Below are 41,784 nucleotides of genomic sequence, written 5' to 3' on the forward strand. Positions count from 1 at the left end.
CCCCCTGCCCGCACCCCTCACCCCGACGACGCGGCTCGACTATCCGCGCTTCTCCGTGCTGCTCGACGAAGAACGCCGATTCGCCGCCGTCACGGGTGTCGTGATCGACGGCTCGACTCTCCGCGAGCAGCCGCGCACGGGCGACTGGCGCCTCGACCCCCGCGTGGCCGCCGACGCCCAGGCGGGGCCCGAGGTCTACAGCCGCAACGATCTCGACCGTGGGCACCTCGTACGGCGCCGCGATCCCGGCTGGGGCTCGGCCGGGGAGGCTCAGGATGCCACCGAGGCCACGTTCTTCTATACCAATGCCGCTCCGCAGGCGGCGGGGTTCAACCAGTCGAAAGAGCTGTGGTTGGGACTCGAAGACCACGTGCTCTCCTACGCCGAGGCCACGGATCAACGTCTCGCGGTGTTCACCGCGCCGGTGCTCGGCGAGGAGGATCCGCCGTACCGCGGCATCCGCGTTCCGCTGCGGTTCTGGAAGATCGCCGCGTGGCGCGACGGGGACGCGCTGGCCGCGGCCGGTTTCGTCCTCGATCAGAGCGACCTCGTCGACACCCGGCAGGCTCTGATGGTGCGACCGCTCGGGGCGTTCCGCACGTTCCAGGTCCCGATCGCCGCCCTCGCGGCCGAGGCGGGGGTCGACGTGGGCCCGCTCGCGGCCGCCGACACGTTCGTGCGGCGCGGGATCCGCCCTGTCGCCGCCCGCGAGCTCGGGAGGGTCGATGACATCGTGCTGTGACCCGCGGGGGTCAGCGCACGCGCACGGCGTGCAACAGCGTGTCGATCGCCGGCGCGTGATGGCCGCCTCGCAGCTCGGCATCCTCGCTCGTCCGGATGACCTGCTCGCAGCGCTCGATCCGGAAACGGTCGTCGAGGGCGCCGCGCAACAGCTCGGGCGTGTAGAGGATGGCGGGATTCGAGGGGCCGTGGCCTCCCGCGGCGATGTTGTCGACGTCGTGGCCGAGAACGAGGAGTGTGCCCCCGGGCGTCACCCACTCGGCGATCCGTCGGACGGCGTCAGCGCTGTCGGGCAGATGCAGGTAACACGACACCACCAGGTCGACCGGTGCACCCGGATCCCACGCGTGCACGTCGGCACACGCCCAGGTCACGGCATCGCCGCCGGGGCGCGCTGCGGCGAGCGCGAGCCCCGCGCTCGAGAAGTCGACGCCGGTGCACCTCCATCCACGCTCGGCGAGCCACAGCGCGGTGCGCCCGTCACCGGTCGCGACGTCGATCGCGCTCCCCGGGGAGAGCGGCGCGGCGATCTCGCGCACGATCGCGGGAGGCTGCGTCGCCCACACGCCCCCGGCCGAGGCTCGGTATCGCTCGTCCCACTGCGCGGCATCCATTCGGCTCCCTCTCGTCGCCCCCACCCTAGAGCCGCCGGCCCGGGTCAGCGTTCAGCGCCGCAGCCTCGGAGATGAGCGACGGATCCGGTGCGCACCTCCGAACCCGGCGCAGGCCCGCACCGCCCCCGCACGCACCGCACGACGCCCCGCCGCCCACACGGGCGACGGGGCGTCGGAACAGGGTCACTCCCCCGACAGGCCACCCAGCAAGTGGCCGAACGATTTGCCCGCACCGAGGTACGACGACGGGTCGAACGGGTCGGCGTCACGGACGGGCTCTCGCGCGGCGATCGCATCGGCGAACTCCCGCGCGGCGCGGTCGACGCGCGAGCCGAGCGGGGCGACCTCGTCGGCGTTCGCCCCCCAGTCACTGGATGCCGCGAACACCCCGGTCGGCACGGGGTTCGCGTGCAGGTAGGTGAACAGGGGCCGGATGGCGTAGTCGATCGCGAGCGAGTGGCGCGCGGTGCCGGCGTTCGCGCCGATCAGCACCGGGGTGCCCGTGAGCGCCTGCGGATCGAGCACGTCGATGAACGATTTGAACAGACCCGAGTAGCTCGTGGAGAAGATCGGCGTGACGGCGATGACACCGTCGGCCGACACGATCGTGTTGATCATCTGCTCGAGCGCCGGGGGCGCGAACCCCGTGAGCAGGTTGTCGGTCAGGTCGTGTGCGTAGTCACGCAGCTCGAACACGTCGCTGGTGGCGTCGATTCCGCGCTCGCGCAGCTCCGCCAGAGCGGCGTGCGCGAGACGGTCGCCGAGCATGCGCGTGGACGACGGGGTGGACAGGCCCGCGGTGACGACCGCGACTCGGCGAGCAGACATGTCAGGCACCCACCTTCGTCGCGGCCGCGCCGAAGGCGCTGCCCGAGCGGGGAGCGGCATCCTGGTAGGGGCTGCCCGCGACCATGTTGTCGCCGCGGTTCGCGCCAGGGACGGCCTGACGCGGAGCCGCACCGGCGTAGATCTTCTCGACGAGGTTGGCGTGAGTGGGCGCGTCGGGAACCTCGGCGGGACGGTTCACCTGCAACTCCTTGCGCAGCACCGGCACGACCTCGGAGCCGAGGATGTCGAGCTGCTCGAGCACGGTCTTGGTCGGGAGCCCGGCGTGATCGATGAGGAAGAGCTGACGCTGGTAGTCGCCGAAGGTCTCGCGCATCGCGGCGTAACGGTCGATGACCTGCTGCGGCGAACCGACGGTCAGCGGGGTCATCTCGCTGAAGTCCTCGAGGCTCGGGCCGTGACCGTAGACGGGGGCGTTGTCGAAGTACGGACGGAACTCCCGTACGGCGTCCTGCGAGTTGGCGCGCATGAACACCTGTCCGCCGAGGCCGACGATCGCCTGCTGGGGCGTGCCGTGTCCGTAGTGGGCGAAGCGCTCGCGGTACAGCGTGATGAGGCGCTGGTAGTGCTCCTTGGGCCAGAAGATGTTGTTCGCGAAGAAACCGTTGCCGTAGTAGGCGGCCTGCTCGGCGATCTCGGGCGTGCGGATCGATCCGTGCCACACGAACGGGGGCACGCCGTCCAGCGGCCGCGGGGTCGAGGTGAAGCCCTGCAGCGGCGTGCGGAACTTCCCCTCCCAGTCGACGACGTCCTCGCGCCACAGCTTGTGCAGAAGGTCGTAGTTCTCGATGGTGAGCGGCAGGCCCTGACGGATGTCCTTGCCGAACCAGGGGTAGACCGGGCCGGTGTTGCCGCGGCCGAGCATGAGGTCGGCGCGACCGCCCGACACGTGCTGCAGCATCGCGAAGTCCTCGGCGATCTTCACCGGGTCGTTCGTGGTGATCAGCGTCGTCGACGTCGTGAGGATGAGGCGCTCGGTCTGCGCCGCGATGTACGCGAGCGTCGTCGTGGGCGACGACGACCAGAACGGCGGGTTGTGGTGCTCGCCGAGGGCGAAGACGTCGAGGCCGACCTCTTCGGTGTGCTTGGCGATTGTCAGCGTGTCCTTGATGCGCTGGGCCTCGCTCGGGGTCTTCCCCGTCGTCGGGTCCTGGGTGATGTCGCTCACCGTCATGACACCGAACTGCATGCCCGGCCAGTTGCTCGTCTCACCCATGATGCGCCTCCTGTTTTGTATGCATCTGAATATACATGGTGGAACGCACCACGCCGAGGTTTATTCCGCCGTACCTCATCGGCATCCGAAATCCACCCCGTGGATCCTCGATCGTGCCCCGTCTAGCCTCCCTGACGATGACGGATGCCACCACCCCACCGCCCCCCACGCACCCCGTTCTGGGACAACGCCCGCTTCGCGGCGATCATCGACTCGACGTTCTCGCTCTCGCGCTTGCTCGGTCTGCTCCCCTTCTTCACCCTCGGCTGGTGGCTGTGCGAGCACGACGTCGTCGCGCGCGCAGGGCTGCTGGCCGCGCGGCCCGTCTGGCTGCGCGCGGCCGCCGCGACCGTGCTGATCGCGGCGGGAACGCTCGCGTTCGTCTTCGTCGACACCTGGCGCGACGTGCGCCTGGGGACGTGGTTCTTCTTCGTCGACGCGTACGCCGATCTCGACGCCCCGCAGTGGTGGGTGGACGGCGTGCGGCTGGCGATCATCGCGCTCGCGCTCGCGCTGATGGCCGCGTTCCTGGCGCTGATCCCCCGCCGCGAAACCCGCTGGACGCACCTCGGTCGATACACGATGTACGTCTACCTGCTGCACACGTTCGTGCTCTCCCCGTTCCGCCAGTCGGGTGTGCTGCGGGGGCTGGAGCCGATGGGACTGTGGATCCCGGTGGTCGCGATCGCGAGCGTGGCGATCGCCGTCCTGCTGCCGAGTCGCCCGGTGCGCCACGTGACGCGCCCCCAGGTGGAGCCCCGGATGCCGTGGCTGTTCCGCGACCGCGCGCTCGGCGCCGGCCGCGGCTCGCGGTAGGACCGTCGACGCCGGGGCCGGTGGCTTCGACGGGCTCAGCCACCTCCCGCCCACGTCCCTGAGCCCGTCGAACGGACCGCACACCCGCGACAGGCCTGCGCCTCAGGAGCCGAGCAGACCCGCCCCGATCGACGCCCCCGACGCCGGAGCCGGAGGCACCGCCCACAGTCCCGAGCCGACGTGGCGGATGTATTCGCCCATGGCATCCGTCGACAGCGCCTTCTGCAGCGTGATGAAGCGATCGGGGCTCTTCTGGAACGACAGGAAGAACAGCCCCGCGTTCAGCCGGCCGAGGTCGGTCGTGCCGTCGACGAAGTTGTAGCCGCGGCGCAGGATGCGGATCCCGCCGTTGTTGTCGGGGTGGGCGAGGCTCACGTGACTGCGCCGATCGATGCGGGGCTTGCCCGTGGCATCCGTGGCCGCGAAGTCGGGGGCGGTGAACTCGTCTCCGCCCGACAGCGGTGCGCCGGCTCCCTTGTCACGGCCGACGACGCGGTCCTGCTCGGCGAGGCGGGTGCGATCCCACGTCTCGATGAGCATCGCGATGCGCCGCGCCACGAGGTAGGACCCGCCCGCGAGCCACGCCGGACCCTCGGATGCCGAGACCCAGACGTTCTCGTCCAGCGCAGCCGTGTCGTCGGCGAGGATGTTGGCGGTCCCGTCCTTGAACCCGAAGAGGTTCCGCGGGGTCGTCTGGGCGGCGGTGGTCTTGGACGTCCGACCGAAACCGAGCTGCGACCAACGGATCGTCGCGCGACCGAAGGCGATCCGGCTGAGGTTGCGGATCGCATGCACGGCGACCTGCGGGTCGTCGGCGCACGCCTGGATGCACAGGTCCCCGTCGGAGCGCAACGGGTCGAGGTCGTCGTTCAGGAACGCCGGCAACCGCTCGAGCCCCGGCGGACGCTGTCCCTCGAGCCCGAAACGGGCGTCGAAGAGCGACGGTCCGAAGCCGAACGTGATCGTGAGGTTGCTCGCGGGAAGGCCCACGGCCTCACCCGTGTCGTCCGGCGGAGCCTCGGGCGAACCGCCGAGAGCGCCCGTCGCACTGACGTCGAGACCCTGCATCATGCGGGTGGCCGCGTACGTCCAGTCCGACAACAACTCCGCGAGGTCGTCACGGGTCGTCCGCGCCATCATGTCGTACGCCGCGAAGTGGAGGTGCTCCTGCACCGGCGTGGTGATGCCCGGCTGGTGGATGCCGGATGCCGGGGCCACGGCATCCATCGCCCGGCGCGCCTGGTCCTGGCCGTACGCCGCACCCCCGACGAGGCCCGCTCCCGCGCCGACGACGAGGCTGGTCGCGCTCGCCCCGAGGGCGAGGCCGATCAGCCCACGACGCGACACACCCGCGGAGGTCTCTCCACCGGACACCTCGCGGGCGGACGTGTCGGCGTCGGGACGCGCGGCTGCCGCCGGACCCGAGGATCCGGCGGCAGCGGGGGTCTGTTCTTCGTCGCTCACACTCACTCCAGAACCGTGACGGTCAGCTGCGACAGCGGCTCGGCGAGCGCATTGATCAGGTCGGTGAACTGACGCTTGTCGGCCTCGGTCAGCTGCGAGTAGGGGACGAAGCCCGCGTCCGCGGAGCCGTGAGCGGCGAGAGCGGCCTCGAGGTCGGCGTACCCCTTGTCGATCCGCGTGACGAGCTCGGCCCCCTTGTCGCCCTTCGACTCGGCGAAGTCGCGCACGAGCGAGAACGCCATCTTGGAGCCCTCCACGTTGGCGGCGAAATCGTAGAGGTCGGTGCCCGACCACCAGTCCTCCTCGCCGCTGATCTTGCCGCTCGCGACCTCGTCGAGCAGCGCGATCGCGCCGTTCGAGATCCCCGCGACGCCCTGGGTGCTCAGCGCCTGGGTGAACTCGTCGCCGTGGACGTAGTCGTACAGTTCCTGCACGTCGGACACGAGCTTGTCGCCGTGCGTCTTGCGCTCGTCCGGGGTCGAGGGAGCCCAGTCCTTCCACGCCGGCGTCTCGCCATCGGCGTTCAGCGCGTCCTGCGCCGGGACCCAGAGATCCTTCTCGATGCGGTGGAACCCGGTCCAGTCCAGCCCCTCGGCCACGGCGTCGACCTCGCGGTAGTCGATGCGCGGGTCGAGGTCGCCGAGCGCCTCGGCGATCGGCTCGATGCGCTCGTAGTACGCGCGCACGCGGGGGAACTGCTCCTTCGCCGCAGCATCGTCGCCCGACTCGTAGGCGGCGGTGAACGTCTTCACGGCCGGAAGCAGCTGACCGACCTGGTCCTTGACGAACGCGGCGTAGAGGTCGACCGCCTGCTGCTTCTGGTCGGCATCCGGGCCGTCGACGGCGACGGCGTCTCCGGTGACCGAGAAGGCCGCCTTGCCCACGCCGTCGCCGACCATGCCGGGCTTGCAGAGCGTGAAGTAGTCACCGGGCTGCGCGACGACGGTGAGGTTGCGCGAGGCGCCGGGGGCGATGTTCTCGACCTCGCCGACGATCCGCAGGCCGTCGGATGCCAGCAGGTAGAACTCCGTGACCTGATCGCTCTTGTTGCTCACATCGAACGCGACGGTTCCGCTGGGCACCGAGGCGGACGAGACCGCGCAGCCGTCGTCGGTCGAGGTGACCGTGAGGGCTCCGGAGGCGGCCGCGTCGGTCTTGGCGACGCAGCCGGAGAGGACGAGGGCGGCCGCGCCGGCCACGGCCGTGACCGCGAGGAGGCGTGTCGAGTTCATGGTGCTGTGCTCCGTTCGAGGAAGGGATGCCGCGCCGTCGGGTGTGCGCGGGAGGAGAAAGGTCTCAGGGGGCGGTGGAGGTGCCGAGCGTCGCCGTGGCGCCCGAGCGATGAGGCTCGATCGGCGGCGCGGATGGGGAGGTCGCCGCGGGGCGCGGGCGTCGGCCGGCGCGCACACCGCGGACGAACAGCGGCACCACCACGGCGACGTAGACGACCCACGCGATGACCTGCAGCCACGTCATCTGCGGCATGAAGCCCACGGTCGCCTGCAGCAGCGCGGCGAGGGCGCTGTCGGGAGCGATGGCGGTCGAGACGTCGAACGCCCACCCGAACGGGAATCCCGCCCAGCCGGTGGCGACGAGGCCGGTGAGGGGGTCGATCGGCGCGCCCGCACCGAACGGGCCGGGCAGGGCACCGGCTTCCTGCAGGTCGTGGAACGCGTAGGCGAGGACGCCGGCGGCCACGACGACGAGGAAACCGCCGGTCCACGTGAAGAAGCGACCGAGGTTCAGGCGCAGCATGCCGCGGGCGATGAACCAGCCGAGGACGACCGCGGTGGCGAGCCCCAGGAGCGCGCCGAGCAGCGCCACGGGTGACTCACCGAACGACTGCACCATCGACCACAGCAGCAGGGTCGTCTCCACGCCCTCGCGGGCCACCGAGACGAACCCGATCGCGACGAGCGCCCACACCCCGCCGCGCAGGGCCTTGTCGATGCCGCCTTCGAGACCCGCCTTGAGCGTGCGGCCGGCTTTCTGCATCCAGAAGATCATCCAGGTCACCATCGCGACCGCGAGCAGCGAGAGTCCCCCACCGAGCAGTTCCTGCGCCTCGAACGTGAGCATGTAGGCCCCGAACGTGAAGATCGCCCCGACGCCGAGCGCGAGGGCCACCGCGAGTCCTACCCCGGTCCACAGCTTCGGCAGGGCGTCGCGTCGGTCGAGACGCGAGAGGTAAGCGACGAGGATGCCGACGACGAGCGCGGCCTCGAGGCCTTCGCGGAGGCCGATGAGGAAGGTGGCGAAGAAGCTGGCAAGCACGGGCGGGAGTTCCGACTTTCACGAGGAGGAAGGACCGCGACGCTGCGGATCAGGTAAGGACAGCCTCACCTGACTGTGACAGATTACGCACTTTCGTCGATTCGCGCATCCCCGATTCAGAACGGAACACGGATGCCGTGGGCGACCGAGGTAATGCTCGGCAACATTCGGGCGACGGCGAGCGCCCCGACCTAGCCTCGATCCATGTCCGAGTTGAACCTCCCGATCCTCGACCTCTCGCTCCTCGATCAGGGGCCCGAGGCCGCATCTCGTTTCCGCGACGACCTGCGCGCCGCCACCCACGACGTCGGCTTCTTCTACCTGACCGGCACCGGCGTCAGCGCGGAGCTGGAGGAGCGCCTGCTGCAGGCCGCCCACGACTTCTTCGCACTGCCCGAGGCCGAGAAGCTCGCGATCGAGAACGTCACGAGCCCCCACTTCCGCGGTTACACGCGCGTCGGCGGCGAGCGCACGCAGGGCCGCGTCGACTGGCGCGAGCAGATCGACATCGGACCCGAGCGCGATCCGATCCACGACCCCGAGGGCCCCGGTTACAACCGGCTCGTCGGCCCCAACCTGTGGCCGGCGGCCCAGCCCGAGCTCAAGGACGTCGTCACCGAGTGGCACGACCACCTCACCGGCGTCGCCCGCAAACTGCTGCGCGCATGGGCGTTGGCCCTGGGCGCGGAGGAGCAGTACTTCGACCGCCACTTCGGCGACCCGCAGACCCTCATCAAGATCGTCCGCTACCCCGGCAAGGACGACCCGACTCCCCAGCAGGGCGTCGGCGCCCACAAGGACTCGGGCGTGTTGACCCTCCTCTGGGTCGAGCCCGGCAAGGGCGGCCTGCAGGTCGAGCGCGACGGCGAGTGGGTCGACGCTCCCCCGGTGCCGGGCGCCTTCGTGGTCAACATCGGCGAACTGCTCGAGTACGCCACGCAGGGCTACCTCACGGCGACCAACCACCGCGTGATCTCGCCGAAGTACCCCGACGAGCGCATCTCGGTGCCGTTCTTCTTCAATCCCGCCCTCGACGCGCGCCTACCGATCATCGAGCTGCCCGAGGAGCTGGCATCCGAGGTCCGCGGCGTCACCGACGACCCGACGAACCCCATCCACGCGACCTATGGCGAGAACGCCCTCAAGTCGCGCCTGCGCGCCCACCCCGACGTGGCCGAGCGCTGGCACGCGGATCTGCTGGCCGCGCGCGCGGCATCCTGACCTTCCCCGCTCGCGCCTCCCGCGTGCGCGCCCGCACGCGCCCCGCGATGCCCACCGTCCTCGCGATAAACGCCGATCCTTCCGAGACACGCTGAGACGCCGCGTGTCTCGGGAGCATCGGCGTTTATCGCGTCAGGCGAGGCCGCGCCTCGCGCGGCGCGGCGCGCGTGCTGGCGAGCCGGCATCCGGGAACGCCGAAGGCCGCCCCACACCGTGGGGCGGCCTTCCAAGAATGTTTTGCGCGATAGAACGCTGGTGCGATTAGCGACGCAGACCGAGACGCTCGATGAGCGAGCGGTAACGGTTGATGTCGACGTCCTGCAGGTAACCCAGCAGGCGGCGGCGCTGACCGACGAGCAGGAAGAGTCCACGGCGCGAGTGGTGGTCGTGCTTGTGGAGCTTGAGGTGCTCGGTGAGGTCCTTGATGCGCTGCGTCATCATCGCGACCTGCACCTCGGGGGATCCGGTGTCACCGGGGTGCGTCGCGTACTCTTCGATGATCGCCTTCTTGACGTCTGCTTCGAGTGCCATAGATGGGATCCCCTTCCTTCTCATTGCGCGGCGCCCGTCACACGATGTGCGAGCTCTCTTTATCCGCGGCCGATCGAACGGCAACCGCATGAGTCTACCAGCATCCGGATGCCGCCATCGAACGGCCCCGCGACGTCACCCTCGCGGTCCGAGGCGCTCGGAGAGCGGACCGATGTCCGCGCCCTGGCGTAGCCTCGATCCGTGCAACTCACGGTCCGCGTCAAGCCCGGAAGTCGGCGCGGCCCCCTCGTCGAAGACACTCCCGAGGGTCTCGTCGTCCACGTGCGCGAGCGCGCCGTCGACGGCGGGGCGAACGCCGGCGTGGTCCGTGCTCTGGCCGCCCACTTCGGCGTGCCCGCCCGCGACGTCGAGATCCTGCGCGGCCACACCGCGCGCGTGAAGCGCGTCGAGGTCGACGCGTGAGCGCCCGGCGAAGCGCGTTCATCGACCTGCGTCCGCTCACCACCTCCCCCGCTTTCGCGCGTCTGTGGATCGGCTCGACCCTCGCGGGTCTCGGCGGGCAGCTGACGGTCGTCGCCGTCATGCTGCACGTGTTCGAGCTGACGCAGAGCACGTTCGCGGTCTCGATGATCGCCGTGGCGGGTCTCCTGCCGATGGTGCTCGCCGGCCTCTACGGCGGCATGCTCGCGGACGCCTTCGATCGACGCACGGTCGCGCTGCTCGCGGCCGTGGTCACCTTCGTCTCCACGGCGCTGTTGGCCGTCCTCGCCTGGACGGGCCTCGAGACGGTCGGGTGGCTCTTCGTCTTGAGCGTGGTGAACTCGGCGGCGAACTCCATCGTCATGGCCACCAAGTCGGCCATCACCCCGCGGTTGATCCCGCGGGATCTGCTGCCGGCGGCCGCCGCCCTGCAGGGCGTCACGGTCGGCATCATGGTAATGGCCGGACCCGCACTGGCCGGAGTGCTCGTCGCGGTGGCGGGGTATGCGTGGACGTACTCGCTCGACGTCCTCCTCATGACGTCGCTGTTCCTCGGCCTCTGGTCGCTGCCGCGGCTGCGCCCTGAGGGTGAGGTGGTGCGGCCGGGCCTCGAGTCCCTCCGCGACGGCGCCCGGTTCCTGCGCCGCGCCCCGAACATCCGCCTGCAGTACCTCCTCGACATCACGGCGATGACCTTCGGCCAACCCGTCACGCTGTTCCCCGCGATCGGGGCGGTACTCCTGGGAGGCGGGGCGATCACCACCGGCATCCTCACCGCGGCGGTCGCGGCCGGTGCCTTCTTGTCGAGCCTCTTCTCGGGCCCGATCGGGCGGGTGCGCCGCCAGGGGCTCGGGATCGAGCGCGCGATCCAGGTCTACGGACTGTCCATCGGGCTCTTCGGCCTCGTTCTCGTCGCCGCGAGCCTGGGCTGGCTCCGCCCCGACCTCGTCGACGAGACCCACGCCGCCGTCGCACTGATCGTTCTCGCCGCGGTCGCTCTCGCCATCTCGGGAGCCGCCGACAACGTCAGTGCGATCTACCGCTCGACGATGATGCAGGCGGCGGTTCCGGATGCCATGCGCGGACGCCTCCAGGGCATCTTCATCGTCGTGGTGGCCGGTGGCCCTCGCGTCGGGGCGCTGTACGCCGGAACCCTCGCGACCCTGACCGCCCTGTGGGTGCCGCCCCTGTTCGGCGGCATCCTGATCCTCGCCCTCGTCGGTACGCTCGTGCGGTTCTCCCCGCGCTTCCGGGCCTACGACGCGCTCGATCCGCAGCCCTGAACCCGGTGGACGCCTCCGAATGTGACGTCGCGTTGCGCGGCGACATCCGCCTCGACGGCGACGGGGAAAGCATGGAGGGATGACGCGGACGCAGGAGAGCAGCGCCCACTGGGGCACCTTCCAGGTCGAGGTGTCGGACGACGGTCGCACCGTGCTGCGCACACGGCCCTACGCCGACGACGAGGATGCCTCCCCGGCGATCGAGGGGGTCGCAGAGGCGCAGCACCACCCTCTCCGTGTCGCGCGCCCGTCGGTCCGTCGCCGGTGGCTCGAGAACGGCCCCGGACCGGATGACCGTCGCGGCGCCCCCGACGACGAGTACGTGGAAGTCGAATGGGACGAGGCCCTCGACCTGCTCGCCGCCGAGCTGGACCGCGTCCGCACCGCGCACGGCAACCGCGCGATCTTCGGCGGCTCCTACGGGTGGGGAAGCGCCGGGCGTCTGCACCACGCCCAGGGGCAGCTGCATCGTTTCCTGAACGTCATCGGCGGGTACACGTCGTCGGTCAACGATTACAGCCGCGGGGCCAGCCTGGTGCTGCTCCCGCACCTCATCGGCCGCAACGGTATGGAGGAGCTCCGCAAGCGACCCCCGTCGTGGCCGCACATCGCCGCGCACACCGACCTCCTGCTCTGCTTCGGGGGCGTGCGCCTGTCGAACACCTCGGTGGTCCCCGGCGGCCACCATCGCCAGCTCGTCGGCGGGCTGTCGCGCGACGCCGCGCGCAGCACCCGTTTCGTCTCCGTCTCCGCGCAGCGCGACGACATCGGCGCCGACCTGGATGCCGAGTGGATCGGCATCCGGCCCGGTACCGACACCGCGCTCCTCCTCGCCCTCACCCACACCCTCGTCGACGAGGGACTCGCCGACGAGGCGTTCCTGTCGTCTTCCACCGTCGGCGTCGATGAGGTGCGCGCGTACCTGCGGGGCGAGGTCGACGGGGTGGCGAAGACGGCGGAATGGGCCGCGCCCCTCACGGGGATCCCCGCGACCGCGATCCGCGATCTCGCGCGACGCGCCGCCGCGGGACGCACACTGGTGAACGTCACGTACTCGCTGCAGCGCGCCGAGCACGGTGAGCAGGCGGTGTTCGCCGCGCTGACCTTCGCGGCCTTCCTGGGCCAGATCGGCCTTCCGGGCGGCGGCTTCTCGCACGGCTACGGCTCGATGGGCGACCACGGTATCGGCGTGGAGCAGGTGCGCCTGCCCACGTTCCCCCAGGGCCGCAATGCGGTGGACGACTTCATCCCGTGCGCGCGCATCAGCGATCTGCTCCTGCGCCCGGACGAGACCATCCCCTACGACGGCGGCACGCTGCGGCTGCCCGACATCCGCCTCGTGTACTGGGCGGGAGGTAACCCGTTCCACCACCACCAGGATCTCCGGCGGCTGCGCCGAGGTCTCGCGCGGATCGACACGCTCGTCGTCCACGAGTTCCACTGGACGCCGACAGCCCGCCACGCCGACATCGTCCTGCCCGCGGCGACCCCTCTCGAGCGCGACGATCTGGCCGCCGGGGCCGGTGACTCCCGACTCCGCGCCATGCCCCGGGCCGTGGCGCCCGCCGGAAAGGCACGCGAGGAGTTCTGGATCTACGACCGGCTCGCCCAGCGCCTCGGCGCGGACTATTCCGAGGGCCTCGACTCGCGGGCCTGGCTCGAGCGCATCTACGAGCAGTGGCGGACGCAGAACCCCGACGCCCCGCTTTTCGCCGAGTTCTGGCGCGACGGCGGGACGCCGCTACCGCAACGCCCCTACCGCGACGGCGCCTTCGCGGCGTTCCGCTCGGACCCGGGTTCACATCCGCTCGACACCCCGAGCGGTCTGATCGAGCTGTTCTCGTCGACCCTCCACGGCTTCGGGCTGACCGACACCGCCGGGCACGCCCTCTGGATCGAGCCGGCGGGCGATCCGGACTCCCCCTACGATCTGCAGCTTCTGTGCAACCAGCCCTCCCATCGCCTGCACAGTCAGCTCGACATGGCGTCGCCCAGCCGTTCCACCAAGGTCGCGGGGCGAGAGCCGATCCGACTGAACCGAACGGATGCCGCGGCTCGGAACCTCCACGACGGCGACGTCGCGATCGTCCGCAGTGCCCAGGGGAGCCTCCTTGCCGGTGTGGTCGTCACCGACGAACTGCTCCCCGGTGTCGCGCAGATGCACACGGGATCGTGGTTCGACCCCAGCGCCCCGCACATCGCGGACTGCGTGAACGGCAACGTCAACGTGCTGACGAAGGACGTGGGGACCTCGACGCTCACCCAGGCCTCCAGCGGCGCGCGCGTCGCGGTCTCGGTCGCGCGCTACGACGGCGACCTCCCCCCGGTCCGCGCGTACGAGCCCCCACCGCTCGCGCGGCACCCCGATCGGATCCGCGACGCCCGGAGCTGACGGTCACGGACCGGCGGTTTTCCGCCGTCGCACTGCCATCGGCCGCGCGAGAGCGCATCCCGGCCCTATCGTCGGGAAGGTGGCATCCGCGTCCTCTCCCTCCCCCGTCTCGATCGCCGTGCAGTTCGTCCTCACCGGCGTCGTGTGGGGCTCGAGCTTCCTCTTCATCGCGATCGCGCTCACCGGGATGACCCCGGCCCAGGTCGCGGGCGGTCGCCTGCTGTTCGGCGCCCTCGCCCTCGCGGCGATCGTGGCGATCCGCCGCGAACGACTCCCCCGCGGCATCCGGGTCTGGGGGCACCTCTGCGTGCTCTCCGCGACCTTCTGCGTGGTGCCGTTCCTGCTCTTCGCCTGGGCCGAACAGCACGTGTCCTCGGGGCTCGCGAGCATCTTCAACGCGACGACGCCGATCATGACGGCGATCATGGCGTGGGCGGTGTTCCGCGTCGAGAGCCTGAAGCTCGGCCAGCTCGTCGGTATCGCGGTCGGCATCGTCGGCGTCGTGGTGATCATCGCCCCCGGCGCGATCGCCGACGTCGGCGGCAGCACGATCGCGCAGCTCGCCCTGCTCGGCGCGACCGCCTGCTACGGCTTCAGCCTCGCCTACATGCGCCGCTTCCTCGGCGACACGGGACTGTCGGGCATCGCCTTCGCGTTCGGCTACATCGGTCCGGCCGCGGCCTTCATGGTGCTGCTGTCGCCGCTGATCCTCGCCGAGCCGATGGATCTCTCGCTGCCGGTCGTCGGCAGCATCGTCGCCCTGGGCGTCCTGGGCACCGGCATCGCCTACGTCTGGAACCAGAACACGCTGCGGGCGTGGGGCCCCACGCGCGCCTCGACGGTGACGTACATCACGCCGGTGGTCGGGGTGGCTCTCGGCATCCTGATCCTGGGTGAGCGCATCTCGTGGAACGAACCGGTGGGCGCCGCCGTGGTCTTCCTCGGGATTCTGCTCGTGCAGCAGCGTCTCCGCCTGTCGCGCCGCGCGCGGGTCTGACCGCACGGGGCCGCCCCCGGAAACGACGAAGGCCCCGGATGCCGAGCACCCGAGGCCTTCGCGAGGATCACGCCTGCAGAGCGAACTGAAGGTCGAGCTCGATGGTGACGTCCTTGCCGACGAGGACGCCGCCGGTCTCGAGGGCGGCGTTCCAGGTGAGGCCGAAGTCCTCACGGTTGATGACCGTCTTGGCCGTCGCGCCGGCCTTGTAGTTGCCCCACGGGTCGGTGCCGAAGCCGCCGAAGTCGATCGAGAAGGTGGCGGGCTTGCTGACGCCGCGGATGGTGAGCTCACCGTCGACGAGGAAGTCGCCGTCCTCGACGCGGACGCCGGTCGAGCGGAAGTCCATCGTCGGGTAGGTCTCGATGTCGAAGAACTCGGCCGAACGGAGGTGCTGGTCGCGCCCCTCGTCCTTGGTGTCGACCGAGGTGACGTCGACCGACGCCTCGACGGTGGCCTCGAGGGGGTTCTCGGGGGCGACGAGCGTGGCGCTCTTCATGCCGAAGGTGCCGCGGACCTTCGAGATCATCATGTGACGGACCGTGAAGGTCACCTCGCTGTGCGAGGGGTCGAGCACCCAGGTGCCTGCCTTGTAGCCGGGGATCTCGAGCGTGGTGGTGTCGGTCATGTCACTCCTAAAGGTCTGGGGAGCCGTATCGGCGTCCTGGGGGGAGGAAACTCCCATTCACACGAATGTATTCCACGATCGTGAAAAAAGACGAACCCGAGGGTGCCGCGGCGCCCTCGGGTTCGTGAACATCGTGTGTCGTCAGCCGACCTTGAGCAGGTCGATGATGAAGATCAGCGTCTTGCCGCCGAGGAAGTGCCCACCGGCGGGGCCATAGGCCAGGTGCGGCGGGATGACGAGCTCGCGGCGACCGCCGACCTTCATGCCCGGGATGCCGTCCTGCCAGCCCTGGATGAGGCCGCGGAGCGGGAACTGGATGCTCTCGCCCCGGCCCCACGACGAGTCGAACTCTTCGCCGGACTCGTACTCGACACCGGCGTAGTGCACGGTGACGGTGTCGCCGGGCTTGGCCTCGTCGCCGTCGCCGACGATGATGTCGCGGATGACGAGGTCGGAGGGGGCGGGGCCGCTGGGAGCGTCGAACTCCGGCTTGGTGCGATCAGTCATACGTCCATCCAAGCATGCGCAGCGCGCCGTCGAACCCCCTGGACAAAGACTCAGCGCCCGGTGCCGCGGCGATGCCTGCGTGTCTCCCGGGCGCTGAGTTGGCCTACATCGATGGTGCTCCCGCTCCGGGGCGCTGTCAAGACCCCGCGTGCGCCGCCGCCCGGCCGCGAGCGCTCAGGGCGCCAGCAGCGCCGCCGCGAGCGCTCAGGGCGCCAGCAGCGCCGCACGCGCCGCCGTCGTGCGCTCCAGCAGCTGACGCTCGGTCGCCACCGCGTGCGGATCCCGCCCCGAGAGCGCGCGCTGTCGCGCGGCGGCGAGGGCCGTGGCATCCCTGATGAAGCCCTTCATGATCGCGGAGCGATCCCCTCGCAGGGTCCGCGCCCAGGCGAGGGCCGAGCGTCGGCCGGGCGCGGTGGCGAGCATGTCGACCTCGTGGGGGGTGAACCAGCCGGCCGCCGCGTATTCGCCGAGACGGGCCCGCGTGAGCCGCGACTCCTCGCGGCGGAGGAGCAGGATGCCGACGATGAAGGCCACGAACAACGGCACCTGCAGAGTCGCGTACACCTCGAAGAAGTTGAAGAACGTCGCGGAGCCGTTCCACACCGCGTGCAGCACGATCGCCGCGATCAGCCCCGGCACGGCGTAGCCCAGTGCGGCCCCGGTGCGCAGCGAGCGTCGCGCCGCGAGGCCGAACGCGAAGCCGGTGAGGCTCGTGAACATCACGTGCGCGAACGGCGAGAGCACCGCGCGCAGGAAGAAGGTCGTCGCGACCTCGCCCGGCCCTCCCTCGAGGTACCCGATCGCGAAGTACTGCACGTTCTCGGTGAGCGCGAAGCCCGCCCCGATGAGGGCACCGTAGACGATCCCGTCGACGGGACCGTCGAAGAACCGCCGGGCGAAGGCGTACAGCAGGAAGACACCGAGCCCCTTCGCGACCTCCTCGACGATCGGCGCCTGCACGACCGCGCTCACGGCATCCGGCAGGCCGCCCGTGACGAAGGTGACCAGCAGGTCCACGGCGAGCGCGATCGCCACCGCCGCGACCGCTCCCCACGCGGCGGCGAAGATCAGCAGGCGAGGCGGTTCCGGTTCCCACCGGTCGATGTAGCGCACCACGAACCACACCACCACGAACGGGATGACCGCCAGGACGAGCCCGATGAAAGATGCCGCCGGCCCGAGGAACCGCGTGAAGTACAGCACCAGCAGTGCCAGCACCGGCACCAGCAGCGCGGCGACGATCCACAGGGCGACACCCCCGCCCCGCACCCGCGGCGGAGCAGCGGAGACGGCGACCGGCGGGGTCGTCGAGATGCGGGCCGGTTGCCCCGGGGACGGCTGCGAGAGCGGCGACGGGTAGCTCATGCGCACAGCCTAGGGGCCACCGGGTCGGAGGATTCGAGGGTTGTGGAGGCGGGCGGCGCGAGGCGCCCGGTAGCGTGGAGGCATGCGTTTCGCCCACGTCCGTTCCCCGGAAGGGGCGGAGTCCCCCCGCCTGATCAGCGTCCATGCCGAGGAGTTCTCCTTCGTCGACGAGTTCTTCGACGGTGCCCCGCGCACTCTCGAGCAGCTCATCGCGGGCGGCGACGCGCTGCTCGATCGTGTGCGGGATGCCGCGGCCGGGGCGAAACGGCATCCTCTGGCCGGCGTCACCTTCGCTTCGGCGGTCCTCGCTCCCCCGTCGATCCTCGCGGTCGGGCTCAACTACGCCGCCCACTCGGGCGAGCTGGGGTTGAAGACCGACGCGGGGCCGACCGTGTTCGTCCTGTGGCCGAACTCCCTCACCGCGCACGAGGCGACGACGTCGTGGCCGCGCGCGCTCAGCGAGGCGGTCGACTACGAGGCCGAGCTCGGTGTGATCATCGGGCGTCCCGGGCGCGATGTGCCCGAGGCCGACGCCCTCGACCACGTGTGGGGCTACACCGTGGTCAACGACATCACGGCGCGGAACATCCAGTTCTCCGAGGCGCAGTGGTCGCGCTGCAAGTCGTTCGACGGCTTCACCCCGACCGGCCCGTTCGTCGTGACCGCCGACGAGATCCCCGACCCGCAGGACCTGCACATCTGGACCGTGGTCGACGGTCACACGGTGCAGGATGCCAGCACCGGCCAGATGGTGCGGTCGGTGGCGACGCTCATCCACAAGCTGTCGGAGTCGGCCACCCTCCTGCCCGGAACGCTGATCTCGACGGGAAGCCCCGGCGGAGCCGGCTACTCGCGCGACCCGCAGATCTTCCTCCGCGACCGCTCGACCGTCACGGTCGGCATCGACGGGATCGGCGAGCTGACCACGCACTGCCGCATCCGGGACTGACGGCACGGAAGGCGAGAGGGGCGGGACCTCGCGGTCCCGCCCCTCTCGCGTTCGCTCACTCCTCGACGACGCTGTCCGCGGCGCGCTGCACGGGGATGGCCTGCGTGATCGGGTGCAGACCCGACAGCCGCGCGGGCGAGAGCTGCTTGGTGACCTCTTCGCGCGACATCAGACCCGCCTCGACGACGAGGTCGGCGACGTTGCGGTGCGTCAGGAGAGCTGTCTTGGCCAGGGCCGCCGCGGCCGCGTAGCCGATGAACGGTGTGAGCGCCGTGACGACGCCGACCGAGGAACCCACCATCGCCCCGAGACGCTCGCGATTGGCCGTGATGCCGTCGACGCAGTTGACGCGCAGCGTCCACATGGCCTGCCGCATCCAGGTGATCGACTGGTAGATCGAATGCGCGATGACCGGCTCGAACGCGTTGAGCTGCAGCTGGCCGCCCTCGACCGCCATGGTCACCGTCATGTCGGCACCGACGACGGAGAACGCGACCTGGTTCACGACCTCGGGGATGACGGGGTTCACCTTGCCCGGCATGATGCTCGAACCGGCCTGCCGCGGGGGGAGGTTGATCTCGCCGAGACCCGCCTGGGGGCCGCTGGAGAGCAAGCGCAGGTCGTTGCAGATCTTCGAGAGCTTGATCGCGTTGCGCTTCAGCGACGACGAGAACGACATGAAGGCGCCGGTGTCGCTCGTGGACTCGACGAGGTCGGTCGCCGTCTCGAGGTCGAGGGCCGTGATCTCGCGCAGGTGCCGCAGGACCGCCTTGCCGTAGCCGGCGTGGGCGGTGATGCCCGTGCCGATGGCCGTCGCGCCCATGTTGATCTCGTACAACAGGTAGGCGTTCTCCGTGAGACGGCTGTAGTCCTCGCCGAGCGTGGTGGCGAAGCCGTGGAACTCCTGCCCCAACGTCATCGGCACGGCATCCTGGAGTTGCGTACGGCCGACCTTCAACACGTCGTGGAACTCGTCGGCCTTGGCCAGGAACGACTGGCGCAGCAGCGCGAGCTCCTCGAGCAGGCTCTTCAACGTCAGCGCGAGCCCGATCTTGATCGCCGTCGGGTAGACGTCGTTCGTCGACTGGCTGCGGTTGGTGTCGTCGATGGGCGACAGGAAGGCGTAGTCGCCCTTCTCACGACCCGCCATCTCGAGGGCGATGTTGGTGATGACCTCGTTGGCGTTCATGTTGGTCGAGGTCCCCGCGCCGCCCTGGATGACACCGACGGTGAACTCGTCGTGGAACTCGCCGTCGATGACGCGCTGCGCGGCGCGGTCGATGAGATCGGCCTTCGCCGGGTCGAGAACGCCGATCTCGCGATTGGCGCGGGCCGAGGCCTGCTTGACCATCGCGAGGGCACGCACGAGATCCGGGTAGACCGAGATGGGCCGCTTGGCGATCGGGAAGTTCTCCAACGCGCGGGCGGTGTGGATGCCCCAATACGCGTCGGCGGGGATCTCGAGGGTTCCCAGGGAGTCGGTCTCGGTGCGGGTACGCGTCGTTGCGTCCAGAGTCATGTGTCGTCCTCGTGGGGTCACGTGAAGGGGATGCCACGAGCCTAACCACCACGTTCCGCCCGGCCGCTGGACGTCGCGGCATGTTGCCCAGATGACACGCTCCGGCGTGTACACCGTTCGGCTCGCCCCCTCGGCGAGCGACGGATGCCGACGTCGGGGCCGTCACGCCCCCGACGCGCGGCCGCGATCACACCTCGGGCAGCGGCTGCGCCTGACCGGGGTTGAGGCTGTCGAGGACCAGGCTCAGGTAGCGGCGGCGATGCGCGCCCGGCGGGATGCTGCCGAAGCCCGCGGCGACCATCGTCAGGAGGTTCGGGATGTCGTCCGCGGTGATGTCACGTCGGAGGGTGCCGGCCGCCTGCGCCCTGCGCACGACGCGCTCGAGACTCTCGACGTTGCGCGACATCAGTGAACGCGTCGCGTCCGCCAGGTTCGGCAGCGACAGCACCAGCCCGCGCTCGCGATCGAGCACCGCCAGGAGGTTCTCGCTCAGGGTCAGAAGAACTCGGCGCGGGGCGTCGCTTCGTTCGAACTCGTCGAAGAGTGGCTGGAGTTCGTTCGTGAAGATCTCGTCGTAGACGGCGAGCGCCAGCGACTCGCGATTCGGGAAGTGCCGGTAGAGCGTCGCGATACCGACGCCGGCCTCGGTGGCGATGCGGTTCAGCGTGCCCGTGCCGTCGCCGAGGGCGAACACGCGGCGTGCGGCGCCGAGGATCCGCGCCACGCTCGCCGTGGCATCCGCTCGCCGATCACCCATGCCCCGCCGCTCCCCCATTCCCCCTCGGACCCGTTCAAGTGATATGAAACTATCACACCGATAGTTGACTATCACTTGTGGCGTGACGGCGGATCCGGGCGTCTCCCGGCCGCGCGTGCCCGAAAGGAAATGAGGAACGAATGTCGTCGTTGTTGTACCGATGGGGCGGGGTCGCCTACCGCGGGAAATGGTGGCTGGTGGGAGTGTGGGCGCTCGCGATCGCGGCGATCGTGAGCGTGATCGTGGTGAACCCGCCGCAGCTCAGTAATGAGATCCGCATCGACGGCACGCCCGCCCAGCAGGTGATCGACGATCTCGCGACACAGCTCCCCGAGGCATCCGGCGGGCAGGGGATCCTCGCCTTCCACACCACCGACGGCGAGCGTATCGACGAGGGGCAGAACCTCACCGCCCTTCTCGATGCGGTCGGGCGGGTGTATGACGCCGATCACGTGATCGACGCCCGCACGGTCATGGCCGATGCCCTGGCGAAGGGACCCGCAAGCCCCCTGTCGGCCGCGTCGGCCGCCGTGGCCCAGGCCCAGGCCGCGCAGGGACAGCCGGGCACCGCCGGGCCCACCCCCCTGACCGTGAACGGGCTCCCCGTTCCCGGCGTTCTCGTCTCGTCCGACGGCCAGACCGCCCTCTTCCAGTTCGCCTTCGACGCGCAGACCTTCGAGTTACCGCAGGGAACGGTGGATGCCACCATCTCGGCGGCGAGGACGGCGTTCGCGGACGAACAGGTCGAGGTCCTGCCCTCCGCGACGATGTTGCAGATCCCCGAGCTCATCGGGGTGGGCGAGGTCGTGGGGGTCCTCATCGCCGGACTCGTGCTCGTCGTCACCCTCGGTTCGCTCGTCGCCGCCGGACTGCCCCTGATCTCCGCCCTCTCCGGCGTGGCCGTCGGCGTGGGCGGAGCGTTCGCGTTCTCGAGCATCGTCCCGATGCACTCCCTGACCGCGGTGCTCGGCCTGATGCTGGGTCTCGCTGTCGGCATCGACTACACGCTCTTCATCGTGAACCGTCAACGGCGGTTGATCCTCGACGATCGGATGACCGCGCCCGAAGCCGCCGCGCGCGCGGTCGGCACGGCCGGTAGCGCCGTGTTCTTCGCCGGAAGCACGGTGATCATCGCCCTGCTGGCGTTGATGGTCGTTCAGATCCACCTGTTGACCACGATGGCGATCACGGCCGCCGCCACCGTCTTCATCGCCGTGGCAGCTGCGCTCACCCTGCTTCCCGCCCTGCTCGGGTTCGTCGGGGAACGGGTGTGCTCGGCGTCAGCGCGACGGAGGGCGAGCACCGCGAGCGTGCGCGGCTCCTCGCACCGCGTGGCGAAGCTGTGGTCGCGAACGCTCGTGCGGCACCGCTTCGTCGCCGCCGTCGGCGCGCTCGTGATCGCCGGCGTCCTGGCCGCTCCGGCCCTGGACATGGACCTCGGACTGCCCTCGGGAGCGAGCTACCACCCCGACACGCCGCAACGCCAGAGCTTCGACGTCACCGCCGCCGCCTTCGGCGAGGGATACAACGGCCCCCTGGTCGTGGTCGCCACCTCCGACGACGGCCAGGCCATCGACCCGCACCAGATCGCCGCGCTCTCCACCGACCTCGCGGGGCTCGACGGTGTCACCGCGGTCTCGCTCGCGGGGCTGAACGACGCGGGGACAACCGCGGTGCTGTCGGTGGTGCCCGATTCGGCACCGACCGCGGCTGCCACGGCCGACCTCGTGACGCGTCTGCGCGATCTCGCTCCGACGTACGCCGATGCCCACCATGTCGAAGTCGGCGTGACCGGCTTCGCCGCCCTCGCGATCGACGTCTCGCAGCGGCTGGGCGCGGTACTACCCGTCTACCTCGCCGTCGTCATCGGACTGTCACTGGTCGTGCTGCTGCTGGTCTTCCGCTCGATCATCGTGCCCATCAAGGCGACCGTGGGATTCGCCCTGTCGGTCGCCGCGACGTTCGGCGCGACCACCGCGGTGTTTCAGTGGGGATGGCTGCAACCGCTGCTGGGGATGGACGCGACCGCGCCCGTGCTCAGCCTCCTCCCGATCATCATCACCGGCGTGCTGTACGGACTCGCGATGGACTACGAGGTCTTCCTCGTCTCCTCGATGAAGGAGGCCCACGCGCACGGTCGGCGTGGCACCGAGTCGGTGGTCCAGGGGTTCAGCGTCGCCAGTCGCGTGGTGGTCGCCGCCGCCGTCATCATGGTCAGCGTGTTCGCCGGCTTCATCTTCAACGCCGAGCCGATGATCTCGCAGGTCGGATTCGCTCTGGCCTTCGGCATCCTCGTCGACGCGTTCCTCGTGCGGATGACGCTCGTGCCGGCGGTCATGGCGATCTTCGGCGACGCGGCGTGGTGGCTCCCGCGCTGGCTCGACCGCCTTCTGCCCGACCTGGACATCGAGGGCGACAAGCTGACGGCGCGACTCGCGACCCCGTGACGCTGATGGGGCGGGACCGGGCGATCGCTGCGTCCCGCCCCATCGGTCGGCACGATCGCCACGCGCTCAGCGTTTGCGGGAGAACGCCTCGAGCCGCTCCTCGGGGGTGAGCGCCGCCATCTCGGCGACCCACGCGGGCGTGAAGTACCCCGAGGTGTCGGCGTCGACCACCGGCACGACGGCGTGCGTGATCGTGTCGTCCCAGACGTGCACGAGGTGGAACGACTGACCGGCATCCATTCCGTTGACCTCGTCGGCGGGCCGGGCGAGGTCCATCGTGTAGCAGGAGGCGGCGGCGACACTCACGGGCACTCCCGCGAACGTCCCGGAAGTCGAGTAGTGCAGGTGGCCGGCGAGGATCGCGCGCACATCGCTGCCCGCGATCGCGGCAGCGAGTCCCGGCTGGTCGCGGAGCTCGAGGATGTCGAAGAACGGGATGTGCGTGGGAAGGGGCGGGTGGTGCAGCGCGAGGATCGTGCCCAGCGGAGCGGGGGTCGCCAGCTCCTCGCGCAGCCACCGCAGCTGCGCGGCGTCGAGATCGCCGTGGTGCCAGCCGGGCACGGTCGAGTCCAGGGCGATCACCCGCAGGCCGTCGAGGTCCCACACGCCGGTCACCGGCTCGAGCGACGGACTCTCGTCGAGCAGCCCGGCACGAAGGGCGGGCCGCTCGTCGTGGTTGCCCGCGACCCAGATGACGGGCGCACCCAGGCGGGCGGCCCAGGGCTCCACCGTCTCGCGCAGCGCGCGGTACGCCTCGGGTTCGCCGAGGTCGGTGAGATCTCCCGTGAACACGATCGCGTCGGGCCGCACGCCCGTGGACTCCGCGGCATCCAGGGTCCGGCGCAGGTTCGCCGCCGTGTCGTACCGCTCGCCGAGCAGGCGATCGCCGCCCAGCAGGTGGGTGTCGCTGAGGTGGAGGATCACGCGCCGCGCGGGCGCGTGCTGACCGAACTGCACGGATGCCATGGCCTCAGCCTAGGAGAGGCCTCCGACATACGGCCGGCGCGCGGAGCGTCAGTGGTTGAACAGGATCAGCAGCAGGGCGCCGAGGACGGCCGCCGCGCACACCCCGAAGCAGACGTAGGCGCCGACGAGCGCGAGGCGCTTCTGCCCCTCGCTGAGCGGATTGCGCGCCGCCGCCTTGGTCGCCGCCTTCTCCGCGCGGCGCCGCTGCTTGTCGGTGAGCACGGTGATGGCATCCGTGAACTCCACGGGCGCCACGAGGGGCGGGCGACCTCCGCGCACGAGCAGACGGAGTCCGAGGGCGTAGAAGGTCACCACGACCGAGGCGCCGATGATCGCGGCGATGAAGACGTGGAGGAAGGCTTCCCAGTCGATGGTCACGCGTCGTCCTTCCCGGAGCGCTCGAGACGGCGTTGGCGACGCGTCGGACCGGGCTTGCGCGGAACCTTCACGGCGGCGCCGGAGTCGGCGACCTCGCTCATGGCGTTGGCCGAGGTGACCGAGTCGCGGCGCGAGCGGAGGAAGAGTCCGAGGATGATCGCGACCGCGATCACCGCGTCCACGGCGACGCCCCAGCCGCCCAGCCAGACGACGATGAGAGCGGCCGCCGCGCCGACCGCACCGGCGGCGGGGAGAGTCAGCACCCAACCGATCATGATGCGACCGACCGTGTTCCAGCGGACCGTGGATCCGCGACGGCCGAGGCCCGACCCGATGACGGAGCCGGAGGCGACCTGCGTGGTCGAGAGGGCGAAACCGAGGGCGCTGGATGCCAGGATCGTGGCCGCCGTCGACGTCTCGGCCGAGAAGCCCTGCGCCGGCTTGACGTCGGTCAGGCCCTTGCCGAGGGTGCGGATGATGCGCCAGCCGCCCATGTAGGTGCCGAGGGCGATCGTGATCGCGCACGCGAAGACCACCCAGATGTGCGGGTCGGGGTCGGATGCCGACTGCCAGCCCACCGTGATGAGGGCGAGGGTGATGACGCCCATCGTCTTCTGCGCGTCGTTCGTGCCGTGCGCAAGCGCGACGAGCGACGAGGTGAAGATCTGGCCCCAGCGGAACCCGTCGCGACCGTCGGCCTTCGTGTCGTACCGGCGGGTGACGCCGTAGGCGATCTTGGTGACCGTGAACGCGATGATGCCGGCCGTGAGCGGGGCGATCAGGGCGGGCAGGATGACCTTGCTGAGCACCACGCCGGTGTCGATGGCCGAGACGCCCACGCCCACGAGGGTCGCGCCGATCAGGCCGCCGAACAGGGCGTGCGACGAGCTGGAGGGGAGCCCCAGCAGCCACGTCAGCATGTTCCAGGTGATCGCGCCGATCAGGCCCGCGAAGATGATCGGCGGGAAGATCTCGGGCGACAGCTGGTCCTCGCGGATCATGCCGCCGGAGATCGTCTTGGCCACCTCGGTCGACAGGAACGCACCGACGAGATTCAGGCAGGCCGCGAGGAGAACCGCGACTTTCGGCTTCAGCGCACCGGTGGCGATGGGCGTGGCCATCGCGTTCGCGGTGTCGTGGAATCCGTTGGTGAAATCGAAGAACAGTGCCAGGCCGATGACCAGCACGATGACGAGGGCTGCGCTCTCCACCGTTCGCTTTCCGTGAGGAGGAAGAAGGGATGCCGACGGGATCGGCGCGACGAACGAAGAGTTCACCTGGAGTTCGACACCCGTTCACCGAGGTCGCGTGGAAATCATGTCATCGGCGGCCACAGCGGTCAAACCCGCCGGCCCGAGCCAGCGGCATCCGCAGGCCCTTCCCGGCGGGGGAATACCCCGGGCGCACTGTCGGCGAGGCCGACTAGCGTGGAGGGGTGACCGATATCGACGTTTCGTCCGCTCCGCCCGTCGCCGCCCGCCGTCCCGTCGCCCGCTCGCACCATGGTGACACGTTCGACGATCCCTACGAGTGGCTGCGCGCGAAGGACGACGCCGAGGTCGTCGCCCACCTCGAGGCCGAGAACGCCTACACCGAAGCCCGTACGGCCCACCTCGCCGGGGTCCGCGACCGCATCTTCGACGAGATCAAGGGGCGCACGCGCGAGACCGACCTCTCGGTGCCGACGCGCCGCGGCGACTGGTGGTACTACGGCCGCACCGTCGCGGGCGCGCAGTACGGCATCCAGTGCCGGGCACCGCTGGACTCCCCCGACGACTGGACGCCGCCGGTCCTCTCCCCCGACGAGCCGGTACCGGGTGAGCAGGTGCTGTTCGACGGCAACGTCGAGGCCGAGGGCACCGAGTTCTTCTCCCTGGGGAGCTTCGAGGTCTCGAACGACGCGACCCGCATGCTGTACGGCATCGACACCGCCGGTGACGAGCGGTACACGGTCCGCGTCCGCGACCTCGTGACCGGGCAGACCCTCCCTGACGAGATCCCCGGCACGTTCTCGGGGGCGACGTTCTCCCCCGACGGCCGATTCATCGTCTACACGACCGTCGACGACGCCTGGCGTCCCGACACGGTCTGGCTCCACGAGATCGGCACGCCGGTGGAGGCGGACGTGAAGCTGTTCCACGAGCCCGACGACCGCTACTGGGTCGGTGCCGACTTCACGCGCAGCGATCGCTACCTCACCATCGGCGTCGGCTCGTCGATCACGTCCGAGGAGCTCCTCGTCGACGCCGACGATCTGCGCTCCGAGCCGCGCGTGGTGTGGCCGCGCCGCGAGGGGGTCGAGTACTCCGTGTCCCACGCGGTCATCGACGGCGAAGACGTGCTCTACATCCTGCACAACGACGGCGCCCTCGATTTCGAGCTCGTGCGGGTCTCGGCATCCGATCCCCAGGGGCCCCGCGAGGTCGTCGTCGCCCACCGTGCGGGTCAGCGACTGCTCGGCGTCGACACGTTCCGCGACTGGGGCATCATCGCGTACCGGCGCGACGGACTCGCTCGTCTGGGCATGCTGTCGTACGCCGACGGCGCGGTCGACGAGATCACCTTCGACGAGCCGCTGTACAGCGTCGGCACGGGCGGCAACCCCGAGTGGGCGCCGCCGGTGCTGCGGGTGGGCTACGGCTCGTTCGTCACGCCGGGCACCGTCTTCGACTACGTCATCGAGACCGGAGAGCTGCTGCTGCGCAAGCGCCAGCCCGTGCTCGGCGACTTCGACCCCGCCGACTACGGTCAAGCCCGCGTCTGGGCGCCCGCCGAGGACGGCACGCAGGTACCGGTGTCGCTCGTCTGGAAGCGCTCGTTCGGCGAGCCCGGCTCATCGCCGCGGCCCGTGCACCTCTACGGATACGGCTCGTACGAGCACTCGATCGAGCCCGGCTTCTCGGTGCCGCGTCTGTCGCTGCTCGACCGGGGCGTCATCTTCGCGGTGGCGCACGTGCGCGGGGGCGGCGAGATGGGGCGCCAGTGGTACGAGGACGGAAAGCTCCTCGCCAAGCGCAACACCTTCACCGACTTCGTCGCGGCCGCCCGACACCTCGTCGCCGAGGGCTACACGACCCCCGACCGCGTGGTCGCCGAGGGCGGCAGTGCCGGCGGACTGCTCATGGGCGCCGTGGCCAACCTCGCCCCCGAGCTCTTCGCCGGGATCCTCGCTGATGTGCCGTTCGTGGACGCCCTGACCACGATCCTCGACCCCTCGCTGCCGCTCACGGTCATCGAGTGGGACGAGTGGGGCGACCCGCTGCACAACGCCGACGTCTACGCGTACATGAAGTCGTACTCGCCGTACGAGAACGTCCGCGACGGCGTGGAGTACCCGCGGATCCTCGCGGTCACGTCGCTCAACGACACGCGCGTGCTGTACGTCGAGCCGGCCAAGTGGGTGCAGCGCCTGCGCGAGGTCGGCGCCGACGCGCTGCTGAAGTGCGAGATGGTCGCCGGCCACGGCGGCGTGAGCGGTCGCTACAACGCCTGGCGTGAGCGCGCGTTCGAGCTGGCGTGGCTGCTGGACGTGCTGGGGCTGGCGGATTAGGTCGGTGATGTGACGCGCTTCGCCGTGCGATGGCGGGCGGGCGCGTCACGAGAACAGGGGATGCGACGAGAACAGGGCGAAAGCGCGTCAATCGGCCTGTTCTCGTGGCATCCCCTGTTCTGAAGACATCAGACCGGATGCCGAGGCCGGCGGTCATCGCTCCTGCACGGGGGGCGGCATCCGTCGTTCCTCCCCCGACGAGGTCCTTTCGATCGATGGGGCCGGAGGAACCCGGTCACGCTGGGGCGATGAAGCGCGAATTCGTCGAGTGGCTCGCTGCGCGCGACGGCGTCGCCCACACATCCGTCGCGGCGATCGCCGGCTTCGGCCCGCGCGTGATCGCGGCGGCGGTGGCGGCCGGAGACGTCGAACGCGTGCGCCGATCGTGGATCGTGACGCCGGGCTGCTTCGCGCCCCGAAAGCTGGCGGCCTCGCTCGGCGGTCGAGCGACGTGTGTGACGGCAGCGGAGGGTCTGGGGCTTTGGGTGCCCAAGAACGAACACACTCACGTCTGGGTGCCGTCCACTGCTTCTCGTGTCGGGGGCACGGCGATCCGCCTGCACCGGGCCGTCCCACCCGTGCCCGTGCCGCGCACCGATCCCCTCGAACCCCCGATCAACGTGCTCTTTCATGTCGCACGCTGCCTGCCGCACGCGGACGCCCTCGCCGTCTGGGAGTCCGCGCTGCGGACGCGGAAAGTGGATGCCGACATCCTGAGGGCCGTGCGATGGCGTTCCACGCGGGCGAGCCGCTTCGCGCGAGTGGCCACCCATCTTTCAGACTCCGGCCTCGAGACCCACTTCCGTGAGTTGATGCTCACGATCGGCGTGAGTGTGAGGCAGCAGGTATGGATCGACGGCCACCCTGTCGACAGCCTGATCGGGGAGTATCTGGCCGTCCAGATCGACGGCTTCGCCTTTCATCAGTCTCCGGCCGATCGGCGACGCGACCTCCGACAGGACGCCCGGCTCATCCTCCGCGGCTATACCGTGCTGCGGTTCGACTACCTGCAGACGTTGTTCGAGCCGCAGGACGTCATCGACACGATTCGCGCCGCCATGGCTCAGGGCCTTCATCTCGCCCCCTTCCCCCGCCGGTGACAGGGGTACGGCGCGGCGCGCGGCGGCGCAGCGCCAAACCCGGCTCCCGCCTCCCGCCTCCCGGCTCCCGGCTCCCGGCTCCCGGCCAACGTCACCGGAACAGGCAACGCAACGAAAACAGGGCGTTCTCGGCGCGGAAGCCCTGTTCTCGTGGCATCCCCTGTTCTCGTGACACCCCCAGAGCCCCACAGCCCCCATCGCCGCCACAGCACCCAGCGCCGCGACCGCCACCACAGCGCCCAGCGCCGCCACCGCCGCCCTCCGACCCGACGACTCCCCGACGACTCCCCGCCAACGTCACCAAGACAGGCAACGCCACGAGAACAGGGCGTTATCGGCGCGGAAGCCCTGTTCTCGTGGCATCCCCTGTTCTCGTGACAGAGCGGCGGGCGCAGACGCCGACGCCCCGCCCCGCGCGAAGCGGGACGGGGCGTCGCAGCAGCAGGCTCAGCCGAAGAGCGCGGCGGCCTCTTCGTAGCGGTACAGCGGGACGCTGTTGAGCTCGCCGAGGGCGTCGGCGAAGGGAACCCGCACGATGTCGGTGCCGCGCATCGCGACCATCTGGCCCCAGGCGCCCTCCTGCAGGGCGTCGGCGGCGTGCAGGCCGAGGCGCGTCGCGAGCACGCGGTCGAACGCGGAGGGCGAGCCGCCGCGCTGGATGTGACCGAGCACGGTGGCGCGGGTCTCGATACCGGTGAGGCGCTCGATCTCGGGGGCGAGAAGCTCGCCGATGCCGCCGAGGCGCGGGCGGTTGAAGGCGTCGAGGCCCTTGTCGCTGAACGCTTCGTCCATGCCCTTGAGCTTGAAGCCCTCGGAGACGACGACCAGCGGCGCGCGACCGCGGTCGTGCGCGCGGGTGACCTGCTCGACGATCTCGTCGATCGACATCGGCACCTCGGGGATGCAGATGACGTGGGCGCCCGCCGCGATACCCGCGTGCAGCGCGATCCAGCCGACGTGGCGACCCATGACCTCGGCCACCATGCAGCGCTGGTGCGAGTCACCGGTGGTGCGGAGGCGGTCCATGGCATCCGTCGCGATGTTGACGGCGGTGTCGAAACCGAAGGAGTAGTCGGTCGCGCGGAGGTCGTTGTCGATCGTCTTCGGCACGCCGATGACGTTGATGCCGTCCTTCGAGAGGCGGTCGGCCGCGGCCAGGGTCCCCTCGCCGCCGATGGCCAGGATGCCGTCGAGCCGGTGCCCGTACATCGTCTTGGAGATGTTCTCGGCACCGCCACGCACGCCCTCGTAGGGGTTCGTGCGGCTGGTCCCGAGGATCGTGCCCCCGACCTTGGACAGCCCCTTCACCTCGTGGCGGGTGAGCGGGAAGAAGTCGCCGTCGACCACGCCGCGCCATCCGTCACGGATACCGACGAACTCGATGTCGTAGTTGGTCGTGCCCTTCAGCACGACGCCACGGATGACCGCGTTGAGACCGGGGCAGTCGCCGCCGCTGGTCAGGATGCCGATCTTCATGGGCAGAGTCCTCTGGTGCTGTGGTTCGGGTGGAGGGTCGGCGCCGTTGCCGTCTTCGACCCTATCGCCGCGGGCGGGAACGGTGCCACACGGCGGTCCGGATGCCGACACCCCGGCCCGACCGACCTGTTCGAGCCGGCCCCGGGCCACCGTCACGCACGGGTCCAGGTGTCACCATCGCGAACCCACTCCCGCTCCGGCGCCGAGTGTTCGACCGGTGAGAACCAGAAAGTCTCGTCAGGCCCCCAGCCGGCGACGGTGCTCGCGCCGAGGTCACCGAGGTCGATGACCCGACCGGCCGTGGAGAGGTACCCCTCCACGCTCAGGTGCACCCCCGCGGCTTCAGCGGCGACCGCGGCCCAGTCGGGCTGCACCCACATCCCCTCGCGCCCGGTCGCCCACCCCCACACATTGCGTCGGCTCGCGGTGACCGGGAACGGATGCCGCCGGCACAGCTCCGCCCACGACTCAGGGCCGTCGACCTCGATGACCTCACCGTCCGGTGCGGCGATAGGTCGAACGCGTGCGGAGGTCCACCCCCAGGAGTCCTCGACGAGCGTGAGACCGACCGGCCCCGCGGTCCCGCGCACACGCGTGGAGCGCGGAAGGGCGAAGGCGGGTGTCGACCACCATGACCCGGACAGACGGACATCGTTGATCCGTCGGGCGAAGGAGACCTCTTCCGCGACCTGCTCGCTTCGCCATCGGCCCGACAGCTCTTGGGGGGACTCCGTCGATGCGGGAGAGTTCTCCCAGCGCACCATCGCCTGCGTGTCTCGATCGACCCCGCTCTCCCACCACTCGATCGCGGGCGCTCCGGCGACGGCTACGGCGACCGGTTCGAGCACCTCGCGCAGCTCGTCGGTGGCGGCGAGGACGTCCTCGCCGTAGGGCGGTTGCCAGTAGGCGGCACGATCGACAGCGATGGCCAAGGCCGCCGAGAGGAGCGCGTCGCTGAGGACGGGGATTTCGACCCGCGACAGCGCGGCGGCGGCGTCCGCGGGCGACACCGCAGGCTCAGTGAACGATGCGGCGGCACCTCCGATCGCGACGATCGTCCCGGTGTTCTCGTCGAGCGCTCCAGCGGCCCACGAAACGGCCCGAGCCGCCTCTCGCGCGTCATCGTCGTCGGGGGCCAGTCGCAGAACCTCCAGGCACAGGCGGCGACCGCGTGGTCCCGCCAGCAGAGAGTCGGCGCGGAGGGTCATGGCCCGACCCTAGCGAAGGGCGTCCCGGGCGTGCTCGGGTCGACGGGTCACGGGGCCCCGGTGCCGATACGACGAGCGGGCGGATTGCACTGCGGCGACCGGTCCCCTCGACCCGCGGAGAACCTCCAGCAGCGCCTCGGACCCGCCGCACCCCACGTCCTCGCCGAGACGGCGGGCGACCACACCGAACGCACGAACGCCCCGGAGCCGAAGCCCCGGGGCGTCCGTCGAAGCGGGCTCAGGCCGCGCCGAGCGCCTGGCGCAGCAGGTGCATGAGCGCCGACAGCTGTACCGAGTCGCTCGAGCCGGGCTCCATGGCCTGGCCGTCTAGGGCGCGCGCGGCGAGCCCTTCCTTCGAGTCGATGAGCTCGGCGATCTTCGTGTCGATCGTGTGCGCGGCGATGATGCGCCACGCGGTCACGGGCTCCTCCTGGCCGATGCGGTGCACGCGGTCGATCGCCTGCGTCTGCTCGGCGGCGGTCCACGACAGCTCGGCGAGCACGACGTTCGAGGCAGCCTGCATGTTCAGGCCGACACCGGCGGCGGTCAGCGAACACACCGCGATCCCGACGTCGGGGTCGCTGTTGAACGCGTCGATCGCGGCCTGACGGGCGGTCGCCGTCTGCTCGCCGCGCACCGAGACGGCCTTGAGGCCGGAGGCCTTGAAGTGGGCCTCCGCGGCATCCATGACGTCGATGTGCTTGGCGAAGAAGACGACCTTGCCGACGGAGCGCTGCAGCTGCACGGCGTAGTCGGCGGCGAGGTGGGCCTTGGCCTGACCGATGCGGCGGACCATCGTGAAGACGTTCTCGCTGCCGGAGCCGGCGGCCTTGGACTCCTCGAGCTCGCCGTGCGCCACGAGACGGACGATGTCGTCGTCGATCTCGCCCGGGGCGAGACCGCGGTCGCCGCGCGCCTCGAGGATCCGGCGGTACTTCGCCGCGAGACGGGCGCCGAGTTCGCGCTCCGCCTGACGGATCGAGCGACCGAATTCGTCGTCGAGCTCGACGGGGAGGTCGGCGACGAGCTTGTCGGGCAGGTCGGCGGCGACGTCTTTCTTCTTGCGTCGCACGATGCCCATCGAGATGACCGCTTCGCGCGCCTCGGGGTAGAACGCCTTGTCGGCGGGCGTCAGGCCCGTGGCATCCAGCTTCTCCATGAGCTCGGGACCGGGCTTCTCGCCGTTGGTCCAGCCGAGGAAGCGCCAGATCGCGTCGAAGTCCTCGACGTCGTTGATCAGCGGGGTACCGGTGAGGGCCAGCAGGAGCGGGTCGCGCGTCTGCTGTCGGACACGGGATGCCAGCGCCAGCACGTTCTGCGAACGCTGCGACGTGAGGTTCTTGATGAAGTGCGCCTCGTCGACGACGATGCCCTTCAGCCCGATCGACGACAGCCACGACAGGTGCCGATCGAGGATCTCGTAGTTGACGATGAACACGTCGGCGAAGGCGTCGATGTCGGCACCGCCGCCGGAGATGACGGTCGCGCGCCGCTGGGGCGTCCAGCGCTGCACCTCGCGCGCCCAGTTCATCTTCACGACGTTGGGCACGACGACCAGGAGCGGATACGCGTCGGCGACGGATGCCGCGAGCACCGACTCCGCGGTCTTGCCGAGGCCCGGCTCGTCGGCGAGAAGGAACTCGCGGTGCCCGAGGCGCACGGCCTCGAGGAAGCGCGACTGGTGCGGCATGACCTCGAGTCCGCGCGGCGACACACGGTCGAACTCCGGCACGGGCGGCAGGTCCATGCTCGCGGCCGAGCCACCGGCGCCGGTCTCGAACGCCTTGTACAGGGGGCCCATGAGCTCCCACCCGTCGAGACGGCGGCGCGGCGCGTCGCCGCTCGTGCGCGGCGTGAGGTCGGGGGCGAGGAAGGGGTTCGCCATCTGGCGGGCTTCGATCGACGGCGGGATGACCTGCTTCTCAGCGAGGGCTGCCGGCACGACGGGCGCGACCTGGGGCGCGGTGTCGGTGATGATGAGCTCGTCGGGCGGCAGCTCGGCGCCGGACTCCAGCAACCAGTCGCGGCGCATGCGACGGGCGACAGGTGAGGTGGCCTGGTCGACCTCGAGCAGCTGGATGAGCGAGGTGTCGCGCGCCGCGGTCTTCGCGAGGATCGTCGCCACGCCGTCGAGGCGCTTGAGCAGCTCGGCGCGGGCGGCGTCGGTGATCTCGGTGTCGGCCTTGACCCGGGCGCGCTCCTCGCGCACCAGGAAGGCGATCACCTGGAACTTGACGCGGTTGGTGGGCCCGAGCTTTCCGCGCTGGGCCTTGGCCTCGACCTCGCGCACCTTGCGCGCGAGGATCGGGATGACGGGGGCTTCGTCGTCGCGTCGCGAGGACGTGGTCTTCCTGCGCCGCTGGCTCGAGCCTCGGGACGCGGTTGCCGTGGTCGGCATGCTCCTCCTGAGCGTGTCGTCCGGACACCTGTCCGGAACGTTCCGGCGCGAGGCCGGTGGATCGGTGACCCCGGGGAACATCGCGCGGCACGCCGCCTGAGCGGCGGTACCGGCGACCCGCGACGCGTCTGCACCGGAACGGCTCGCGAGACAGCGGGTGACGGGGTCGAGACCATTCTAGCGTCCGCGGCGTCCGTTCGCGTGAGCTGTGCAGAATCGCTCCTCGCGCGTCCCGCTCGCGCGCGCCACGGCACGACGCGGACGCGGGCCGAAAGACCCCGGGGAGCGGTGCCCCGCCGCGCGGGGTCAGGCGCGCCGCAGCCGCAGACTGTTCAGCACCACGAAGACGCTGGAGAACGCCATCGCCGCGCCCGCGATCATCGGATTCAACAGGCCGAGGGCGGCCAACGGCAGAGCCGCGACGTTGTACGCGAAGGCCCAGAACAGGTTGCCGCGGATGACGCGCATCGTGCGACGACTCAGAGCGACCGCCGTGACGATCCCGCCCGGGTCGTCGCGCATGAGGGCGATGTCGCTCGCGTGGAGCGCGGCATCCGTCCCTCCGCCCATCGCGATCCCGAGATCGGCGGATGCCAGGGCGGCGGCGTCGTTGACCCCGTCACCGACCATGGCGACCGTGCGCCCCTCGGCGCGCAGGGCCGCGATCTCGTCGACCTTCCCCTCCGGAAGGACCCCGGCACGCACCCGCTCGATACCGAGCTCGGCGGCGACGGCCCGGGCGATCCGGGGGTTGTCGCCGGTCAGCAGCACGGGCTCCAGACCCATCTCGCGCAAGCGGGACACGGCCTCGGCGCTCTCGGGCCGCACCGTGTCGGCGATCTCGATCACGGCACGGGGGCGGACCACCCCGTCGGCGTCCGCCCAGCCCACGGCCACGACCGTGCCGCGTTCTTCTGCCTCCTCGACCGCGGCGGCGAGTGCGGGTGTCAGCGCGGCACCGTGCTCGACGACCCACCCCGGGCGCCCCGCGAAGACGCGCACGCCGTCGACCGTGCCGATCACGCCGCGCCCGGCGATCGCCTCGAGGTCGGCGGCGGTCGTCCCCTCCCCCGCGGCTGTGACGATCGCCGCGGCGACCGGGTGCTCGGAGCCGCGTTCGACGGCGGCTGCGCGGGCGAGGGCGTCCCCGGCATCCTCACCCTCGGCGACGACGACGTGTGCGACGCTCATCCGCCCGCTCGTCAGGGTTCCGGTCTTGTCCAGCACGATCGTGTCGATGCGTTCGGCGGACTCGAGAGCCTCCGGCCCGGTCACCAGCACCCCGCGCTGCGCGCCGCGCCCGGTTCCGACGAGGATCGCGATGGGGGTGGCGAGGCCGAGCGCGCACGGGCAGGCGATGATGAGCACCGCGACCGCCGCGGTGAATCCGGCCGCGAGCGGTTGCCCGGGGACGACCCAGGCGACGAGGGTGAGGGCGGCCAGCACGATGACGATCGGCACGAACACGCCCGAGATGCGGTCGGCGAGACGCTGCACACGGCTCTTGCCGAGCTGCGCGTCCTCCACGAGGCGCGCGATGCGGGCGAGCCGGGTCTGCTCACCGACTCCGGTGGCCCGCACCGTCAGCCGGCCGCCCGCGGCGATCGTCCCGCCGGTCACCGCGGACCCCGCGGCGACCTCGATCGGGATCGACTCGCCCGTGAGCATGCTCTCATCGACCGAGGCGCGTCCGTCGACGACCACTCCGTCGGTGGCGACGACGCTGCCGGGGCGGACCACGAACACGTCTCCGACCGTCAACTGGTCGACGGGGATCCGCCGCCCGTCCGCCAGCTCGGCCTCACGCGCCCCGAGGTCGAGCAGGGCACGCAGAGCGGCTCCGGCGCGACGGGTCGAGCGCTGCTCGATGAAGCGACCGAGCAGAAGAAGCACGGTCACGGCGGCGGCGACCTCGAAGTAGACCACCGCGCTCGCGTCGTGCACGGGCCCGAAGAGCACGACCTCGTGCCGGATGCCGATGCGCCCGGCGTTTCCGAAGACCAGCGCCCATACGCTCCAGAGGAAGGCGGCGAAGGTCCCGAGCGTGATGAGCGTGTCCATCGTCGCGGCCCCGTGGCGCGCGTTGCGCAAGGTCGCCCGGTGGAACGGCCACCCGCCCCACAGCACCACCGGCGCCGTCAGCAGGAGCGAGACCCACTGCCAGCCGGGGAACTGCCACGCCGGGACCATGCCGAGCGCGACGACCGGGATCGCGAGGGCGGCCGAGACGATCAGCCGGGTGCGCAGCGGCGTCGATCCGGGCGCGTCGGCGGTGTCGTGGGCGTGGCCGCCGTGCGCGTCGGCGGTGTCGGCGTCAGCGGCGTGGTGGTCGGCGCCGTGGTGGTCCGCGGCGTGCGGGTCAGCGCCGTGGTCGTCAGCGCCGTGGTCGTCAGCGCCGTGGTGGTCAGCAGCGTGGTGGTCAGCGGCGTGGTCGCGGGGCTCGCGGCCGCCGTCGGTGGGGGCGTCGGCCGCGCCGCGCGACGCGCGAGGATCCATCGAGGCCCCGTGCTCCGCCGATGCCGGGACGGATGCCGCGCCCCCTGTCGCCGGGACCCGGGGAACGCCTCGAGTGCGCACCGTGGCGTCGTACCCCGCGGCCCGCACCGCCTCGACCAGGGCCGTGGTGTCGAGCCCGACCGGATACCGCACGCGCGCCGTCTCGGTCGCGAGGTTCACCGCCGCGTGGACGCCTTCGACGCGCCCCAGCCGCTTCTCCACCCGGGCGACGCAGCTCGCGCACGTCATGCCGTCGATGTCGAGCACGGCCTCGATGACGTCGTCACCGGGCACCGTGGCATCCCTCGTCCCGTCCATGGTTCCTCCTCGGGTCTCCCCGTCGAGAACAGGATACCCCCTGGGGGTATTCCGAGATTGAGACGATCATCGAAGCCCGACGCCGCGCGCGACCCTACGCTGGACGAATGAGCGACTCGATGACGAAGGAGCAGCGGGTGGTGCTCACCGTCGCCGTGCTCGCGTCCTTCGTGTCGTTCCTCGACGGCACCGTCGTCAACGTCGCCCTCCCCGCCATCGCGCGCGACCTCGGCGGAGGACTCAGCACGCAGCAGTGGGTCGTCGACGCGTACCTCGTGACGCTCGGCGCCTTCATCCTGGTCGCGGGTTCGCTCAGCGACGTCCTCGGGCGGGTACTCGTGCTGCGCATCGGCCTGATCGGGTTCGCGGTGACCTCCGTCGCCATCGCGGCGGCCCCGACGGCCGAGTTCCTGATCATCGCGAGGGCGATGCAGGGCGTGGCGGGAGCCCTGCTCGTGCCGAGCTCACTCGCGCTGATCACCTCGACCTTCCGCGGGCCGGCGCAGGCCCGGGCGATCGGGATCTGGACGGGCGCGACCACGATCGCGATGCTCGCGGGTCCGCTCGTGGGCGGAGTCTTCGTCGACACCCTGTCCTGGCGTCTCGTGTTCCTGGTCAACGTGCTGCCGATCGGGGTGACGCTGTGGCTGCTCGCCCGCCTCGGCCACGCCGATCACCGCCGTCCGGGCGCGCGGGTCGACATCCTGGGCGCGGTGCTGTGCGCGACGGGCCTGGGCGGCATCGTCTTCGCGCTCATCGAACAACCGAACCTCGGATGGTCGTCCCCGGTGATCTGGATGCCGGGAGCCATCGGCATCCTGTCCTTCGCGGGGTTCCTCGTGCGCCAGCGTCTCGCCCGGCAGCCGATGATGCCGCTGGGGCTGTTCCGCTCCCGGAACTTCTGGGCGGGCAACCTCGCGACCGTGTTCGTCTACGCGGCCCTCTCGCTCAACGGCTTCGTCGTGAGCGTCTACCTGCAGCAGGGCGCGGGGTTGTCGGCGACGCTGGCGGGTCTCGCGTCCCTGCCGAGCACGATCCTCATGATCGTCTTGAGCTCGCGCATGGGCGCCCTGGCCGGGAAGTACGGGCCGCGCCTGTTCATGACCCTGGGGCCCCTCGTGATGGCGGTGGGTGCGCTCCTGCTGCTGTCCGTCCGCTCAGACTTCGACTACTGGACGCAGGTGCTGCCGGGAATCGTCGTCTGGGGCCTCGGGCTCACCGCGACGGTGTCTCCCCTCACGGCCGCGGTGCTCGGCGCGATCGAGAGCGAGCGTTCGGGCATCGCCTCGGCGGTGAACAACGCCGTCTCGCGGGTGGCCGGGCTCCTCGCCATCGCCGCGGTCTCGGCGGTGGTCGGAGGCTCGCTCGACCTCGACGGGTTCCACCGGGCCGCGATCTTCGCCGCGGCGCTCATGCTGATGGGGGCCGCGGCGTCGTTCCTCGGCATCCGGAATCACCTGTCGCGGCGCGACTGACGGCACCACGCCCCGCGCGCACGACCGTGCTGCGCGCGATCGCCCGCGGCACGCGCACCCCGACGACAATCCGGCGCACCTCACCGCCGAGGACGACGGTGCCGCGCGTCAGCGAAGGATCGTGCGGGTGCGCTCGACGTCGTCGGCCATCTGCACGAGCAGCGCGTCGATGCCGTCGAACGCGGTCATCCCGCGCACGCGCTCCACGAACCGCACCTCGACGTGGTGACCGTACAGATCGAGGTCGGTCTCATCGAGCACGTACGCCTCGACCTGACGGGAATGCACGTCGTCGAAGGTCGGATTGGTCCCGACGCTGATCGCGGCGGGATAGCTGATGCGTCGCCCCCCTTCGACGTCGACGAGCCACCCGGCGTAGACGCCGTCGGCGGGCACGAAGCCCTCGAGGTCGGGCGAGAGGTTCGCGGTCGGATACCCGAGCTCGCGCCCGCGCTTCAGTCCGTGCACGACCTCGCCCCAGACCGAGGGAGCACGACCGAGAAGGCGCGCGGCGGTCGTCACGTCGCCCGCCGAGAGCGCCTCGCGGATCCACGTCGACGACACGCGCCGGTCGGCGTGCACGGCGCGCACGTCATCGACCACATCGACGCGGAACCCGTGCGTCGCCCCCATGCGCGTCAGCAGATCAGGGTCTCCGGCACCGCCGGCGCCGAAACGGAAGTCCCGCCCCACCAGCACGGTGCGCGCCTTCAGCGCGTCGACGATCACGCGACGCGCGAACTCCTCGGCCGGGAGGGCTGCGAGGGCTTCATCGAAGGTCAGCAGCAGCGTGGCATCCACTCCGGCCCGGTCGAGCAGCTCGAGCTTCTGGTGCGGGCCGATGACATCGGGCGGGCACCGGTCGGGACGCAGCACGCTCAACGGATTGCGATCGAACGTCACCGCGACGACCGTCGCCCCGTCGGACGCGTCGACGCGGGCACGGTCGATGACCGCGCGATGGCCGGTGTGCACACCGTCGAACTTGCCGATCGCGACGACGGACGGACCGAAGTCCGCCGGCACCTCCGCGGGATCGCGGAAGACGATCACGATGCCGCCCGGCGGTGACGCATCAGCCACCAGAGCCCGAGGAAGGGCAGCACGAGGGGGATGAAGAGGTAGCCGTAGCCGTACACCGACCACACCGTGGGGTGCTGGAAGAGCGCGGGGTCGACGAGGCTGAGCGTGCCCACGACGAGCACGCCGACGAGCTCGAAACCGATCGCGACCCACGCCACGCGGTACCATGCCGGCCGCGCCGAGAAGATGAGGGCGAGGGTGGCCAGGATGTAGACGACAGCGGCGAGGGCCGACAGCGCGTACGCCAGCGGGGCGTCGTCGAACTCTCGGACGATCTGCACGAAAGAGCGGCCCGTGGCGGCGAGCGCCATGATGCCGTAGACGACGACGAGGACACGGCCGATGCCGGTCATCCCCCGGGAGCGGGTGGGAGTGGTGGATGCCATGACTCGACGATTCTAGTTGGCTCGCGCGGTCGCCGCCCGGCGCGGCCTGCGCCGGACACGCTGACACCGGACACTCGGTGGCTTCGACGAGCTCAGCCACCTGCACGCAGGTCCCTGAGCCTGTCGAAGGGACCGGGACCGGCGCACAGCAGCGGGCCACGGCATCCACCTCTCAGGCGAGCTGCACCGTCCAGATCACGTGCATGCGCCAGACCATGACGGCCACCGCGAGCGCCGCGACGCCCATGATGACCGTGCTCCAGCGGCTCCGCTCGATCAACGCCCACGCGGCACCCGCGACGGGGACGAGGGCGGCCGAGACGAGATAGGTCCAGAATTCCAGCAGGCTGCCCGAGGGCGGGTTGCCCGCGAACGGCGCGATGATCGCGACGACGATCTGCACGATGAGGAGCAGCTCGATCAGCGCGAGGGAGCCGACGGTCACGTCCCCCGGACGACGGCCGATGAGGCCCGCGACGATCGCCACGACCCCGGCGAGAACCGCGACGCCCACTTGCACGAGCGTGAACCACAGGATCATCGGGAGACCTCCTCGGGCATGTTCATGACGCTCTTCAGCTGTGCGCCGCGCTTCTCGACGATGCCCACCAGCCGACCGTCGGGGTCGATCGCGGCGGCGACGGGTCCGGTCAGGCGCCCTCCCCCGTCGATGCGCTTGCCGTGGCGCAGGTCTCGCGCTTCGTCTTCGCCGACGGCGATCGCCCCGACGACGACGGACGCGGCGGTGGCGGGGGCGACCAGACGCTCCTCGGCGATGTCGTCGACGGATGCCGCGGCGGCGACGTCGAAGGACCCGATCCGCGTGCGGCGGAGCATCGTCAGATGCCCGCCCACGCCGAGGGCACGCCCGAGGTCGCGCGCGAGGGCGCGGATGTAGGTGCCGCTCGTGCAATCGACGACGACGTCGAGTTCGATCACGCCATCGCCCCGACGCACCGCGCTCACGTCGAAACGCGAGACCGTGACCCGCCGGGCCTTGAGCTCCACCTGCTCCCCCGCCCGTGCGAGGTCGTAGGCGCGCCGCCCGGCGACCTTGATCGCCGACACGGTGCTCGGCACCTGCTCGATCTCGCCGGTGAGCTCGGCGATGCCCGCGGCGATGGCCTTGTCGGTGACCGCCGTGGCATCCGCCCGCGAGGTCTCGACCCCGTCGGCGTCGTCGCTGTCGGTCGCGATGCCGAGCAGGATCGTGGCCTCGTACGTCTTGTCGGCGCCGACGATGTAGGTCAACAGCCGCGTCGCGCCCTCGACACCGAGCACGAGCAGGCCTGTCGCCAGGGGGTCGAGGGTGCCCGCGTGCCCGATCTTGCGGGTGCCGAGGGCGCGCCGCGCGCGCGACACGACGTCATGACTGGTGATGCCCCCCGGCTTGTCGACCAGGAGGATGCCGGGACGAACCATCAGCAGAAGTCCCCGAAGACCTGCGCGGGGTGGGCGGGGTCGGAGTTCTCCACGATGGCCGAGGCGGCCGCTTTCGGGCGGGCGGTGGCGAGGTACCGCTTGTCGGCATCGGGAAGCTCGGGGCGCGGCGCGCCGATCGGCGGGTTGCTCTCGAGCCACAGCGACCAGTTCCACAGCCCCCGGCGCTCGAGAGTGTGCAGGAATCGTCCGTCGACCACGAGGACGGCATCGCCCTCGCCCGCGCGGAACGGTGCGACGACGTTCTCCCGGACGGCGACATCGGCATCGTCGACGCTCGCGCGCTCCACGGGCGTGCCGTCTTCCGCCAGCACCGCGGCGAACCCATCGGCGAAGGCCCGGGCGCGATCGGCATCCAACCCGTCGACGGCGACGACCACGCGTCCGGCACGGGCGTTCTGCCGCATCAGGTCGCGCAGGCTCCGCTGCAGGTCGGTGACGGCGTTCTCACGGGACATGCCTCCACCCTACGGTCGCGCCGCCCCGCCCCGCCTTCGCACCC

The 41,784-nt window shown here is 70.7% G+C and carries 36 protein-coding genes; 12 read left to right on the forward strand and 24 right to left on the reverse strand.

The features are described from left to right. Positions 1–742: DNA/RNA non-specific endonuclease (locus NS220_RS07340; RefSeq protein WP_058623430.1), on the forward strand; the 742-nt coding region annotated here is incomplete at its 5' end. A 10-nt stretch (positions 743–752) separates the two neighbouring features. On the opposite strand, the gene NS220_RS07345 is transcribed toward NS220_RS07340, so the two are convergent. From NS220_RS07345 to NS220_RS07355, 3 genes are all read right to left on the reverse strand, one after another. Then, the gene (locus tag NS220_RS07345; protein WP_058623431.1) at positions 753–1,355 is read right to left on the reverse strand and encodes a class I SAM-dependent methyltransferase; all 603 of its coding nucleotides are present in this window, start codon (positions 1,353–1,355) and stop codon (positions 753–755) included. Between the two features lie 183 nt (positions 1,356–1,538). Continuing rightward, positions 1,539–2,183, reverse strand: a complete 645-nt coding sequence (locus tag NS220_RS07350; RefSeq protein ID WP_058623432.1) for an FMN reductase — start codon at positions 2,181–2,183, stop codon at positions 1,539–1,541. Between the two features lies 1 nt (position 2,184). Then, complete coding sequence (locus NS220_RS07355; RefSeq protein ID WP_193755303.1) at positions 2,185–3,390, reverse strand: LLM class flavin-dependent oxidoreductase; 1,206 nt, start codon at positions 3,388–3,390, stop codon at positions 2,185–2,187. 171 nt (positions 3,391–3,561) lie between these two features. On the opposite strand from NS220_RS07355, the gene NS220_RS07360 reads away from it, so the two are divergent. After that, positions 3,562–4,233, forward strand: coding sequence for an acyltransferase family protein (locus NS220_RS07360; protein WP_242864560.1), 672 nt, complete (start codon positions 3,562–3,564; stop codon positions 4,231–4,233). 102 nt (positions 4,234–4,335) lie between these two features. On the opposite strand, the gene efeB is transcribed toward NS220_RS07360, so the two are convergent. The 3 genes from efeB to efeU form a co-directional block, all read right to left on the reverse strand. Further along, the gene (gene efeB, locus NS220_RS07365) at positions 4,336–5,697 is read right to left on the reverse strand and encodes an iron uptake transporter deferrochelatase/peroxidase subunit (RefSeq protein ID WP_440589460.1); all 1,362 of its coding nucleotides are present in this window, start codon (positions 5,695–5,697) and stop codon (positions 4,336–4,338) included. Between the two features lie 2 nt (positions 5,698–5,699). Beyond that, the gene (gene efeO / locus NS220_RS07370) at positions 5,700–6,929 is read right to left on the reverse strand and encodes an iron uptake system protein EfeO (RefSeq protein WP_058623434.1); all 1,230 of its coding nucleotides are present in this window, start codon (positions 6,927–6,929) and stop codon (positions 5,700–5,702) included. Between the two features lie 64 nt (positions 6,930–6,993). Further along, the gene (gene efeU / locus NS220_RS07375; protein ID WP_058623435.1) at positions 6,994–7,971 is read right to left on the reverse strand and encodes an iron uptake transporter permease EfeU; all 978 of its coding nucleotides are present in this window, start codon (positions 7,969–7,971) and stop codon (positions 6,994–6,996) included. A gap of 204 nt (positions 7,972–8,175) precedes the next feature. On the opposite strand from efeU, the gene NS220_RS07380 reads away from it, so the two are divergent. Further along, positions 8,176–9,192: an isopenicillin N synthase family dioxygenase gene (locus NS220_RS07380; protein ID WP_058623436.1), complete on the forward strand. Its 1,017-nt coding sequence runs from the start codon at positions 8,176–8,178 to the stop codon at positions 9,190–9,192. A 261-nt stretch (positions 9,193–9,453) separates the two neighbouring features. On the opposite strand, the gene rpsO is transcribed toward NS220_RS07380, so the two are convergent. After that, positions 9,454–9,723, reverse strand: a complete 270-nt coding sequence (gene rpsO, locus NS220_RS07385; RefSeq protein ID WP_058623437.1) for a 30S ribosomal protein S15 — start codon at positions 9,721–9,723, stop codon at positions 9,454–9,456. Positions 9,724–9,924: 201 nt separating this feature from the next. On the opposite strand from rpsO, the gene NS220_RS07390 reads away from it, so the two are divergent. From NS220_RS07390 to NS220_RS07405, 4 genes are all read left to right on the forward strand, one after another. Continuing rightward, positions 9,925–10,146: a DUF167 domain-containing protein gene (locus NS220_RS07390; protein WP_058623438.1), complete on the forward strand. Its 222-nt coding sequence runs from the start codon at positions 9,925–9,927 to the stop codon at positions 10,144–10,146. After that, positions 10,143–11,447, forward strand: a complete 1,305-nt coding sequence (locus NS220_RS07395; protein WP_058623439.1) for an MFS transporter — start codon at positions 10,143–10,145, stop codon at positions 11,445–11,447. Before NS220_RS07390 ends, NS220_RS07395 begins: the two co-directional genes overlap by 4 nt. Before the next feature lie 79 nt (positions 11,448–11,526). Next, positions 11,527–13,839 (forward strand): molybdopterin-dependent oxidoreductase, encoded by a 2,313-nt coding sequence (locus NS220_RS07400; protein ID WP_058623440.1) that lies wholly within the window; start codon positions 11,527–11,529, stop codon positions 13,837–13,839. Positions 13,840–13,918: 79 nt separating this feature from the next. Next, positions 13,919–14,836 (forward strand): DMT family transporter, encoded by a 918-nt coding sequence (locus tag NS220_RS07405; protein ID WP_058623441.1) that lies wholly within the window; start codon positions 13,919–13,921, stop codon positions 14,834–14,836. 67 nt (positions 14,837–14,903) lie between these two features. Here NS220_RS07405 and NS220_RS07410 read toward each other — a convergent pair whose 3' ends face one another. The 3 genes from NS220_RS07410 to NS220_RS07420 all read right to left on the reverse strand — a co-directional run bounded on the left by NS220_RS07410 (position 14,904) and on the right by NS220_RS07420 (position 17,336). After that, complete coding sequence (locus NS220_RS07410) at positions 14,904–15,464, reverse strand: YceI family protein (protein WP_058623442.1); 561 nt, start codon at positions 15,462–15,464, stop codon at positions 14,904–14,906. A gap of 141 nt (positions 15,465–15,605) precedes the next feature. Continuing rightward, positions 15,606–15,971 (reverse strand): FKBP-type peptidyl-prolyl cis-trans isomerase, encoded by a 366-nt coding sequence (locus NS220_RS07415; RefSeq protein WP_013583439.1) that lies wholly within the window; start codon positions 15,969–15,971, stop codon positions 15,606–15,608. Between the two features lie 204 nt (positions 15,972–16,175). Then, positions 16,176–17,336, reverse strand: coding sequence for a PrsW family intramembrane metalloprotease (locus tag NS220_RS07420; protein WP_058623443.1), 1,161 nt, complete (start codon positions 17,334–17,336; stop codon positions 16,176–16,178). Between the two features lie 82 nt (positions 17,337–17,418). On the opposite strand from NS220_RS07420, the gene NS220_RS07425 reads away from it, so the two are divergent. Then, the gene (locus NS220_RS07425; protein WP_058623444.1) at positions 17,419–18,285 is read left to right on the forward strand and encodes a fumarylacetoacetate hydrolase family protein; all 867 of its coding nucleotides are present in this window, start codon (positions 17,419–17,421) and stop codon (positions 18,283–18,285) included. Positions 18,286–18,340: 55 nt separating this feature from the next. Here the strand turns inward: NS220_RS07425 and NS220_RS07430 are convergent, their stop codons facing one another. Then, complete coding sequence (locus tag NS220_RS07430; protein WP_058623445.1) at positions 18,341–19,804, reverse strand: aspartate ammonia-lyase; 1,464 nt, start codon at positions 19,802–19,804, stop codon at positions 18,341–18,343. 187 nt (positions 19,805–19,991) lie between these two features. After that, positions 19,992–20,561 carry a TetR/AcrR family transcriptional regulator gene (locus tag NS220_RS07435; protein WP_058623446.1) on the reverse strand — a complete coding sequence of 190 codons (570 nt, stop codon included), beginning with the start codon at positions 20,559–20,561 and terminating at the stop codon, positions 19,992–19,994. A gap of 140 nt (positions 20,562–20,701) precedes the next feature. Here NS220_RS07435 and NS220_RS07440 point away from each other — a divergent pair, with 140 nt between their 5' ends. After that, complete coding sequence (locus NS220_RS07440; RefSeq protein WP_058623447.1) at positions 20,702–23,008, forward strand: MMPL family transporter; 2,307 nt, start codon at positions 20,702–20,704, stop codon at positions 23,006–23,008. A gap of 66 nt (positions 23,009–23,074) precedes the next feature. Here NS220_RS07440 and NS220_RS07445 read toward each other — a convergent pair whose 3' ends face one another. The 3 genes from NS220_RS07445 to NS220_RS07455 are packed head-to-tail and all read right to left on the reverse strand — an operon-like array spanning position 23,075 to position 25,563. Next, on the reverse strand, positions 23,075–23,974 hold the full coding sequence (locus NS220_RS07445; RefSeq protein WP_058623448.1) for a phosphodiesterase: 900 nt from the start codon (positions 23,972–23,974) through the stop codon (positions 23,075–23,077). A 48-nt stretch (positions 23,975–24,022) separates the two neighbouring features. After that, positions 24,023–24,352: a hypothetical protein gene (locus NS220_RS07450; protein ID WP_058623449.1), complete on the reverse strand. Its 330-nt coding sequence runs from the start codon at positions 24,350–24,352 to the stop codon at positions 24,023–24,025. Continuing rightward, positions 24,349–25,563 (reverse strand): inorganic phosphate transporter, encoded by a 1,215-nt coding sequence (locus NS220_RS07455; RefSeq protein ID WP_058597707.1) that lies wholly within the window; start codon positions 25,561–25,563, stop codon positions 24,349–24,351. The genes NS220_RS07450 and NS220_RS07455 overlap by 4 nt, the downstream gene beginning before the upstream one ends. A gap of 224 nt (positions 25,564–25,787) precedes the next feature. Here NS220_RS07455 and NS220_RS07460 point away from each other — a divergent pair, with 224 nt between their 5' ends. Continuing rightward, on the forward strand, positions 25,788–27,902 hold the full coding sequence (locus NS220_RS07460; protein WP_058623450.1) for a S9 family peptidase: 2,115 nt from the start codon (positions 25,788–25,790) through the stop codon (positions 27,900–27,902). Between the two features lie 248 nt (positions 27,903–28,150). Then, on the forward strand, positions 28,151–29,002 hold the full coding sequence (locus tag NS220_RS07465; RefSeq protein ID WP_058623451.1) for an endonuclease domain-containing protein: 852 nt from the start codon (positions 28,151–28,153) through the stop codon (positions 29,000–29,002). A gap of 447 nt (positions 29,003–29,449) precedes the next feature. Here NS220_RS07465 and NS220_RS07470 read toward each other — a convergent pair whose 3' ends face one another. From NS220_RS07470 to NS220_RS07485, 4 genes are all read right to left on the reverse strand, one after another. Continuing rightward, on the reverse strand, positions 29,450–30,478 hold the full coding sequence (locus tag NS220_RS07470; protein ID WP_058623452.1) for a 6-phosphofructokinase: 1,029 nt from the start codon (positions 30,476–30,478) through the stop codon (positions 29,450–29,452). 152 nt (positions 30,479–30,630) lie between these two features. After that, a complete protein-coding gene (locus NS220_RS07475; protein ID WP_058623453.1) occupies positions 30,631–31,686 on the reverse strand; it encodes a hypothetical protein in 1,056 nt (351 codons plus the stop codon). Positions 31,687–31,924: 238 nt separating this feature from the next. Beyond that, positions 31,925–34,084: a DEAD/DEAH box helicase gene (locus NS220_RS07480; RefSeq protein WP_058623454.1), complete on the reverse strand. Its 2,160-nt coding sequence runs from the start codon at positions 34,082–34,084 to the stop codon at positions 31,925–31,927. A 306-nt stretch (positions 34,085–34,390) separates the two neighbouring features. Further along, the gene (locus NS220_RS07485) at positions 34,391–36,898 is read right to left on the reverse strand and encodes a heavy metal translocating P-type ATPase (RefSeq protein WP_058623455.1); all 2,508 of its coding nucleotides are present in this window, start codon (positions 36,896–36,898) and stop codon (positions 34,391–34,393) included. A gap of 107 nt (positions 36,899–37,005) precedes the next feature. On the opposite strand from NS220_RS07485, the gene NS220_RS07490 reads away from it, so the two are divergent. Next, positions 37,006–38,373 (forward strand): MFS transporter, encoded by a 1,368-nt coding sequence (locus NS220_RS07490; RefSeq protein ID WP_058623456.1) that lies wholly within the window; start codon positions 37,006–37,008, stop codon positions 38,371–38,373. Positions 38,374–38,481: 108 nt separating this feature from the next. On the opposite strand, the gene NS220_RS07495 is transcribed toward NS220_RS07490, so the two are convergent. The 5 genes from NS220_RS07495 to NS220_RS07515 all read right to left on the reverse strand — a co-directional run bounded on the left by NS220_RS07495 (position 38,482) and on the right by NS220_RS07515 (position 41,740). Continuing rightward, positions 38,482–39,426, reverse strand: a complete 945-nt coding sequence (locus NS220_RS07495; RefSeq protein WP_058623457.1) for a bifunctional riboflavin kinase/FAD synthetase — start codon at positions 39,424–39,426, stop codon at positions 38,482–38,484. Continuing rightward, the gene (locus NS220_RS07500) at positions 39,423–39,842 is read right to left on the reverse strand and encodes a hypothetical protein (protein WP_058623458.1); all 420 of its coding nucleotides are present in this window, start codon (positions 39,840–39,842) and stop codon (positions 39,423–39,425) included. The genes NS220_RS07495 and NS220_RS07500 overlap by 4 nt, the downstream gene beginning before the upstream one ends. A 172-nt stretch (positions 39,843–40,014) precedes the next feature. Continuing rightward, positions 40,015–40,383 carry a hypothetical protein gene (locus tag NS220_RS07505; protein WP_058623459.1) on the reverse strand — a complete coding sequence of 123 codons (369 nt, stop codon included), beginning with the start codon at positions 40,381–40,383 and terminating at the stop codon, positions 40,015–40,017. Continuing rightward, a complete protein-coding gene (gene truB / locus NS220_RS07510) occupies positions 40,380–41,264 on the reverse strand; it encodes a tRNA pseudouridine(55) synthase TruB (protein ID WP_058623460.1) in 885 nt (294 codons plus the stop codon). Before truB ends, NS220_RS07505 begins: the two co-directional genes overlap by 4 nt. Beyond that, positions 41,264–41,740: a hypothetical protein gene (locus NS220_RS07515; protein WP_058623461.1), complete on the reverse strand. Its 477-nt coding sequence runs from the start codon at positions 41,738–41,740 to the stop codon at positions 41,264–41,266. Before NS220_RS07515 ends, truB begins: the two co-directional genes overlap by 1 nt. Positions 41,741–41,784 lie beyond the last annotated feature (44 nt).

Origin of the sequence: Microbacterium testaceum, from assembly GCF_001476655.1 — a bacterium.
GTDB lineage: Bacteria > Actinomycetota > Actinomycetes > Actinomycetales > Microbacteriaceae > Microbacterium > Microbacterium testaceum_C.

Bases quoted from the DNA above. Each gene is read 5' to 3' on its own strand.
- NS220_RS07345 (WP_058623431.1), bottom strand. From the start codon at position 1,355: ATGGATGCCGCGCAGTGGGACGAGCGATACCGAGCCTCGGCCGGGGGC.
- NS220_RS07350 (WP_058623432.1), bottom strand. From the start codon at position 2,183: ATGTCTGCTCGCCGAGTCGCGGTCGTCACCGCGGGCCTGTCCACCCCG.
- NS220_RS07355 (WP_193755303.1), bottom strand. From the start codon at position 3,390: ATGCAGTTCGGTGTCATGACGGTGAGCGACATCACCCAGGACCCGACG.
- NS220_RS07360 (WP_242864560.1), top strand. From the start codon at position 3,562: ATGCCACCACCCCACCGCCCCCCACGCACCCCGTTCTGGGACAACGCC.
- efeO (WP_058623434.1), bottom strand. From the start codon at position 6,929: ATGAACTCGACACGCCTCCTCGCGGTCACGGCCGTGGCCGGCGCGGCC.
- NS220_RS07380 (WP_058623436.1), top strand. From the start codon at position 8,176: ATGTCCGAGTTGAACCTCCCGATCCTCGACCTCTCGCTCCTCGATCAG.
- rpsO (WP_058623437.1), bottom strand. From the start codon at position 9,723: ATGGCACTCGAAGCAGACGTCAAGAAGGCGATCATCGAAGAGTACGCG.
- NS220_RS07400 (WP_058623440.1), top strand. From the start codon at position 11,527: ATGACGCGGACGCAGGAGAGCAGCGCCCACTGGGGCACCTTCCAGGTC.
- NS220_RS07410 (WP_058623442.1), bottom strand. From the start codon at position 15,464: ATGACCGACACCACCACGCTCGAGATCCCCGGCTACAAGGCAGGCACC.
- NS220_RS07415 (WP_013583439.1), bottom strand. From the start codon at position 15,971: ATGACTGATCGCACCAAGCCGGAGTTCGACGCTCCCAGCGGCCCCGCC.
- NS220_RS07420 (WP_058623443.1), bottom strand. From the start codon at position 17,336: ATGAGCTACCCGTCGCCGCTCTCGCAGCCGTCCCCGGGGCAACCGGCC.
- NS220_RS07425 (WP_058623444.1), top strand. From the start codon at position 17,419: ATGCGTTTCGCCCACGTCCGTTCCCCGGAAGGGGCGGAGTCCCCCCGC.
- NS220_RS07430 (WP_058623445.1), bottom strand. From the start codon at position 19,804: ATGACTCTGGACGCAACGACGCGTACCCGCACCGAGACCGACTCCCTG.
- NS220_RS07435 (WP_058623446.1), bottom strand. From the start codon at position 20,561: ATGGGTGATCGGCGAGCGGATGCCACGGCGAGCGTGGCGCGGATCCTC.
- NS220_RS07440 (WP_058623447.1), top strand. From the start codon at position 20,702: ATGTCGTCGTTGTTGTACCGATGGGGCGGGGTCGCCTACCGCGGGAAA.
- NS220_RS07445 (WP_058623448.1), bottom strand. From the start codon at position 23,974: ATGGCATCCGTGCAGTTCGGTCAGCACGCGCCCGCGCGGCGCGTGATC.
- NS220_RS07465 (WP_058623451.1), top strand. From the start codon at position 28,151: ATGAAGCGCGAATTCGTCGAGTGGCTCGCTGCGCGCGACGGCGTCGCC.
- NS220_RS07470 (WP_058623452.1), bottom strand. From the start codon at position 30,478: ATGAAGATCGGCATCCTGACCAGCGGCGGCGACTGCCCCGGTCTCAAC.
- NS220_RS07475 (WP_058623453.1), bottom strand. From the start codon at position 31,686: ATGACCCTCCGCGCCGACTCTCTGCTGGCGGGACCACGCGGTCGCCGC.
- NS220_RS07480 (WP_058623454.1), bottom strand. From the start codon at position 34,084: ATGCCGACCACGGCAACCGCGTCCCGAGGCTCGAGCCAGCGGCGCAGG.
- NS220_RS07485 (WP_058623455.1), bottom strand. From the start codon at position 36,898: ATGGACGGGACGAGGGATGCCACGGTGCCCGGTGACGACGTCATCGAG.
- NS220_RS07490 (WP_058623456.1), top strand. From the start codon at position 37,006: ATGAGCGACTCGATGACGAAGGAGCAGCGGGTGGTGCTCACCGTCGCC.
- NS220_RS07500 (WP_058623458.1), bottom strand. From the start codon at position 39,842: ATGGCATCCACCACTCCCACCCGCTCCCGGGGGATGACCGGCATCGGC.
- NS220_RS07505 (WP_058623459.1), bottom strand. From the start codon at position 40,383: ATGATCCTGTGGTTCACGCTCGTGCAAGTGGGCGTCGCGGTTCTCGCC.
- truB (WP_058623460.1), bottom strand. From the start codon at position 41,264: ATGGTTCGTCCCGGCATCCTCCTGGTCGACAAGCCGGGGGGCATCACC.
- NS220_RS07515 (WP_058623461.1), bottom strand. From the start codon at position 41,740: ATGTCCCGTGAGAACGCCGTCACCGACCTGCAGCGGAGCCTGCGCGAC.